This window comes from Bacillus sp. AP8 (assembly GCF_000321185.1).
Lineage (GTDB): Bacteria > Bacillota > Bacilli > Bacillales > DSM-1321 > Bacillus_AD > Bacillus_AD massilioanorexius.
Genome location: NZ_CAPG01000021.1, coordinates 1 through 57,671, shown reverse-complemented (window position 1 = coordinate 57,671; position 57,671 = coordinate 1). Strand labels below are relative to the sequence as shown.

Sequence of the window (57,671 nt, the reverse complement as noted above, 5' to 3'; positions counted from 1 at the left end):
TTCTAATCTAACTGGTGCTAGGCGCTTGCGTTTTTTTAATATTTTCTTCATGTGATGGCGATAATCATCATCATCTGCAAATACTTCATCCTCAGGACTTATGTCTGCGTTTCTTGTTACTGCAATGACTACCTTGTCCATAATTTCATAAGTATCAAACACTTTGTTCACATATTCTAAAATAATTTGTTCAAGTAAAATATAACGAACATTATTACCTGGTAAGAAAATCATTTTTGGAAGTGTACTTGGTAAAGGTATAATCCCAAAAGAAGTTTGTTCTTGGTTCCTCATCATTAAAAAGATGTTTAACGACTTATTTAATAAATGTGGAAAAGGATGATGCATATCCACGATTTGTGGTGAAAGAACTGGTAATACATATGTAGAAAAGTACTGCTCAATGAAATTACGATCTTTGATTTCTAAGTCTTTCATATTCATATGATAAATATCATGCGCTTTCATTTGCTTCGTAATATCTGCAAAAACCTTATCTCTATATTTATATTGTGGTGCAACTTCTTTAAAAATGGCTTTTAACTGCTCGTTAATCGTTAAGCCACTTTTTTTATCAATACGATTTCCTTTTAGGAGAGATAAATCGGTTAAACTACCTACTCGAATCATAAAAAACTCATCTAAATTGCTTTCAAAAATAGAGACGAACTTCAATCTCTCATACAATGGATTTCTGAGATCACTGGCTTCCTCTAGTACTCGATTATTAAACTTTAACCACGATAGTTCTCTATTTTCTGTATAACTGAAGTCGTATTTACTTTTTACTTTTGCCATCTAAAGTCCTTCTTTCAATCGATGTATTTACTATCATTTTTAAAATAAATTATACTTTCTGTAATGTAATAATAATTCTATATTACAACTGTAATATAATAATAACCTTATGTTAGATAACAATTATGGTAATTTTTCGAAAGATTTATGAATTCTAACTTTAATGATATAAAGATTGGATGACTAGTACTATATACCCCGTTTTCTTCTCCATACACTTATTTTAATAAAATAGGATAGGAGAACAAAAACTCTAACAAATGACGTCAAGAATACGTATTCTCTAAAGGTTTAGCCAGACTTCAAAGAAGAGAGCCGCTGGTATTATATAAGAAGGGATGTCCTAAAGCTACAGCTTTGTTGGACACCCCCTTGATAAATTATATAGAAATTAGTAAAGCATGAAACAAGAGCTCTTAATAGAAAGAAACGGAACAAACTCCTATTGATTGTTTTCTACCGAAATGATTTGAAATTCTCCCAAATGATTCACTCGAAATAGAACACTAGATGACTCTTCAGAGCCGTACGAAAGACTCTCTAGAGAATGCTCCATTATTGAAATCGAAATCCTATACACCCCTTCAGTCAATACTCTACTTCTCTCATACTCTTTTAAAATAGCTTCTGCCTTCGGGATATTAGGACTATTTTGATAGATATTATAGTAATAATTAAAATTTATGGTACCTGCATACTCTCCATTCTCACTAACTTTATTAAAAGTTAACTTTGGTATAATCTCCTTTGTATCTAACTTCTGACTACTAACAAATTCATACTTAAGATCATTCTTTTGCTTTTCATCTATCCTAACATTTAGATAGTAGGGAATAACCTTACCTTTTATTTCATCATTAGGAAATTCACGTACTAGATGATAGTTATTTATAATCTCATCTGACAATTTTATAACCTCTTTATTCTGCTCTATATATGCTCCTTTAAAAATTTCAAGAAACACATCATCACCAAAAACAGGATCTTTATTAATCTCATATGTATCCCTTTCAATCCAAAGAAAGATTACTGTGTGATAAGGCTTCTTTATTTCTACATACGTTTGATGAGCAATTCCTTCCAACCAATTATTATCAGTTGAAAGTATTTTTATTTCTTCTTTTATTCCATACTCTTTTAAAAAATAGTCTTTTATCGGTTGTTCAAGATCTTCTTTCTTAAAACAAGAACTTAGTAACAACACCACTAATACCAGTAAACATAATTGGACAATTCTCTTGGTATCACTTATTCCTACTCCTCCTAAAAATACAATTTATTCCATTATTGTACTATATCTGTTTTTAGAAATAGACTTTGATTTATATATGTACACAAAAAAGTTCATACAGAGTTTACAGTTACTTCAATAAGGGAAAATTCTATACGCTACAGACAATTCCTTATATAAAGAAAACTATGAATAATACAATAATTAGCCCATTGACTAAAATAGTCAACGAGATTAAACTGACTTTATTGACTACTTTAGTCAATACATAACCAAAAGGGATGCGTTACGATGAACGAAAAGTTTTTAAACTTACCTCAAGAGAAACGAGACAGGATTATAAACGGAGCTATTACGATTTTCGGTAAGCATAGCTATAAAAAGGCAACAACGGACGAAATTATCACACGTGCTGGTATTTCAAAAGGATTACTTTTTCATTATTTTGGCTCTAAGAAGAAACTCTATCTTGATTTATATGAATATTGCTTGGATTACATTGCTGAAAAACTATATATAGCCATGGATGACGAAGAGACTGATTTTTTCGAAATTATTCGTAAAAGTACGATAAACAAACTAAAGATTATTAAGCAATATCCAGCGATTTTCAATTTTGTTATGCAGGCATATTATGAAACTGCACCCGAAGTGGCAGAAGAAATTAACCAGCAAAATGAAAAGTTGTCTCAAGATGCCCTCACTAAAGTATTTAGTAAGGTGGATTTTTCAAAGTTTAAAGACGCTTCGAACTTTGAAAAGATATTAAACACGATAATCTGGTCTTCTAAAGGATTAGTCGATCAAAAGATGGTGCTAGAAGAATTTAACCCTGAACAGATTTGCATAGAATTTGATGCCTACTTACAAATGTATCGTCAGGCATTTTATAAGGAGGAATATTTATGAACAATGTCATTGAAATTAAAGGCTTAACGAAACGTTATGGAAAAGAACGCGGCATTGAAGATATTACGCTCGATATTAAAGAAGGTGAGATATTTGGTTTTATCGGGCCTAACGGAGCAGGAAAATCCACAACTATTCGTACATTACTATCGCTCATTTATCCGACAAGCGGTTCCGCAAAAATTTTCGGAATGGACTGTATTAAATATTCAAGTGAAATAGCTAAAGAAATAGGGTATCTTCCGAGTGAAGTTTTTTATTATGACAATATGAAAGTGAAAGATTTATTGAAATATTCCTCTTCTTTTTACAAGAAAGATTGTACAGCTCGTATAAAACAATTATGCGAGCTATTAGAGCTTGACCAAAATAAAAAAATTGAAGATTTGTCATTTGGTAATCGAAAGAAAGTAGGAATTATCCAGGGGCTTCTCCATAGTCCGAAATTAATCATTTTAGATGAACCTACCGGCGGACTTGATCCATTGATGCAAAATAAATTTTTTGAACTGATAAAAGAAGAAAATAGAAAAGGTGCGACAATTTTCTTTTCTTCTCACATTTTATCAGAGGTTCAAAAGCTTTGTGATCGTGTCGGCTTTATTAAAAATGGAAAGATCATCAAGCTTGAAACGATTGCCGCCTTACGAGAAAACAGCTATAAAAAGGTAAATCTAGAAACAGCTACTCCAATAGATGACAATTTATTTCAACTCGAAGGTGTTACTCAACTTTCGATTAATGGTACCCACGCCTCCTTTATTTTCAAAGGCAATATTAATCATGTAATTTCAGAGATTAGCACCCTATCGCTAGTGAACCTAGATATTACCGAGCCTGATTTAGAAGAAATTTTCTTACACTATTACGATAAAGAATAAGGAGGCCTTACTCATGAATGTTTTAAAATATGAATTAAAGAGCCATTTTAAATCAACCATAAGTTGGGCCATTACTCTTGGAATACTTGGCTTCATTTTTATTGCCATCTTCCCTTCTTATACGAAAGATGTCGACGCACTTCTTGATATTGTTGCCAATTATCCACCAGAAGTATTAAAAGCCTTCGGTTTAGGTAGTGCTAGTATTGTTACTTTTAATGGTTTTTACAGCTTTTGTGTGGTCTATTTAATTTTTGTCGGAGCCATCCAGGCCCTGATTTTCGGAACAGGTGTTATCTCAAAGGAAACGGCTCGTAAAACAAGTGATTTTCTTTTTACAAAACCTATGAATCGAATGCAAATCTTAAGTGAAAAACTATTTTCCGTCTTTATCTGTATTGTACTTACGAACATTGTCTGTGTAACAGCTACTTATTTTGCAGCGATTTCTTTTGTAGATAACATCGATTGGAGTGCATTTTTCTTATTGGCAGGAGCTCTTTTCTTTACGCAGGTCATGTTTCTTTCCTTTGGTTTTTTCATGGGCTGCTGCTTTAGAAAAATTAAATCTCCAGTTACATTGGGTATTGGTGTTGGAGCACTTTTTTTCGCTCTTGAAATGGTAGCCAATATGTACAATGATACTGCTTTAAAATTTCTATCACCTATGAGCTATTTAAATCCGAATTATATTGTAGAGCACCATTCCTATGAAATATCTACGTTTATAACAGGTATGATCTTAACTATGCTTTTTGTTGCTCTTGGTTTCTATTTGTATAAACGAAAAGACATTCATGCATAAAGGAGGGGAATATCATGAGTTTACTTATTCAGGAATGGAAAGCAAATTTTAAGTCATTATGCCTATGGCTAATAGGGATGATGGTATTAATCGGCATCAGTGTTGCAAAATCTGTTGGCTTAACCAATGATAGCGGGCAATCCTTCAATGAATTAATGGAACAAATGCCGAAATCTTTACAAACCTTGTTTGGAGCTGGAATGGTCGACTTAACAAATGTCGTAGGAATTTTTTCGATTATCTTCTTATACGTTGCTGTTATAGCTGCCTTTCATGCATCAAGTATGGGTGCGATGATTTTTTCAAAGGAAGAACGAGATAAAACCTATGAGTTTTTATATGTAAAAGGAATGAAAAGAACTCATATTCTGAGCTACAAGCTTTGTATTGGTTTGATTGATATGATTTTGTTAAATGCACTAACATTCATTTATAGTGTACTTATTGCCAAAGCTGTCACAGATACCAATATATCCGATGACTTCTTACCAATGATGACAGGATTATTATTCATTCAGCTTACTTTTTTCAGTATCGGACTGCTACTATCCTTCCTTACAGAAAGATCGAAAATAGCTAGCAATTTATCCTTTGCCATTGTTATGATTTGCTTATTTATGTCGATTTTCGCAGACTTAAGTGAAAAAGCGGATTTCTTACGATATCTCACACCCTTCAAATATTTTGACGGAAAAACTATTTTGAGAGATGGATTAGAGCCCACCTATATGTTTATATGCTTAGCCATTTCCATCCTTTGCATTGGGGCCTCTTTTATTTTGCATAATCGACGCGATTTAAAGGCATAGATGGGAACTACGAATACTTTCAAATAAAAGGAGTACTTACTTTTCTGTAAGTACTTCTTTTTACATGTGGTAAAATATAACAATAAATTCACTACTGAGGAGGGATCATAATGTTAAAACGGGTAATTATTTTATATCTCATCACTTTATTAGTATTACTTGCTGGCTGTAACAAAAAACCTACAGATAAAGATACGACAATATACTACTCTACTCAAAGTATAGCATTAGAACATTTCATTGAAGAAAACTCCATTAATGGAGTTGAACTTCTTGAAACCAAAAAAGGCGAACAACTACTATTATGTGAAGAAAGCGAAAACATCTTTTTCATTGGCGAAATTATAAAAAATAGTGATGGGTATACTATCGTAAAAGTAACTAGTTCCTTCAGTATGGCTAATACACTTGGAGTGAGTTGGGATTTTTCCACTTCAAAGAAAAATAATTATACAGTATCATTATCGACGGAGGATTATGAAGAAACACCAAATTTCACACCTTTAGAAATAAATGAAGATTACTTTGTTTTTTTAGAAAAAGGACTGAACAAAGGGAAACCTCCATTATTAAATGAGAATGAAATTACTTATATGAAGAAGCTCAGATGATTCGTATTACTCTTTTACAATTACTCTCTTCGTTTGTATTAAATGCTTTTGCACTTGCCTTCCTACTACAAACAACAATAAACAAAGAATAATAATCAATACGATTTTCCAAGGGCTAGTAGTCATAGTGGTTAAGCTTGAGCCTATAATTGAAAGAATACAAAACAAGAAAAAAATCCCTAAACCTGAAGCAAAAGCAAACGTCCTAAAGCTAATTTTATTAATACCTGCTAGAATCGCAATGACAGAATTTAAAAGGACAGGAACAAAACAAAATATCGCAATAAATATGAAACCTTTATTCTCAACCCATTCTGCGTATTTCTTCACCAATTCTTTTTCTCTTAGCTTTCGAAGGAATGTATAATTGCCAAAATAATAAAATGTCCCATACAAAACCCATGTTCCAGTAATGGAACCTACACTCGATAATATCAATCCTTTGATTAATCCAAAAGCCGCTGCATTTGCAACGACAATACCGCAAAGTGGAAGAAACGGTAAAAACGCCTCAATAAACGGTAGAAAAACTGCATTAAGCATCCCAAGACTTTTATATGCTTGCATTGCCGTTTCAATAGTTCCAGATACCGCTAGTAACACTAAATTATCGATGAAAATCTCTCCTTCTTCTTTCCCTAACAATGGTAAGCATAAAAGAGTATAGTATTACTTTTATCTTAGTTTATGTTTCCATGCATTTTTTATAGAAATAGGTTGTTTTTGCAAACTTTGTGGCCTATTAACTTGGATTGAGTATAGATCATCCGACTTTTCTTCCACTGTTTTTTCATCGAACGTATTAAAAAGCAGCAATCTTTTAGATAAAATTCAAGCAAATAAAAGAGGACTATGTCGTAGTCATTACACAGTCCTCTACTTCACATCTTATTTAATTAACATAAAAAAGATATTTTACATTGGCTATCATTATGTGGACAAACGAAAACATCATTAAGAGCAAAATTAAAAACATTTAGCCCTATTCATGTTTAGTTAAATGTTGTGATGTCTTTTAAAGATAAACGAGTCGAACCATAAGCTGGTGCAGCTGCTTTTCCTATAGCGATTAATACAATCGGCATGTAACGATTGGATAAATCGAAAGCTTCTGCAAATTTTTTCTTATCAAAGCCACCCATACATACTGTATCAAGTCCTTTGGCCTTCGCTAGCAACATAAGTTGCATAGAAATCAACCCCGCATCAAATGAAGCAATATTCGAACGTATTTCATATGGAGCATTCGGATACAGTGCTTTTGCATTATTGATTTGTCTTTCCATGTTCACTTCATCGATATTTCCAGCTTCGTAATTACTTTGATAAATTTTATCTATATTATGATACATTTCTGTGTCACCAATTACAGCAATAATGGCGGATGAAGTATCAATTTGTTGTTGATTGAAAGAGAACTCTTTTATTTTCATTTTTGTATTTTGATCTTTGATAATGATAAATCGCCAAGGCTGTAAATTGCTTGAAGAAGGAGCCTCAGTTGCTTCAATTAATATTTCTTCAATCTCCTCTTTTGAAATTTTATATGATGAATCAAATTTTCTAACTGATTTTCTTTCTCGAATAACAGTAGATAAGTCTTGGCTATGTTGTGACATGATAATCCTCCTGAAAAAAATAATGGATAAACATTTTGAACTTACTAAAAGTAAGTTCGAAATCAAGCTTACTATTAGTAAGTTTGTTTGTCAATAAAGAATATGCTAGAATTGATTTATCATAATAATTGGAGATCGTAATATGGGTAAAAATGATTTAATTCAATCAAATTCAAATGAGAAAAACATCTCAATTTGCGTTAATTTTCATAAGACCATAGAATTTATCGGTAAACGATGGATGGGGATTATCATTTATCATCTATTAAGTGGGCCTAAACGATACCATGAATTGTTAGCTGAAATACATGGAATTTCCGATCGGCTATTAGCAGAAAGATTACGAGATTTGGAAAATGAAGGCCTAGTTATCAAAAAGGTATCCAAATCATCTCCGAGAAAAGTGGAATATGAATTAACGGATAGAGGGAAAGAATTAGAAGAAATTATTCAAGCCATTTTAAAATGGGTAAAATTAAATGGGTGCACTACTGACTCCACAAAAGAATAATACAATTGTAAAGTCAAGCAGAAGAAAATCTCGCTTTTTAATTTCCATATGTTATCTACCTAAATACTTTTTTAAAGCGACTACGGAAGTCAACCATTAAAACTTAAACTTTAACCTGATAATTTATGGACTAGTCGGGAAGTTATATTCTTACCAAAGTTAGAGTAAAAAAGAGGTCTGCATTCAATTTCACATTGAATGCAGACCTCTTTTTTATTTACAGACAATCATTCATCCAAAATGATTATAAAAGTAGCTTCATCTTGTGCTGAATTTGAATTATACACCTTTCCATCTGAATATACCTTTTTCCTTCTGTCCAACTTCATTCTTCTTTCTTAAAGTTAGCGACCCGAATTTGATCTTCCGATTTATTAATAATATAACCTACTGATGATCTTTAAGTATAATGAAGGATTCCAATGATGAAAACAAGCAATATCGCTAAAAAGACACATGTAAGAATTATGTTTATTTTCAAATTTCTATCCCTCCATTGATGATATACATTTTATGGAGTATATATATTTGATGGCAAACTTGCCTCCAATCCAGCAAATAATCATTTTATCATTAAAAAGTCAGATAGGCGAAACTATAACTTTTTTATTACATTTATGTAGGTTTTTAAATGTTCATCACTCGCCAAAATTGAAAAGATCTTTTGGATATAATCTGACGATAAAACCTTTTTTTCTTTAAAATTGATTACATAATGTGCTGCAATATCTCTAATATTAGCATTCGTACTACAAAGTAATTTTTCTAGGAATTCTTCTATTATAGGAATATGATTTTCGATGTTTTCTGAAAGATACATATAATTTAAACCAATTATTATCTGGTCTATATCATGTGATGATAACACAGTTACTAGTTTTTCGTTTGTCCACTTGCAATCATTAAAAGTATCTTGTTCTTCTGTAAATTCATCTTCTAGGCATAATCCATCCAAAAATTCATCAAATGAATCAGCTAACTTAATGATCAACAAATCATCACTTTCAATATAAATCACAGGGGGATTTTCTTTTCGTTTTCGATAATCGAAAGCAACCCAAGAATGTCCATCACCTGAAATTAAAACAACATCTTTTGGGAGGTCCCATTCTTCTATTAAATACGCACTATCTAAAATACTATTTTCTTCACCAATACCTAATATATGCTCTACATGAATATGATTTTCCGACCAAGATGTAGGTATATTTGTAGGAAAAGCATTATATGTAATGTAACCTCCATTTTGTTGCTTAAGAAGTTCTGTATAAGAGCTTGGTAATGTTACCTGAAGTTTTTCCTCTGCAAGTTTCACTGACTGAACTGTTAAAGGCGGTAAACCATATTCACCCGCATCTTGATCCCAAATATTTTTCATTTTACTTTTCCCCTTAAAAAAGATTGAAACAACCATTCTACCAAATATTAACACACTCATATATACCCAACAATATTTAATCAAATTCCTCTTACATAGGCATTTTCCTTCTTCCAAAATGTTTAATCCCATTCATATCAAATATAAACAATAAAAAAGAGCGTTTAATAATCTAAACGCCCTTACACTCATTTTTTAGTTTAATCTTTCTTAATTAAAGATTTCTCCACCAGCACAGTTTACAATCGTACCGTTTAACATATTTGCACCAGTAGTCATAGCAAAAATAACTGTGTCAGCAATTTCTTCTGGTGTTGCTGGTATGTTTGGTCCTGTTGAAGCATGAAGTTTTGCGCCTCTTTCACGAGTTAAAGAAGCGGATGCAGCAACTCCAATTGTTGTTTTCATTGTATTAGGTGCTACACCAACTGCACGGATATTTAAGTCTTGATAATCTTGTCCTATTGATTTTGTTAATGCTGCTACACCATGTTTAGTAGCAGAATATAAGCCATTAAATGCTGTTGGTTTGTAGCTATTAGAAGAAGCAATATTCACGATATTACCTCCGCCGTATTCTAACATAACAGGAATGACATATTTCATTCCCATAAACGCACCTTTTAGGTTAACTCCAACTACTCGATCGAAGTCATTAGCTTCATATTCATGAATTAATTTCATTGGAACCATAATTCCAGCATTATTAACGAAATAGTTAATTTGGCCAAATTCTTCTACTGTTTTATCCACATAATTTTTAACATCTTCTTCATTGGCAACATTTGCTTTAATAAAAATCGCTTTTGCACCTGCTTTTTTCACTAAAGATAATGTTTCTAATCCAGCTTCCTCATTAAAATCTACTAGCGCTAAGTCATATCCTTGTTCTGCTAATTTAATAGATACAGAACGACCTAATCCTGTTGCTATCCCAGTAATTAAAACTACTTTGTTTGCCATAATTTCTCCCTCTTTCTTTGTCTAATCTTTCCCATTTACATAGTTTGTAACTTCAATAGTTAAGTTACTTAATTAAATCCCCATAACTATATTAACAAATAATAAATATAGTTTCTTTTGAAAAAAACTGAGTAAGAAATCAACTATTTTGCTTAAAATATAGGAGTAAGAATAAAATTGACATAAAAAAACCCCGCTAACTAAATATTGGTTAACGGGATTTTTCGTATATAAATGTCTTTATTTAATCAAGCTGTACCATGAATAACACCAAGTTTCGTTAAATATTGTCTATACGAAATACTCATACGGTCACAAATCAACGAAAGCTCTACTTGTAAATCTAGTGGTAAGTCTTCTGGTTTTTGATTTTCTACAATCGGTTTATCTTGAGCAAAAATCATATCCTGAAACTCTACTATTTCTTTATCAGATGTTCCAGTATCATAGTTAAAAGATAGGATCCCATATGCTATCGATTTCTCTTCTTCAACTGGTAGAATTGTTAATAGAATAGACATGTGATGACCTAACTCTCTATCAAACTTTTTAAAACGAACTGTTAATGGTCTTAATATTTCGTATGTATAATAAACATACTTAGATTGCCCTGAACCATCTGGATCTGGTTGAAAAATAGCGATTTCATCTGAAAAAAGTGAATCTTCACCTTGGTGCACTTTGTAATCACTGATAACCGCGTGTGTTTGCTCACCTAAGTATCCTTCATGAACAAATGCTAAATGACCTACATCCAAAAAGTTTTCTACGATTCTAGGTGGTTTTGCTTCAACAACCTGTGGTCCCCATAAAACATGATGAAATGATGAATCATTCGCTTCTTTATATTCAAATAGTGATGTATCATTATTTTCTAGATTCACCCAAACAAAACCGTATTTTTCTATACAACCATACTGCTGTCCCTTCGCTTTCAAAGGAATGGATTTCCCTTCTGGTAGCTGTGGAATTTTTGTACATTTACCTTCACCATCAAATTCCCAGCCGTGATAAGGACATACGAGATTGCCATTTTTCACACATCCTAAAGATAATGCTGCTCCACGGTGAACACATAAATCCTTTAAAGCATAAATTCCTTCTTCATTACGAAAAATAACAACTCTTTCTCCCATAATGATGACCTGTAATGGTTTCTCTCCTATATCTTCTGCCTTACATGCCACTATCCAATCACTTCTTAATACTTGATCTTGTATTATCATGATAGTCCTCTCCCCATGAGTTTGTCTGTATCTATTGTATGTGCCAAAAAAATGTATGTCAATTCTAAATACGAACATTATTCTAATTTTTTATAACAATTATTCGATTTTTTATTTTACATATTGTTATTTTTTTTCTATAATTCTAAATATGTTTGCTTAATACGAACTTATACCGTGAAGTTCTAATCGTTCAAAAGCCTAATATATCCAACGATTAGTAGCTGAACAAACTGTTTTTACTAGCGCTTGGTCTCTAACATTATTTATTTGGAGCCTAAGTTGTTAGCATAAGCGGGACAAAAAAGGGATTTTATCATTTGAGGAGGAATTCGCAACATGAAGGAACAAGACCAAAAGTCTGACATCGTAGTAGGGGTCGATGAGAAGATTAGTTTCAAAACATCCATACTATTAGGGATGCAGCATGTATTAGCGATGGATTTATATTTAGCACCAATTATCATAGCAGGATTATTATCCTTAACAACAGAAAATACCACCTTTTTTATTCAAATGTGCTTCTTGGCTGCTGGATTAGCCACTATTATCCAAACGACAATAGGATTGCGTTTACCGGTTGTACAAGGTCCGTCCTACGTACCAATCGGTGCTTTAGCTGCCATTGGGGGTAATCTTGGTATGGGGGCTGTTGTAGGAAGTCTGATTCCTGGTGCTCTTTTAATTGCCGTGTTAGGAAGACCCTTAAAGCTTTTTGCACATATCGTAAAGAAAATCATTCCACCTTCAGTAGCTGGTACGGTTATCGTAATCGTTGGTATCTCACTCATGCCAATTCCATTCAAAGGAATCTATACCGCGCCTGGTTTTGTGGGACATAATGCATTAGTTGCTTTCGTATCTACTACCGTTCTAATCATTTGTATTTTGCTTGGAAAAAAAGGAAAATCTTTCGGTACATTTTTCCGTTTAGTTTCTGTCATTTTAGCGATTATTGCTGGTACAATTACTGCATCTCTTTTTGGTTCAGTGGATTTCTCCCCTGTAAAAGAAGCTGCTTGGTTTTCCCTTCCATCCTTCTTTCCATTTGGGAAACCAGTCTTTGACTTACACGCTATTTTGACTATGGTATTTATTTATATTGTTATTTTAATAGAAACAACAGGTACTTGGTTCGTTGTCTCTACTGTTACAAACGAAGATTTAACAGAAAAAAGATTAAATCGCGCTTCTTTTGGAGAAGGAATTGGTTGCTTCGTAGGTTCGTTATTCGGTGGAACACCAATGACTGGATATTCATCAAATGCTGGTTTAATTGCAATAACTGGAGTTGCGAGTCGACGAGTTGTTTTAACAGCAGGATTCATACTTGTTGCACTTGGCTTAATTCCTAAGTTATCAACTTTAATTACTTGTATTCCTGGTCCTGTTATTAACGGAATTTTCGGAGTAGTTTGTATTGCCATTGCCATGAATGGTATTAAAGTAATTCAGCATATCACAATTGATGATCGAAATATGATTGTTATGGGGATGCCTATTCTTCTCACAATCGGTACAACGATTTTACCAGCAGAAATATTAAACTCTTTACCAGACTTTTTAAACTATATTTTATCTTCAGGAACGGCTGTTGGCGCTATTGCTGCCGTTGTTCTAAATTTGATTATTCCTAAATCACTTTTTCAAGAAAAATAGCTAGTAAAAGGACAAAATCATCCATCTCGATAGATGATTTTGTCCTTTATTTTGTATTTTGATTCAACTTTATTTAAATTTGGTTCAACTTAAATATAGACTGATTCAACTTTTCACTATTTTGTTTCAACTTCCTAATCTATCAACATTTAAGAAATCCGTTGTTTCCTTATTCGTTTTGGAAATTTGATTGCTTCATTCTCACTGACAAAAGTTGATCCTAATAGCAATGCTCCTCCAAGTAATTGTACAATTGTCATCTGCTCCTGCAATATTAAAATAGAAATCACTAGTGATGTAATCGGGTCTACATAGCTTAATGCAGCTATACTTTGCGCCTTTAATCTCTGCATACTAGAAAAGAACAACAAAAAGCCAATACCTGTGTGAATAATCCCTAATGTCAATATAAAAGGAATAGAAGAAATAGTTACTTCTAAGATGTTAAAACCTTCCGTAATAAATACATAGGGCATGAGTAATATCGCTGCCATACCAAGCTGAATGAAGGTTGTTTCTAGCCCATCCATGCTTTTGATGAATTTATTCAATAACATTAATGAAGCATAAAACGCAGCTGCTATTAACCCATAGCCAATACCGATTAAATCATCTAATCCTGAAGTACTTATTCCGCCATTACCAATTATCATCGACATCCCTAACATAGCAAAGACGATGCAGATCATTTTCTTCGTTGATAGTTTCTCTTTTAAAACAATGGGTGATACAATCAGGACGAATACGGGTGCAAAATAATAACTCAATGCTGCATTAGAAATAGTCGTATGCTTATACGCTTCAAAAAGGAAAATCCAATTTGCTCCCAATGCAATACTGGATAGTACTAGAAACAAAGCATTGGCTTTGACTATTTTCCAAGTGATTCTTTTCTTTAGTATTAGCATTACTGTTAATAAAAATAAGCTACCTATTAAGCTGCGTAATAAAGCTATTTCACTCGAAGATAAATCAATATATCTTACAAAAACACCAATCGTTCCAAAAATGACCATTGATAATATAAATTGAAGTTTAGATTTCATTGTTTACTCCCTCAAATCTGAATAAAATCCTTCAGATTCCTTCTCAGTTATTAGAAAAATGATGAGAAATAAATAGTTGGAGTATACGGTGGTGATGTCGAACGTTGATTCCAATTATTAAATAATGACATAATTGTCCCTCTCCCCCGATGAATTTCTATTAGTTTACAATAATTCGGATAAAAAAACATCTTATTTTATTCTGAAAATTTCCTACAAGTGGATAGGTAGAACTTACCTTTTGTGTTGTTATTGGAACAGATGAACACCTTTGCTATAATAGGGACATTCGCAATATGAAATTATTAAAAAACATTGCTTTAACTCTATACGATATGAAGAAATTAAGATTTTCCCAATAGATTTTCTTCAAGAAAGGTGTATGACATATGAGTGAACAAAAAAATAAGACATTTGGTTATGTACGTGTAGTTGCTGTAAACAAAGGAGAAGTGGTGCATATTTGCCCTAACACATTACACCATCCTGATCCACAAGAACAACTTCGCTTGCAAAATGTTGTAACTGTAGACTTGTTAAATAATTTAATTAATGATGAATCTTATGAAGACTGTCAAGTGCTAGTAGTTTTTCATAATGATGGCGATACATTTACTATTGAACATTCAATGATGATTCAACCAGGTTTTAAAGAATTTTGGCGTAAACGAATCTCTAAAAAAATAGAAGATAATCATAATAGCCTACGTGATGAAATTCATATCCAAGAGCGTATTGATTTATGGGAAAGCACTTATGGTGAGGCATTTACACCAGTAACCCTATAATATAAAAGACCATCAACCTCCTGTTGATGGTCTTTTATCATTCCTTAATGGCAGCTAAAATCGGTGCTAGCTTAGCATAATTCGCTTTAACGCCATCATCCAAATCTAAATGAATTTTCTTACTAGCCATATTTTCTAACATATCTTGAAAATTTTCCAGCTCACGAATTTGCTGTTTATACATAGTTAGCGTCTTCATTATTAACGACAACTCCCTCCCCCTCTTACGACCAATATTTCTATCCAACTCATCCTCCATTAATCGAGCGTCTTTTCTTAGGTTCTTAAGTAACGGTAAAAAATGATTATGGAGAAACGTATTAATTGAATAGGGTGTATACCGATGAAGATAAAGTAAAGTCTGAATTCCTTTTTTAGAGCCGCTTTCAATAAGCCAATAAATCGGACGTCTATTTCTCCCCGCTGTGTCAGAATAATCTCTGCAATGATCCTTAAAAAATTGTTGTTGAAAGTATTGATATATTTTCTCTTCATTTCTTAAGGCTGGAAATCCAGATAATGAATCTGCTATCCATATTATATTTTCAGTTAAGGTTTCTTTCCCAAATATAACGGTTAGGAATTCTTGTAATTTCCCCAATAATTGTTGTTTATCACTAATGGTAAAAAGACCATCTTGAACAGGGATGAATGAGGGATACTTTTTCTCATCAAACAGACCACCTGCATGCACTATACCTTCTATATCTAGAGAATATCGTCCCATTACACATCCGATAAAATAAGATAGAAAATGTTTGATATCCTTTTCTCGCTCTGCTAAACGAAATGGAATCTCTCCTTTAATTTCTTCCATAGGTATTTTTTGTTCGTAATTGTATGATTCAATTAATAAATCATTAATTGCACCTTCTCGCTTCTTTACTTCGTTATACAGAGTTAATCGTTCCTCCCTATATACTTTAAAGGAATCTTCTATACGATTGTTTGCACAATATCTTATAAAAGAATGCTTTTTGAAATTCCAAGATGATTCATAAGAATCCCATTCTTCTTTATAGATTTCTACTAATTCAGAAACGAGGGTGCCAATTTCCTTCTTCTTTTCTATTCCTTTTATCGGTAATAACTCAATGTCTCTTATTTGATAATTCATAGTTGGATTAATGATTTTTAGGAACCGCTGTGTTATTTTTGAATTTAAAATACCTAATAAAGCAAAATAGTTCTCGTCGTCCTGAACAAATAAGCTTGGTCCTGCATCACCAAACAAATTACCTTGAAAACTTGCTCGAAAGCCAATGTGCGATGAACTAATCCTTGACCAAGTAATCGACTTTTGAAAATAGTATGATGAGTCACGTAAACGTGCATTTTGACTTGATTCCAAAATATGTTTACCTTGATTTTTCCATTGTAAAACATAGCTATGATTACCGTAATACTTTCTAAAGCCACCACCTTTATCAATGGGGAACCAGATTGCTTCCTTCATATCGTTCACATTTTTACAATCTGTTTTCATAGTATGAATGTTCACTTCATGCCATAAACGTAAAAATTTATCATCATTTCCTGTTCGTATTCCTGATTTGCATACTCCATAATTCGCAAGAGTCTCAGCTTCTTTCAACATAACTAAATCACGTGAATTGGCCCAATAAGCAATTGTTGATCCATCAAGCTCAAGAAAATGTCGACCATTCACATGATAACGAAAAGAAACGAGAGGAGTATTAATGGCTTCTTTCACATAATTAGCTTGATCACCTTTCTTTTCAGCTAAACGAATGAATACCCCATCCGCTTCTATCTGACATTTTTGAAGTACAAATGTACATACAGGGACAATAGCTTTTTCAAAAGCTGAGTATTGTAATTGTATGAAGCTAGAAATTGTCGCATGCTTCAAGATATGTTCCCTCAACTTTTGATGCGAAACAATGAACATCCAAGTGATTGGAGTCAACATGGAGACAAAACCATTTGCTTTTATTAGCTGCAAGCATTTATACATAAAAGCTGAGTATAAATCTTGTTTATAGTCGGGATAATTTCTATCCATAAACCTACGTAATTCTGGATTATATTTGTTATGATAAGGTGGGTTTGTGACAATGATATGATACTGTTGACTTAACATGTAAGCTTGTTTAATTACAGGAATGATTTTTTGAGTGGTTACATCATTTTGTTGAGTCACGAATTGAAGTAATGGCTGATAAGGGATATTCGGCGATTCTATTAATGAACCAAATTGCTTACCATTTTGAAATGCATTCCATATTAATCTTACTGAATCCATCTCGTCTGAAAATACCTTCCATTCATCTTCGGTTAAAGAGGGTGAATCGATAATTTCGATTACATTCATATCATCTAGCAACTGAAAAGTTGGATCTTTTTCTAATGCTTTCATGAACAATGCAAAAGATGCAATTTGTATCGCTAATCCATCTATATCGCATCCGAATAAATTATTCTTTAAAATACTCTTTGGGATTTCCTTCTTAGCGTATCCTTGCTCAGCGTACATATCATATAGCATATCAAAAGCTACAAGTAAAACATGCCCTGTCCCACAGGCTGGATCGAAAAAGGTAATCTCTTCTACACTAACGGAATCAATAATAGAACGAGGTTGGTTGAAATAATATGACCAATGTAGATGTATTTGATTGTCTGGATGTCCATCATCATATAGCTTTCCTAAACTATTTTGATTCATATAATCCACAATCCAACGAGGTGTATAAAGCTGTGTCACTAGAGGTAAATCTTCTTTCTTTACAGACATATTTTTCAATCCGCTTTTCTCTTTCACCTTATCCTTCATAAAGAACTGATATAGCCAGCCAATTGTTTCGATGCCATTCTTTAGACTATTCGTTACATATTCATTTGTACGAATTCGTTCATACATCTTATCTAGCGATTCTTCTGGCAATAATGTTAACATCCATTCCTTTAACTCAGGAAAAAAATAAGGTATCTTCTTATGAATGGATTGTAATTGCTCCATCATAATTAACTTCCCATTATCCATTTGTATAGAGTGAATTTCCATATATCGAATAGCACAAGCTACAATAAAGCAAGTCACAGAAGTTTTTTCAACAATACTATCAGTCGTACATTCGTGACCTATCATTCTTTGCAAATCATCATTATTATAGAGCTGAATTTCTTTTGTAACAGTTGATTGTATAATAAGACGTTCTCTCCGAGCAAATTTTTCTATATGCTTGTTCAATATTTCATCTCCTATACGTCTATATTAAATTACTAATTCTCCCTAAATTGTCGAAATCCTTTTTACCGTCACTGTCACTAGTAAAATATCAGTAAAAGTCAAACAACAACGAAGGAATAAAAAAGATTCAAGTGAGATACTTGAATCTTTTTTGTATTACTTCGAAACATTCCCAACAACATTCATAACATCCCACGTTCTTGAAAATGGTGGTGCATAACAAAAATCCATCATTCCTAGTTGATCTGTTGTTAGAGCACTATATATAGCCACAGCTAGTGCATCAATTCGAAGAGCAGCTCCTTTTTTGCCAACAAGTTGTGCACCTAAGATTCTTTTTGTTTCGCTTTCATAAATAAGCTTAGCATGAATATCTTCTTGACCAGGATAATAATCCGTTTGGTTTTTATCCGATATAACGGTGGTTTTATATGAAATATTCATTTCTTTAGCTTCTGCTTCACTAATGCCTGTTCGACCAGCCTCATAGTCCATAACCTTTAAACATGCCGAACCAAGAGTACCTTCGAACCTCATTTGGTGACCTACTAAATTCTCTCCTATAATCCTACCAATTTTATTGGCAGTAGTCGCTAATGCAATATAGACATTTTCTTTACGAACTAAATGGTATACACTTGCACAATCACCTGCAGCGTATATGTCTTTAATGGATGTTTCACCATATTCATTAATAACAATAGCACCATTTTTTAGCATCTCGATTCCTGTATCCTTTAAAAATTGGGTGTTCGGGCGAATACCCGTTGCGACAACGACTATATCCGCTTTGTACTCACCCTTTTTAGTTACAACTTTTTTTACATCCTCCTCACCTTCTAAGGCAATTACTTCTTCATTTAGACTTAAATGAATTTGATGAGAAGTTAAACCCTTTTCTATTATTTCAGCCATTTCTTCATCAAAGCTACCGGTTAAAATATGATCGGTTAATTGGATAACCGTTACTTCCTTTCCTAGCTTCTTCATTGCCTCTACAACCTCAAGACCAATATAACCCGCACCCATTATGACGACATGTTGATTCATTTCTTTTAATGCTGCTTCCTTTAAAACTCGACCATCCTCCATCGTTTTTAAAGTAAAAACGTTTCTAAGATCCATTCCATCAATTGGAGGTTTTATAGCTGAAGCTCCAGTTGCAATTAATAAACGATCATATTGATCCTTAAATTCTTCTTTTGTGCGTCTGTTTTTAACTGTAATCTGTTTATTTTTAAGATCAATCTTTGTTACTTCGTGAAATAACTCTATTTCAATACCTGACTCACGAAATTTATCTGTTGTCCGCGCAATCATTCTCTCTTCTTCTTGAAAAAAATCACCAACATAATATGGTAAACCGCATGCACCAAAAGAGACTATATCACTCATTTCATAAACTACAACACTCGCTTCTCTATTCCTTCTTTTTGCTTTAGCTGCAGCACTCATCCCTGCAGCTTCTCCACCAATAATAATAATTCTCATTTTTACAATCCTTTCCGTACGTACTTTTTATATTTCATTGGCATCCTCGTCATTTAAACCTTGATTACTATTATAGAAATCTGTATTCATTTCACCTAACAGCTTTGCTGATACTACACCTGCAGTCATGGAACCAGACACATTTACTACAGTACGTCCCATATCAATTAGCGGCTCAATTGAAATTAATAGTCCTGCTAATCCGACAGGTAAATCTAATGCTGATAACACGATTAATGCAGCAAATGTTGCACCACCCCCAACACCTGCAACTCCAAAGGAAGAAATCGTAACTATTAGCATTACACTCAAAATAAATTGAGGCTCCATTGGATTGATTCCGACTGTTGGGGCAATCATGATTGCTAACATAGACGGATAAATTCCAGCACACCCATTTTGACCAATGGAGGCTCCAAAAGTTGCTGAGAAATTGGCTATACTATCCGCTACACCCATTCCTTTTGTCTGAACTTTAATATTAAGCGGAATTGTTCCCGCACTAGTCCTAGATGTAAAAGCAAAAGTTAATGCAGGTAATGCTTTTTTCACAAATTGAATGGGATTCAATCCCACAAGTGTAATGAACAGCATATCAACGAGTAGCATTGTGCATAAAGCTACATAGGACGCAATAACAAAGGCTGATAAATGAATAATCCCTGCTATGCTTGTTGTAGCTATCGTACTTGTCATTAATGCTAGAATTCCATATGGAGTTAATCGTAGGATTAACGTAACAATACGCATTGTTATCGCATAGATAGCAGCAATTACTTTTTGAAAAATATCAAAATGCTCTGGTTGTTTCCTTTTTATACCCAAAGATGCTATCCCTACAAACACTGAAAAAATAACTACACCTAATGTGGATGTTGGACGTGCTCCAGTCATATCTTCAAATGGATTCGTTGGAATAAAGGCTAAGATTTTTTGCGGGATTGTTGTAGTAGCCGTATCTAGATTACTCTCGAGATCCTGAGCCCTTACTTTTTCCTCTTCTCCTACTTGAATAGACTCTGCATTTAACTGAAATAAATTAGCATAGGTAATTCCAATCCCAGATGCAATGAGCGTGGTAAAAATGAGTATAGCGATAATCAAACCAGTCATCTTTCCTAAACCTTTAGATGATTTCAAATGAATAATAGCTGAAATAATTGAAACCATTACTAGTGGTATAACAATCATTTTTAATAAACGAACATAACCATTTCCTATTATCCCGAACCAATCAGTCGACACCATAATCACATCAGAATTGTTTTTAAAAACAAATTGAATAAGTGCTCCAAAAGCAATACCCATCACTAATCCAGTAAAAACTCGCTTTGGAAAGGAAACATATGATTTTTGCATGCGGTATAAGATGTACACCAGCGCAAGTAAAATCACTATTAACACACATGCACATAAGGTATTCACCAGCGACTCACCTTCACACTAGATAATTTTTCCATTGAAATCAAACACCTTTCACTCCTATTTTTACTTAATAGTTTGACCAAAACTCTCTTTATTAGTTAGAGGTTATCCTTTCAAAGGACACTTCTTTTTATAGTCTGTTTCCTATAAGACCTTTGTTGTTAACATAAATTTGGTGTTAAACCAATAGATAAAAAGTTGTTTGATTGAAGGATAAAGTGAGGGACTCCTAAATCAGAATTCACTATATACTCCTTTCTCGCTCGAAATAGGCAGTCTATTTAAAATATTTTGAATCATTTTATATTTTTGTATTCACAATAGTGTACGTCACACAGTATAATAAAAACAGGAGGAGAATTACGATGAGTGAAAATAAAGAACAAGAGCTGTTAGATAATTTGTTCCAAGAATTACGAAGAGGAACCATTATATTAATTGTTTTAAGCCAATTAGAACAACCTCAGTATGGTTATTCCCTCGTTGTCTTACTAGAAGAAAAAGGTATGGCCGTTGATGCTGGGACACTTTATCCGTTATTACGAAGACTTGAAAAGCAAGAATTGTTAATAAGTAGTTGGGATACGGAAGGCTCTAAACCGCGTAAATACTATCAACTTAGTGAGCTTGGCATAAAAATTTATAACCAATTATGCCTACAGTGGAATGACCTAGCAAATACAATGAATAAATTTATAGGAGGAGTTGATTAGAATGAGTATAGAGATTGTGGATCGATATGTATACGCGGTCGTTAGCAAGTTACCAGTAAAGCAACGTTCTGAAATGGATAAAGAAATCCGTTCTCTAATTGATGATGTGATGGAAAACTATTCAAGCGAAGAATCGGAAGAAAAGCGAGCTGAGAAAGCTCTTTTAGAACTAGGAGATCCAAATACACTTGCAGATCAGTATATTGAAAAAAAACGGTATTTAATTGGCCCTGAAAATTTTCACAATTATTTGTATGTAATGAAAATTGTTTTATACGCTGTATTTATTGGGATAAGTATTGCTTTTGCTATCGATATAGTTTTTGTAAAAGATATCAATTTTTCTAATATGATTGGAGATTATTTCGCTACAATCATTTCTGCTTTATTTCAAGCTGTTGCTTGGGTAACTATTATTTTTGCAATAGCTGATTACAAAGGTGTAAATCTAGGGAATACAATAAAAGCTGGACAACAATGGTCAGTAAAGGACTTAAAGCCTGTTCCACATAAAAAATCAATGATTTCACCTACAGAGGGTATTTTCACTATCGTCTTTTCATCGATTGTGCTTATGGTTTTATACTTTTCACCTGAGATTATTGGAGCTTATATTCTAAATGAAAATGATTCATATACCGTAATTCCGTTTTTAAACAGTAATGTCGTCCAAGATTACAAAATAATTATTATCGCCATTTTCATTCTTTCCATAGCAAAAGAAGCAGCAAAACTAATATACGGCAGATGGGACAAAAATCTTGCCATCATATATACTATTCTTTCAGTTCTATCTACGATTTTATTTTGTTTCTTAATTAGTGTCAAAAACCTATTCAATCAAAGCTTTATGTCCGATTTTTCAAAGCATACAGACCTTCATCTGACGATTGGGACCAATCAATTTATCTCTGTTTTCATAATGATCGTGATTCTCATAACGATTATTGATGTGGTATCCGCTTTATATAAAGGCTTTATTAGAAATCGCTAAAAATTTCGTGAGGCTGTCTCAAAAGTGATATTCCCCACTTTTGGACGCCTCCACGCTTCATATTTTATTCATTTTTTAAATCGCCTTGCTTATACCTATCTAAAAAGTTGATGTAGCGATGATCTTTTCTTATGGACCCATTACCAGCAAAATATTCATAATAAGAGAAGCACAATGGATTTTCATTTAGCTGTTGTTGGATCAAGGAGTTGAATCAATCTACCCTAAAGTTGAACCAAAATCAACAAAATTTAAATCTTATCATCTCTTAAGCGAAAGTGCTCATTCTTTATTAACTTTTCGCAATTTCTGCAATGCATCTCTTCTCCATGACTTGACAGCTGAAATACTCACTCCGTATAGCTCAGCAATTTCAGATAGAGATTTTTGCTCAAGAAAAGTATGAACTACCCAGCGCTTTTGATTATCCGTTAATAATAAACAATACTCATCTATCACTTCTTTTTCCAAGTAGATTTCGGAATATCTCTGACATTCCATGAATTCAAATTGTTCGGGTGACATTCTTTGATTTCTACTTTCCCATTTTGACTCCTTGGTTAGTTCAATAAGCAATCTTCCTCGAATGGTCACAAATGCAAACGTTAAAAAACTAGCTTTTCCTTCTTCATATTTCATATAGGCTTCCCAAAGTGCCTGTAAGCCTACGCTATAATAATGATCGCACTCTTTATAAATTTTCAAAGAATGAATGATTTTATAAATAAGTGGCGAATACTCCTTTGCTACCTTCTCAAAGCTATCCATCTTTCTTCCTATCTGAAAAACGCGCTTCTCATTTATTCCTAGGTAGTTTTACTATAGAAAAAAGAATATGAAATATCGAGAAACACAAAGTAAGTTTACGAGATAGAAATACTTCATTTATACAATTTTCCTAGGAGAAAATAAAAGTTTGCGAACTATTGTCTCGTGAAAAACGGATTATATATATAAATGAGTCACCGCTTGACTTTTTAGATTTTCGTTTAAATGTAAATAATGATGACCAGATTAAGGAAATAATTTTAAGCAATTACTAGCTTCTCAGATAGACATTACGATTAAACAAAAAAGCAAGCCAAACCCATAAAGAATTTAGCTTGCTTCTTATTTTGAATCATCCAAGTGATGAATTAGAGAATATCTAGCATTTTTTATCCCAACAATGCCATCTAATTTATTTTGCTCGATCCATATTTAAATCTACTTCTTCTACTTTAATACTATTTGATGACTCACTAATATCATGAATTCCAGGAATTCTCTTAGGTATTACGGCAAATACGAGGAAGCTAATGATTCCCAAAGCTACGAAGATTAGAGATGTTTTGGAGATGGCCGCTACTCCGTTACCACTTGCTGCAAAGATAGCAAAAGCGGCAAGTGCAAAGGAAGCCCCTACGCGTTGAGCAATGCTTTCGATTACTTGAGCTGTGAATGTAACGACATTCATGCGAGAAGGTGCTGATTTGGATACGATAATCGCTTTTAAGACTGGACCATACACACCAGATCCGATCCCAATTAAGGCCATCGCGATAAACAAATAGACGGAAGCTGTGCTTTTATTCACCAAAGTTAACATGATGATTCCTACCATGAAAAGGCCTACACCACTCGTTAACATTTGACGAGCTGTATATTTTTTCATCCATTTTCCCGCATATATAGCAGCAAGTGCCGCCCCTAGAAAGGTTGTTGATTGAATCAAACCAACAAGTGTACCAGGCTTTCCTTGGATATTCTGAATAAAGAAGGTTAATAAATACATACAGCCTGAGTAACCTATTCCAAGTAAAATGGCAATTAATGAAGGTGCCCAGAAATTTCGATGAGTGGCATATTCGATGTCAATCAATGGCTGCTTCTGTTTCTTTTCAACCATAATAAGAATGATTAAACTAACAACAAAAATCACTAATGATGGAATCCATTTCCCTGAAGAAATACCTTGCGTACTAATAAAAGTTGGAATGGTTAATAAGCCAATGAGAGCAATAAAAACAAAAACAACACCTAAAAAGTCAAAGCTACGTCGTTCTTCCGACTGAATAGCCGTTACCCCTACACTAAAAAGGACAAGGGAGATCAACCCGAATAACGCTGTAAGCCAAAATGTAGAAGCCCATCCAAGCGTATCAACGAATACACCACTTATTAAAGGACCGAAAAGTGCACCACCAGTTGAAAAAAAGATAAATATACCAATGTACTTACCACGGTTTTCACCAACGAATAGCCTTCCTGCATACGCAACTCCAGTAGGAGAAACAGCTGCACCAGACAAACCTTTGAAAAATAGACCTATTACTAATATCCAAAAAGTAGGTGCTAATACAACTAAAAGCGATCCGATAATCATAAAAACAGCTCCGACAATGAGCACCATTTTTTGACTGTATGAATCACCTAACCAACCTAATAATGGCTGAAATACCGTTAGTCCCAAAGCAAGACCCAACTGCATCCAAACAGCATAGCCTGCATCTAAATGGAAGTTAGCTAACATATGGGGATACGCTGGTAGATGTGTAGCTAAACTGATCATTGTAAAAAATACACCAAAACATAAAAAGTAGAAGGCACGTTGACTCGCTTTCTCTTTCAATTCCATTTTCTCGACCAAAGTTACACCCCCTCATTTTCTAAAAACTCACTTAATCTTCATAACTCTCATTTCTTGCAGTGCTTTTTGGATAGTAACATGCAGCATCTTGCCATGTAATCTTACAACATTAGCATTAACCAATTTCAATATAGCAAGTCTTTTCTCGTGTATAATCGAGAATCGAATCTGTACCAAAGCCACTGTCCTTATGACCGCCAAAAGGTAACTCTGTTCCTACAACCCGATACGTATTAACCCAAACATTTCCGGATTCAATTGACCGAATCATCCGATGCGCTCGTTCTAGGTTCGAAGTCCAAACTCCTGCACCTAAACCATAGGCTGTATCATTGGCAATAGTTAGTGCTTCTTCTTCTGTATCAAATGGAATGACCACCGCTACTGGTCCAAAAATTTCTTCTTGGCATACACGTAAGTTATTACTATCTATTTGTAATAAGGTCGGTTCAACCCAATATCCATCAGCTAGCTCTTTTTGATTAGGCAACAATTCCGCTCCGCCATACCGACCACCGATAATTACTTCGCCACCTTCTTTTTTCCCAAGCTCAATATACGAGCAGACCTTTTTGTATTGCATTTCATTGGCAACAGGTCCCATCGCTGTTTGTATATCCATTGTGTCTCCTAATTGAATATGCTTTACGATTTCTTCTTTCATCAGAGCAATCATTTCATCAAATATGGAGCGTTGCACTAAAATGCGTGAGCCACCAACACAAATTTGTCCTGCATTTCCACTAAAAATCCCATTCAATGTTACTCCGTTGGCTGCTTTTACTAAATCTGCATCCGCAAAAACAATATTTGGCGATTTGCCACCAAGCTCAAGAATCATTGATTTAGGCTTTTGAGAGGTAGATTGAGCAATCGATTTCGCCGTATTTCCTGAACCTGTTAAACTCACTTTATTCACTTTTGGATGACGAACTAGTGCATCTCCTACTTCAGCACCTGTACCTGAAATAACATTCAATACACCCGGTGGTAAAATACTCTGGATGATTTCGCCATAACGTAAAGGACCAGCTGAAGCTAGCTCAGACGGCTTAATTATGACTGTATTTCCTCCTGCAAGTGCATAAGCTGCCTTTACCGTAAACGTCCATAAAGCCGAATTCCACGGTATGATTCCTACTACGACCCCATAAGGTTCCCGAATGGTATAGCCTACTGTTTTCGAGCCAAGTTGAACGGTTTCTCCTTTACATCCCTTAGTGGCAGCTGCTGCTGCATCATACCAAAGACCGGCTAAAACAGGAATAAGTCCATATTTTGTTTCACGAATAACCCAACCATTATCCTTTGTTTCTAGTTCAGCTAATTCTTCTCCATATTGTGTAATTAAGTCACCAATTCGTCTTAAATAATCGCCTCTCACCACTGCTGAAAGGGAAGACCATCCTAGAAGAGCGTTTCTCGCTGCTGTTACTGTTACTTCAGCATCTTCAGCTGTACTACAAGGAATTGTCGCCCAAACCTTACCAGTTGCCGGATTATAGCTATCCATTTTCTCACCTGAGGATGATGGTACTAACTTTCCATTGATTACATTTTGGTAGTCTCTTACAAGATTGACCGTTTTCATTTTTCCTCAACCTTTCTAATTTCAGATTGTTAGTTATTACCTAAAAAGAAGTTCAACCTCGATGTGCAAGCGTATACATTTCAGGATTTTAACTAATAGAAGATGTTTGATATGATGAGGAAATCCCTCATCATATCATTCTTTCACGGACTTTTACCAGCCTAGTGCAACGGCTGCTTGTTCATAGTATTGTTGCGTGCTTCCAAGATAGTTTTCATAGAAACGAGCTCGTTTCACATATAGATGGCAATCAATTTCTTCAGTAAAACCAATCCCTCCATGGACCTGAATATTATGTGAAGCAACTTTAATATACGCTTCTGTAGCAAAAAGTCTCGCGCTTGCAATAGCCTCTACTTTATCGGGTGCATTACTTTCAATCGCCCAGTTAGCATAATATGCTAACGAACGAGCTGTTTCTAAATCCATTTTCATATCTACAATACGATGCTTGATTGCTTGAAATCTCCCGATTGGCTGACCAAATTGTTCACGAATCTTGGCATATTCAACCGCGGTATCAACGATTTTTTCCATACCTCCGACAATTGTTGAACAGAGAGCGGCATTAAAGGATAATAATCCTTCTTGAAGGATATCCCATCCATGATCAATAGCACCTAATACTTGATTACTTGATACTTGAACATTATCGAATGTTACTTCGGCTAATAATCGAGTTTCATCAATATTTTTTTGTTCTTTCATCTGGAGATTATCTTCTGCACGATCAATTATCACTAATGAAATACCCTCTTGATCTTTACCTTCACTTGTACGGACTAAAACAAGTAGGCTGTCAGCTATTTCTGCTTCAGGTACTAACGTTTTCACACCAGAAAGTGTCATAACATCTCCTTGAAGCGTCCCTGATAACCTAACATTTGATGGCTTATAGTTACCATCTGGCTCCAACCAAGCCAATGTAAATGTGTGATTACCAGTAGCAATTGCCGTTAAATATTTGTCTTTTTGCTCTTCACTACCGAATTTTTCTAACAATGGTACAGCTAAGGCATTTGTTTCTAAAAATAATCCCGGCACTAATGCACGTCCTAACTCTTCCGTAATAGGAACTAAATCTAATTGACCTAATCCCATACCACCATGTTCTTCCGATACATTTACACTTGAACATCCAAGTTCAGCTAATCCAGAATATAGTGGCTTAAAGGAACGAGTATTACCTTCAGTAAATTCACGTGCTACTTTTGTTTGCCCCATATCATCTAAATATTTGCGTACATAGTTTCGAAACATTTCTTGTTCTTGATTTAAAGAAAAATCCACGCTATCCACCCCCTACATGATTTAAAAAAGCTGTATCATTTGGAAACCAGGTTCCCGTCCAAGGACGTTCTTTCTCAACGTCCCATGTCCTTTGGTAACCCTAAAATTCTTTCCGCAATTGTATTTTTTTGTATTTCACTAGTACCCCCACCAATTGTTTGTCCAAAAGAATACAAATAATTATCCTGCCAATAAGAGCGATCAGCTATGGCATCTTCTTTCCACAATACGCCCCTATGTCCTTGGATTGAAACAGAATGAGAGAACAGCTCCTTCGTTAGTTCACTCACCATTAGTTTATCCATCGAGCTTTCTGCCCCAGGGTGACCATTTTTTAATTGCTTTGTTAAATTTCGATAATAGTTTAGTAGCGAACCTCTTGAACGCGCATAGAGGTCTACCATTGTTTTACGAACAAATGGGTTCTGAATTAATGGTTCATCATCATCGCTTAATTCCTTAGCTAAAGCAACTAAATCATTGAATTGTTGCTCTAGCGTAAACACTTGACCACCAATTCCTGTTCTTTCATGCATTAGTAAGGCAATAATTACTTTCCAACCTTCATCAACTTCTCCAATAATCTCCGCATCATATGCTACTGCATCATTTAAATAAACTTCATTAAAGTCATGTTGACCATCCATTTGAATGATAGGGCGAGTTTCAATACCTGGCTGGTGCATATCAAGAAGGAAAACAGTAATTCCTTTATGTTTCTTTTCTAATCGACTAGTTCTCGTAATCAAAAAGCAACGATCGGCTACATGTCCAAAGCTCGTCCAAACCTTTTGCCCATTAATAATCCAACGATCTCCATCTTTAACAGCGGTTGTTTGGATAGCTGCTACATCTGATCCTGCATTTGGTTCTGAATAACCTTGACACCATACCTCTTCACCAGTAATGATTTTATGAATATATTTTTCTCGTTGTTCTGGCGTCCCAATTTGCATCAATGTTGGTGCAACCATATGAATACCAACATAATTGATAAGTGCTGGAGCTTTTACTCGTACCATTTCTTGTTGATATACGATTTCTTCCATTAGTGTGGCATTACGACCACCATATTCTTTAGGCCAAGCAATCGCTGCCCAGCCACCTTCATATAATTTCCTTTGCCAATCACGTAAGAACCGTTCATATTCTTTCGTCTCTTTATCTAATTGAAATTCCCCCTCTAGCCAACCATCTGGTAGATTTTCCTCTAGCCATGATCTTAGCTCTTGGCGAAATTTTTCTTCTTTCTTTGAAAATGAAAAATCCATCGTACTCATTCCTCCTTGTTAAGAAAAGCTTAAGCCTCTTGAAATACAGAATATCGAATAATTTTATTCAACCAATTGCAAACGACAAGGCGATTAAGCTTAACAATTTTCTAGATTTAGATTTTCATACTATATTGATAAATAATTTGATAGAAAATTTCTGATGCAATAATTTTCCAGCATACTGTTTTATGCTTGAATCCATTGTGGTAGAGCACGATCTTCAGTGATATCCTGCCAAATCATTTTTACAGGCATTCCAACCTGTAATTCCTGTGGGGAACACTCTAATACATTTCCAATAATCTTAACTTCAGGAAGATTATCTAACTGAACTACTGCAATAATTGTTGGTAAATCGTCTTGAAATCCCGGCAAGAAAGGACGGTAAGATACAACATACGAGTATAGAGTTCCTTTAATATCACTACCTTGACTTTCCCAGCTTAGTTCGGTAGAACCACATTTCGCACAAGCTGGACCTGGTGGATGATTGTACGATTGACATGTTTCACATTTTTGTAGGACTAGCTCATGACGATCAGCTGCATCCCAATATGGTTGATTATCTGGTGTTTTTACCGGAATTGGTTTTTGATAACTCATGAATTTCCCTCCTAGTTTCTTAAAATCATTGCACCAGCGATGTCAGGGCCTGCCCAACCAGTACAAATGCCGATTTCACAATTTTCCACTTGACGATTAGTTCCTTTATATTCGTGGCGTACTTGACGGACGATTTCAAGAACATTGTTCATACCATGTGTATAACCTTCTGATAGCATTCCACCTGCGGTATTTGTAGGCAGCTTTCCTCCCATTTTCAAATTACCAGCCGCTACAAAATCACCAACCTCACCACGTTTTGCGAATCCGTATGCTTCTAATTGACGAAGCACTACCCAACTAAAACAGTCATATATGGATGCTACTTGAATATCTTCCGGTTGTACTCCTGCTTTTTTATAAAGTGAAGGGGCTACCAAATCGGATGCTACTTCATCTAAATTCGTCCAATAATGGGCATGTGATACACATCTTCTAGCTTCAATTCCCATAATATAAACAGGCTTCGATTTACAATCCTTTGCTTTTTCAGCAGAAGTTACAATGATTGCATTCGCTTCGTCAGATTCTAAACAAAAATCATGACGGTTGAATGGATAACTTAATGAAGGTGTACTTAAGTACTCTTCCATCGTTAATGGTTTACCCTGAAAGAATGCCTTTGGATTACGCTGTGCATGCTCATAAAAGCTAACACATACATGACCTAAATGCTCCTGTGTAATACCTGTTTGTTGCATATGACGAGTAGCAAATAATCCGAACCATTGACCAGGTCCACCAGCTCCATAAGGAATGAAAAAGCTTCCTCCATCCATTGCTGTTTGAAGCATATTTACATCCCAGCCGCCTCCACCCATGCGAACACCTGAGCGACCATTCATCGAACGATAGATAAGAACGGTATTTACTTGACCAGTTTCAATTAAACCTATAGCATCTGCAATCAACATTTCTGTACTACTTCCGCCACCTAAAATATCTTTGACATATTTAGGTTGAACTCCCAAATATGTTGCTAATTGATGTGACGTACAAGAATCATTTTCACAATAGCTCATAAAGCCATCAATTTCTTTCGCTTCTATACCTGCATCCTTTATGGCAGCTCTTGCAGCGTCTAGTGCTAAATGTAAAGGTGTTGTACCTGAATTTTTTGAACGTTCACTTTCTCCTACACCGACAATGGCATAGCGGTCTTTAATAGTAGCCATGTTGTCATCCTCCTTCATTCTTTTTGTTAGGTTGTCATACCATTCATTGTAGATAATGGATTTAATCCATTCGCTTCGTGCTTAGTGAATGCCAACACGCCCCACTTCGGAGTGTCGGCTTTCTCTCTTTTTCCTCATGAGTGTCACGGATTTCCTCCTATTTATTTCTTGTTAAAAAACTTGTAAGGTTGCTTCTCCAACTCCTACAACTTTTCCAGGTGCTTTTTCTGCTATAAGCTCTAAATCAACCAATTGCTTGTTTTTATCTTCATATATTTTTTTCACAACTGCTGAACAAGTAATTTCATCACCTGGTCGCGTTATAGCGCCAAATCTCATTTTAAAATTAGTAAGAGTCGCTGAATCAGCTGCTAACTCCATCACGTATTGTCCTAAAAAGCCCATGACGAGCATTCCATGAGCAATCACTCCTGGCATTCCAATACTTTGTGCAAATGCATCATCTGTATGTAAAGGGTTGAAATCTCCTGAAGCACCTGCATATTTCACAAGTTGAACCTTCGTAACTGCTTGCTTTACAAGTGGATCAAGCGTTTGTCCAACTTGTAAGTTTTCATACTGTAGCATGTTACTTCCTCCTCTTTCTTGTAATAATCAGAGTTGAATGAAGAAAGTCGCCTTCATTCAACTCTCTGATTATGATTTGCTGCTTGTCAATGTACGGTAAATAATATTAGTACGACTAATGACCACTAGTTCTCCCGCTTCATCTTTCATTTCTGTATCAATTACTAAAAATTGCATAGGACCATTTTTTCCTTCTTTCTCATACACATCAGTCACTTTCATTTGGCAATACAATTTATCCCCCGGACGAATTGGTCGGTTATAAATGAACTCCTGCTCTCCGTGAAGCATACGACTATAATCGAGTGGAAGATTTATTCCTTGATCCCTATCCGCACCTATAGCAACTGGATAACTTGGTGGTGCAATGATACCTCCATACATCGTCGACTTTGCGTACTCTTCATCTACATACAAAGGATTATGATCACCAATCGCTTCTGCAAATTGACGAATATGTCTTTTTTCTACCTCAAAAACAAATTGTGGACCACTTAAGCCAATTAAACTTTTATCTAACTCCATGTCCTTACCCCCTCACTGCTGACTTTTCTGTGTTATCACTACTCACAACTAGCATCGCATCTGCTGCTTTTACACCTTCCTCATAAACGAGTAAAGGGTTTATATCTAATTCCTCAATTACAGCTTCATTTTCTATAACAAGTGATGAAACCTTTAAGAGCACGTCAATTACTGCTTCTATATCAGCATGTTCTTTCCCACGTGCCCCTTTTAGGAGAGATTTCCCTTTGATTTCCTCAATCATATCAACTGCATCAGTTCGTGATAATGGTGCCACCCTAAATGAAATATCCTTAAAGACTTCAACAAATATACCTCCTAAACCAAACATAACGACCGGACCAAAAACTGGATCCTTCGTTGCACCAATAATAACTTCTATTCCTTCTGGTAACATTTCCTGAACAGAAATACCATTTATCTTCGCATTTGGCTTATAATTTGTTGCATTACGATGAATTTCAGTAAACGCTTCCATTACCTCGCGTTCGTTTTGAACGTTTAATCGAATGGCATTTGCCTCCGTTTTATGAGTTATATCAGCTGAATCTACTTTCAAAACAACAGGATAGCCTATCGAATTAGCAAAATGAATAGCTTCTTCTGCTGTTGTTGCAATAGTACGTCTCGTTGTCGGAATACCGTAACGTTCTAGTATGTCGCTAGCTTGCGCTTCACTTAATGTCGTTCCTGGTTGAAGAGAAAGATGTATACGTTTCTGAGATGAGGATTCTAGATGATTTTGGAGATTTCTTTGTTGGTGTTTTTTATAACTTTCGCTATATTCCACAAGCTTCGCTAAACCTTTGATTGGATTTAAATCACCTGGAATAACAGGAATGCCATTTTCCTCAAGTGCTTGTTTCCCTTTTGGAACAGACATTCCTTCTAATGGGAATGTAGTAATAAACACGAATTTATCGGAGTTCTTACAGATGTCGATAAACTCTTGTAAATACGGATTATCTGCATCCCAGTCTAGTGGAAATTCTGTTAGAATAATGTTATGAACATCAGGATCTGATACGAGTGCACGAAGAGGTGCAATATACAATTCAGGGTTCGTAACAGACGCGGCTGCAGTTAAATCAATCGGATTCGTGGCACTCGCAAAGGACGGTATATGCTTTTTAATTTCTACTTTTGTCGCTTCACATAAAGGAATAATGTTTAAACCTAACCCTTCACAGCGATCAGCTTCATTTATTCCTCGTCCTCCGGAGCTTGTAATCAATACCGTATTTTTTCCTTCTGGTAATTTATTGGACAGGAATAACTTTGAAAAAGTAATAATATCATCATAATCATCGACTCTTACAATCCCTGTTTGTTTAAAAAATGCATCGTAAACCATATCCGAACCCGCAAGTGATCCAGTATGAGAAGCAGCCGCTCTACTACCAGCAGAGCTGCGACCTGTTTTCATTAAAACAATTGGCTTTTTACGATTTAGCGCCTCACCTGCTAGACGACGAAGTTTTTTTACATTTTTAGCCCCTTCTAAATAACCTGTAATGACTTTTGTTTTTGGATCATGAATCATATATTCCACAACATCCGAAAATTCTGTTTCCATTTCATTCCCTACACTAGCAAAATAATTAAAACTTAATCCTTTTTGGGCAGCCGCCATATAGGTTAAAACACCAAAAGCACCACTTTGTGAAACATAGCCTACTGCTTTTTCTTCATGTAATGGTACGGCTAAAATAGCTGGTGAAAAAGTTCCTATCATGCCATTTGTCGTATTAACTAGACCTACACAGTTTGGTCCTATTATACGTATACCACTTACTTCCGCTAACTCAGCTAATTGCTTTTGCAGCTTCACACCTTCCTCACCAATTTCTGAAAAGCCAGATGCAAATATAATCGCCGCTTTTACATTTTTCTTTGCACACTCTTTAAGACTATCCTGAATTTGTTCAGCACTTACGCAAAAAATTGCCAAATCTACTTCTTCAGGTACAGCTGTTATGACAGGATAGCAAGTAAGTCCTTCTATTTCACTCGCTTTGGGGTTAATCGGATAAATAGCTCCAGCAAACCCTCCATCTAAAAGCGCTTTCAATTGTATGTACCCAATTTTGTATGGATTCGTAGAGGCTCCAAGTACTGCAACAGATTTTGGATTAAACAATGGTTCAAGAGTTTCATAAGTTTTCATTTCATTATTCATCATTTCACCTCGGTTTCGAATTAAAGAAAAACAATAGATTATGTTCAGTATTGTATCGGAGGGTATTTTAAATTGGAGAAAAAAAGTACATATAAAATCATTTAATTATTAGAGAGTAAAAAATAAAAAAAACAAAGAAAAACCCAATCATAGCAAGGATTGAAAAGTTCTTATTTTATTTTTTGTTTATCATAACCACGACATACCTACACAATAGCCACGACTTATGGGAAAGATGGCAGCACGAATGTTTTGTTAGATGCATCAAAACGAAGATTGAAAACAATTTGAGTATCAGACGCAATATCTTCAAGATCGATAGAACAAGTGGGCAAACACCTTTTCAGCTAAAGTCGCTACATCCTGTACGCCTCCGACCAGTATAAGCCAATCCGACTCTTTGACTTCAAATTGGCTTGTAAACTTGTGGGCTAGACGCTGAAAGAAAAGTATAGATTTTTTTCTAAACAAACAAAAAGCTGTTAGCACTTAGTACCGACAGCTCCGCTTCATTCATATAATTCTTTATCCTTTTTTAAGACATAATATTTTCTCCAATATGACACGAGCAAAGTAAACAATAGAATAAATACCGCTAAATTTAGCAAAGAAAAATAAATCAATGTGGATAACATCCCACTATTCAGACCATTTACGATGTTTATTAAAGCCAACAGCAAATTCAAACCAGCTAATATTCCAACAAACGACATCACTTTCTTATAATATCCCATAAGTATACTTACTTTAGAAAACAGCTCGAATACGCCTTTACAAGCTCTCTTTCGAAAAAAAACCCATCTGCCATACGTCGCTATACACTCTACACCTGATTCCTTCATAAATTGAATATATGCTTGAGATTGAGGGTGCATTGCAAGCTGTTCCAACAATTCAATACGGTAAATGTACTCTCCTGGAACACCTTCTTCAAATACATATCGACCAAATGAAAAATCAACAAGATGAAGACCGTTAGTAGCCATTTCATTTAACCATTTTTCTTCTTTTTTGAAATTCATGTAGATTTTTCTAACAACTTTCCTCATGTCGGTTCATCCTCCATTATTTTTTCCCGTTTAATAGCAATTCTTCTAACCGTTTGATTTCTGCATTCATCAATGAAATCAACATTTTTATTAAGCTACTATTATACAAAAATGAACTCACTAATTTAAAACGCAAAAAAGCTTACATATGAAATCCTATTGTTTGGATTCCATATGTAAGCTTCCGTTCATTCCAGTTATACGATAGTGTAACCACCATCAATTGGCACCAATGCACCATTCATAAATCTCGCTTCATCCGATGCTAAAAAGATTGCAAGATCCGCTACATCAGATACTTGTCCAAAACGATCCAATGGAATTTTGTTAGTTGGTCTCGTTTTTAACATTTCCTCTGTCATTGGTGTCGCAATTGTACCTGGACATATAGCATTTATTTTCACACCATCTTTACCATAAACAGCAGCTAGGTGTTTTGTATAACCTGCAACCGCATGCTTTGAAGCCGTATAAGCTGCTCCCCCCATTTGTGCCACTAAACCTGCAATAGAAGCGATATTTACAATCGAACCCGTTTTACGCTCTATCATGTGAGGCAAAACCAAATTAGATAATTTAAATACAGCTTTCGTATTAATATCAAATAATAAATCCCATTGTTCATCAGTTGTCTCAAGGCTATTTGTATATTTATCAAAAATACCAGCATTATTTACTAACACATCTATTTTTCCAAATTCTTGTATTGTTGTATTGACTAGATTTTCAAGATCTTCCTTCTTTGTTACATTCACTTGCACGGCTAACGCTTTTTTTCCAGTTGCTAGGATTTCATTTACAACTTCCTGTGCCCCTTTAATATTTAAATCCGCTACTACAACAGTAGCTCCCTCTTTAGAAAATGCTAGAGCTTCGGCTTTTCCCATACCAGAAGCTGCCCCAGTTATGATAGCTACTTTCTTATTTAATCTCATGTAAAACTCCCCCAAATAAGTATTACTATTATGTTTACATGATTAGTTTAAACCTACCCATTCATAATATCCAATACATATTCATGCATAAATTCATTACATTAGAGTTATAAAAAAAACACTATAAGTGAAAATATTTTTCTGCTTTATTCTCAAAAAAATTAATCGTAAAACGTCGAAATGTATCTGCCGCTGTCGATAAAAAATGCATTTTATTCCATGCTATACCCACAGTTCTCATACATTTCGGTTGACTGATTCTTAACTGTTTGGTAGAAGGGGCATTCTGCCTTAATAAAGATAATTGTGGAGTAAACGATACCCCGATGCCCATTTCAACTAGCTTTAAAATTGCCCATGCTTCTCCAAGTTCAACCGTTGTATTTGGTTGGAACCCTGCCTGGCGGCAAAAATCATCTGTTAATTCACGAAATTGATATCCTGTAATACGATTTATGAAGGATTCATTTTTTACTTCACATAGCTTAATACTATCTCGATTTGCCAAAAAATGATTAGGTGGAACGGAAAGAAATATTTCTTCCTCCATCAATGTGACCCATTCAATATTGTCCCCTTTTATCGGAATGGTCGATACACAAAAATCAATATCCCCATTTTCAAGCTGTTGCTTCATCTCAATCGATGTTGCTTCAAGCTGCTTTATTTTCACATTTGGATAATCTTCCATAAATTCCATCAGAAGGAAAGGTAATATGTGAGGAAGAGATATCGAAACAGATATGATTCCATTATCCAAGCCAGCCATATCTTGCACCTGCCTCTTCCCTTCTTCAAGTTCTTGAAAAATTCGATTTACTCTTTCTAAAAAAATCTTTCCAAATGAATTTAAACGAATATTTCTTCCTTCCCGATCAAATAATGGTGTACCTAAACTCTTTTCTAAACGGCTAATCGTTTTACTAAGTGCAGGTTGTGAAACTAATAATTCATTTGCAGCCTTTGTCATATGCTCATGACGAGCAGCCACCTGAAAATATTTCAGTTGTAACAATTCCATAATATCCCTCTTTCAGAAGAATCATTTTCATAACCTTAAAGAAATGATTGTTTTCTTTTACATATATTATACACTATGAATAAAATACTAAGACATTCAAGGAGAGCAGAAATGCTTTAAGGTCAAAAAGTAAAGCCCTAAAAAGGGTGTATGCCTCAAGATTACTTGAGGCATACACCCTTACATAAAGTAAAAGTTCACCTGACTTTCTTAACAGTAACTCAGAAGAACTTTTGCACCCATTTCATCATTCTATTTTGAATTTTTATAGAAGGCGTTTTTAGTCCTCTTTCAATATGACTAATATAAGAAGGGGAAATCTCAAGCTCTTCAGAGACTTGTAATAGAGATAAATGAAACTGCTTACGAATTTTTCTCAGTTGATCTCCTATAGAAGCTCCCCTTGTTTTATGATCTGTAATATCCTGAAAGTCTACCGAATAATGCGCACTTTTTTTCGTTTTTTCAATAGACCGATATTGTTCCTTTATGACTTCTGGTGGTTCAACAAGGATTGTAGAATCTAACCACATACGAACCCATCCTTTATTGTTAACAATACTCTCATCCCATTTATGATAATGCCAAGCGGACACTACCCCGTCTTCTAGTAATTGATCAAGCGCCTTTTCTAATCGATCTCGAGTACGTGAAGGTGTACGCTCATTAATACTCTCACCAATCGCTTCTAGTAACGTACGAATTTTATTAGGTTGCAAGAAATTTCCCTTTCTCGCTTGTGTTCTCCATCGCCAACTAAAATATCTAGCTATTCGTTTTTCCCACGTTTGTCTATATGGATTATATTGGAGAGTTTGAATTGGCAATAATGCAATTTGTCTTCCAGAGCCATAAAGATATTTCGTAAATACTTTATCTACTGTAAAAGTAAAAGTCTTTTGATTATTTAATTGAGAAATATCATATTCTTTTCTATTAAAATCAACAAAAAGAAAGGTTCGTCCTTGAAGCTGTGTTTGAATAGGTTTTCCTTTTTCATAAACAATTGCTTTATTTAATTCCAACCATAAACTTTGAATTTTTGTAAGCGATTGCAAAACTTTTTCTTTTTGTTTTTGCTCATATCCGCCTCTTCTGCCTTCTCCTCCAAGCTTCGGCTTTAATCCTCGAATAAGTAATAAATCGTTAAATTGAATTTCTATAACATCCTCTGTATATCGAGCTTTCGAAAGAAAGATACTACATAAAGCATCAAACATATCTACATCTAAGTCCGTTAAGCTTTGAGCTTGATTCTGAGCTTCCACAATCATAGATTGTATATCTTTAAGCTGACGAATGGGACGAAATTGAACAACTCCCTCCAAGTTACCTTTGTAAAGCGGCGTTGTCGGCCAAGGAGTTTCTTGAGTAACTTGAAAATGATTTTTGTAAAGTGATTCTCTAACATATTGATACGGCGCATTGTTCATTACATGTAAGTGGTGCTCTACACCTAATGAAAAAATAAGGTTTTTACTATAAGGAAGGGCATCCTGGTTAGAAGGTTTAGATATTAGAAGCAATGATTCTATATCATCCGATGAAAAAGATGCTAGATTCATAGTAGTCATAATGTTATTCATCCATTCGGTGGTATAGCTATTCACAATATTCGTATATTTTGCGATAAACACGTCATTAGAAGAAAGATTCTTTGTCATTAACTGATAGAAGACGTCATTTAGTTCCTGATTACTCATTTTTTCCATGTACTCTATTCCAATCACTCTCTCCATTTCTTCTAATATCCACTGTGTTAAGTACATTTGAAACCAAGCACAAAATTCTTCCCACGCTGCATCTTCACCTAAAAACGTTTTAGCCTTTATAATTTGTTCCATTCGATCCACATATTTTTCAAAATGAAGAGGATCATAACGATTGCCTTTAAACCTTGATGATGCTTTCTGCTGATTGTTATACTTTTCTAGCAAATAGCTAACAATTGTATTTGCAATCCAAGTAATCACACGATTTCGAGAAGAGATTCGTAAATTTACAAACAACTCTTCACTCTCTTTATAAGTACGGTCCCAAATAACGAAAGAATTTGAATGCACTGACTTATCCAGTGGTATAGTTTGAGAAATTGGTCCATTCATCTCTTCAGTAAATTTTACTTGCTCATAAATGCAAAGTACTAGATAATTATCAATCTTATTAAACCAATCTCTACTAAATTGAATGTTCTTGTGTTCGTTTTGAATAATTTCCAATTGATCAAAGGCAACATATTCGTAATGGTTTTTCTTTATCATGAATACCTCCTAGCAATAAATTCGAACAGCATATTTAAATAGTTGTACCAGAATATGATAGTAATTCTATCATCATTTTCTAAAAATTTCTATATTTACATTTTTTTGATAGTGTAAATATAGAATTTCCTTATGCTACTATTTAATGTAATTCTACTTTAATGCCTTCTGAATCCATCTCCATATATGAATAGTTTAGAGTATCATATGAACTACTTTACCTCCAGAAATCTTAACTTTGAAAAAACAAAAAGCCAGAATCAATCTGGCTTTTTTTAAAATCTATAAGCATTACGCATCTGAAGCAACAGATAGTTGACCATCCGTTGCTTTTTCATTTCCTGCAGATTTTTTCTCCTTCATAAATTTTGAAAGAGCAATGCCAACAGTAGCAATGACGAAAACAACTAAGCAGCTTATTAAGACAATCAATGCTCTTTCTAGACCTGCTTCCATGTTACCGTCATAATAAAATAATGCCTTCATTCCCTCCACCATATATCGAGTTGGTAGGAAGGCACTGCAAATACGATGAAATTCTGGAACACTTACTAACGGAATCGCTCCTCCACTAGAGAATATTCCCATAATGTTAATTGGGAACATTGCTAGCAACGCCCATTTCCCTAATAGCATGCCAATCAATTTAAACATAAAATACATCGCCATTGTACAAAGAAGCATGAACAAATAGATTTGCCAAATTGGTGCTGTATGGACGCTTCCAAAAACCCCCATAACTGCAACCATTAAACCAGATGAAACGAGAACCGACAAAATTAACCCCATAATTATTTCTGTAAAAATCAATTTACTTTCACTTAATCCAACTTTTCGATCTTGTAGGAAACTATTAATATTATTTAGATAGCCGTGGATCATTTGTGCACCCATTAATCCCGTAATTGATGCTATTAATGCAAGCATAAATGGTGTCATACCTTTATTAATGTCCGCAGGCAAGCCAAGCACATTTATTGAAGTAGCTTGAATCGGATTATCTAATAAAGAAGAAGCTGAAGGAGAAATCTTGATTTTTCTATCTTCCATCACTTTTTTTAATTGCTCACTCATCCCTTTTGAAGTCGTTTCAACAATTGTATGAAGTGTTTGAACGGCAACAGATGTTGCCATTTGCCCGCCGCCCTCATTAATCAATATCTCCATTTTAGCAGGCTTCACATCACTTTTCCCGTTCATAAGCCCCTTTTGTACTTCTGCAAGTGATGCTGAAAAATTAGCAGGAATAATTAGCGCTCCGTAGGCTTTATCATTTTTCAACATTTTTTCCGCTGTTGCACGATCATGTTCATAAATCCAATTAAAAGAATGCTTTTGATCAGGTAAATGTGTTAATTGTTTTCCACCTTCCGTAGTAGCAAACTGTTGATCTTCATTAACAATAATTATTGGGAAATTTTTTAATATTTGATTAGATCCACTGAATACAGGAAGATATATCGCTATCATACTCAACATTAGCAATGCCGTTGCCCAAACAGGGAACCAAGCAAACTTTATTCTAAACATCCGTTTCATTTTATTTATCTCCTTACCTTTTCTTTCTACTTACAAAACAAACAAATTCGCTAGAGAAAAAATCACGAGCTAGAATAAGTACTAATTTATTTATAAATCAGACGGTAACTTTCGTTTCAAAATTCGAAGTAACATATAAACCATTTCAATATCATCTTGTTCTAGCTTGCTAAAAAATTCATAAGCAAGATGGTAATTTTCTTCCATCGATATAACCGAAGCCCCTTCTGCTGTTACTTCAATAAGGTGACTTCTCCGATCTTCTGGATTCTCTTTCCGAACCAATAATCCTCTTTTTTCAAGAGAATCTACTAAATACGTAATTGATGCTGCCTTTAAATTCAACTTTTCTGCTAAATGACTCGCAGAAGTACCTTTGTTTCCTTGGACAATAGTTAAAATATTATACTGATTCATTGTTAATTCGTGCTTTTTCAAATGCTCAACGAAAACCTTAAAGCGCTGATCTGCCATTTTCTTCGACAGATCATTATAAATATCCATTACCATTTCAACCGTTATATCTTGAAGCAAAAACGATCACCTCTTTTAAGTCATAAAAAACATTATAATTAGAACATTCTAAGTTGTAAACTAAAAAATCTTCAAAAACAACAGAATTTCTCGTGAAAACGCTTCATTTTATTTAAAATTATCTAAGTAAATAGATGTATTGTTCACAAACTCATATAAAAAAGAACTTCTTAATAAAAAGAAGTTCTTTTTTACTAAAATTAAAGCTGCTTACGAAGCATTGTAGTCTTTATTAGTAGTGTCTTCGAACCTACGAGATTTCATCTGTCTCGCTACACTTATAATAACCTCACAGCTTACATCCAATTAATCAACCTTTTTTACCATCTGGTTTGTCGCAAGGTTTAACAAAAGCCTTTCTATCAATCTAACACTTCAGGTACTATATACATATGTCCTTTTATACCTGGGGTGTTAAACACCTTTCTCATTTTACCAATACTATCGGCCATGAATTCTTTTGTTCCTTCCTCTGTTACAACAAGTGAGGTTGGTTTTCCGTTTGACTCTATAAAAAAATCAATATATCCATCTTCAACATCTAGACGTATTTTTTTCATTTGTTTTACTGCATTCATTGCCTGTGTCGGTGTAAGATTCTTCATTCTGTTACTCCTAGTTGTCTATTTATTGTCGTATATTAGGTGGTATTTATATCTACCTAATAATTAATTGATAGGTATTATAATCTTTATAAACATTCTATATCTTTTTCTCTCCATTTAATTAATTCATTTGTAACTGATAGGACCGATGCAATCCATTGTTCACGAAACGTATTTTCATAGTACCAACGCGCTTCCTTAGCCCATTTAGGTGGTGTCCCTTGTAAATCAATAGTTATGCGTTTCATGATGATCATCCTCTTCCACAAGATTATTTCTTTCATTTTTTCCTACGGTTTCTAAACTGAATATAAAAGAATAAAAATCATTAATTTTTATATCTTTCCTAATTATCATACCTATTTAAGTGGAACTATTTATGTTACATTAAAAAATATCCATAGCAGAACAGACTTTTTTCTACTTAAATATTTCACTACTACTTTATCTAAAAATACATGGATATAGAATAAACTATTATTATTGGAGGAGAAAAAATGATTATTACTTCCACTGAAAGTTTCGTTAATAAAACCATCATTGATACTAAAGGAATTGTCACTAGCAGTATTGTTCAATCACGTAATATAGGGAAGGATTTTCTTTCTGGATTAAAATCAATTGTTGGTGGAGAATTAAGTAGTTATACGGAAATGCTTGAGGATTCGAAAGAAATAGCTCTTGAGAGAATAACCGAGCAAGCGAAAAAAAAGGGAGCGAATGCCATTGTTGGATTTCGATTCACGTTAACTTCCGGTCAAGGTACCTCAGAATTGATTGCTTACGGAACTGCGGTAGTTGTTGAGTAACAAAAAGGATAGGTATACCTACAGCAAGATCATTTCCATGCACTGCTTGCTGTAGGCTTTATTTATAATGTCTATAAAAGTTTTATCTACTTGTATCACTGATTTTTTCGTAAAAATGCTAGAATGTCTTTCTTTGGAATGCCCATTTCTTTAGCAATTTGAATTAGTTTTATCCACTCTGAATCTAATTGTTTATTATTTTCAATTAATTGGCTCAACTTCATTTTCCCTCCTAAAAGAAAGTGGTCATCTAAAAAAAAGACGTTATAGCTTTTATCTTAGCAATTAGCACTAAAAAAACACTTAAACAAACAATAACTTTCAGAGATTCTTTAAAAACTATCATCTTTTCTATAATATATGCAGATTCTTATAGTATATGTCGTTTCCAAAATCATCGTCTTATTTACAATATAAAAGCGCATATACCATAATCCCACCTAAACAATATGTTATCGATAGAAATTCGAAACAATTTCTATCGATAACATTAATCTTTGGTGAAAATAAGGCATATGCGCTTAATAAAAACAAGGTCAATTAATGTTATGGTCGAATATTCATTACTTTCATTTTTTTACTTCTCTATTAATCAATCTTAATAGACCATTTACCGTCTGCACGAACAACAATCGCATAGTATCCATCAGTTGAAAGCTTTTGTCTAGTTGAACCACTGTAATTTCCAATTTCATTTACGAGCAATCCAGTACCATTTAACATGACTATAAAATTCGATTGTCCTTGATGTGAAGAAGTAAATTTATAATTTCCACTCTTTGCATTCACAAATACTACATCGTCCCCCTGGCCGCTTAGTACAGTTGGAATATCTTTCATTGTAGGTGGTACTTCCTGAGTGATTGAATAATTCCAACTACTTGAAGCTTTTACATTCAAATAATAATTGCCTGGCGAGTTAATAATCGCAAATGTTTTCCCCTTATATGAGCCAATTTCATTTACAAGCAACTCTGCTTGATTTCCATTTTCGTCCATCAATTCTACGATAAAATTACCTGAACCAGAATAAGAACCTTCAAAAATAGCAAAACCCGATTTTAAAGATATCATCTCCGAAGAATTATCACCAGTTCCACTAACTGACATTTTTGATTGCTGATACTTTTTCTCTTTTTCAGCTTCCTTCTTTGCTTTTGCTTCATTATATAAGCGTGAAGCATAAGTTTTTGCTTCTTCCATAGTAGCTACCGTTTTAACGGATAAAATAGTTACTCCATCTGTTCCAACTACCACAAATCCGTCAGTTGCTTTCAATACTCTACCAACATTTCCATTTCCGATGGAAAGCGTTTCAGGAAACTCTACATTTATTTTGTTTTCCTTTACATCGTCATACTGTTTAACAGTCATACCTACTTTAATAACCGAAGTTACTTCTGCAACAGTTGATGGTGCAATTTCTACCTTTTTCTCCTTTGATTGTTCCTTCTTCACTTCTGTAGATGCCTCTTTTTTGTCTGAGGCTTGTTCTTGTGTGTCTGGTGAAGCCACGAGACCTATTATAAATACAACAAATAATATGGCTGCAATCTTCATTTGCTTCTTTGATTTTCCTGTTTTTCTTAAGGCTGAAATAATGGCCATAACGAGATAAATAATAAAACCAATTAAGCCTAAAATACCAATAAACATAAACATGTGACATTCTCCTATTCCCTGATGCATTGTATTTACAATATAAATAGTAACAATGAACCAGGAACTATATATGTCACATTAAAAATTTTAATAATATTTTAACGTGTCTTGTATTTCTTCACGTACACGTGAGCGAATTTCTTCGGGGCCGATGACAATGACACCGCGTCCCATACCTAAAATCCACTTGATAATCGATTCTTTCCCGAACATTTTCGCCTTAAAGGTGACACTACCATCTGGATTTTCTATTATTTCCTGATTTTCTCCCCAAATAGATTCAGAAATGGTGTGAGTAAAAGCATCAAATACCTTCAATTCTACATGATGCTCATCATCACAAATACCCATTCGATCTTCACGTATATTAAAATTTTCATCTGGAATAAATTCTTCATTCGTTTCTAGTAAATCTTTCATACGTAATAACTTGAATGTGCGTTGACCATCTCTCTTTTCGCAAAATGCTCTGCAGTACCAATAGCTATTATAATGAATCAAACCATAAGGATGGATTTTTCGTGATTCTAACTCCCCTCTCCAGCCTTGGTAAGAAATAATTACCTTTTTATTTTCTAATATTGCACTACGCAACTTTAAAAATAGCTCATTGTCCTTTGTTAATGTATTACGCGGCTTAGATTTATGAATAAAATATAAATATTTATCCACTTCCTCTTTATAGATAGACATAGAAGAAATATGATGAAATAGCATCTTAAAAGCATCTTTTTCAGGAAAATACTTGCTGTTTTGAATATAATCAAAAGCCATATTTAATGCTGTTATTTCTTTCTCTTGAAATTCAATATTAGGTAAAACACTTTTTTTCTCAAGAAAATAGCCCCCGTATCTTCCAGGCTTCGTGCCTATTTGAATGCCCGCCATTTCTAAATCCGTCCTATATTTACGAACCATCCTCGTTGATACCTCTAACATTTCAGACAATTCCTGCGCTTGTACTAACCCTTTTGAGTTTAAAATCATGAGCATTCGTAAACAATTACTAGCATGACTCATCTTTACACCTACCTATTATCATGTTGATTATGTCATTTGAATTTCACTATTAGAAAAATTATATACTTCATTATGAATATAGTTGCTCTCTTTTTTCAATATAAAACAAGTAAATGCTCTTTGTGAGTATTATCCAACAATAACTCTTCCAGTATTAGGTTATTTCTAGACATTTAATAAGAGTTGGTTAAATAGATTAGTTTCTCCACAATTATTAAAATTCCTAAATTTCGTCATTTATAAATATGTTGTAATTACTATTGCGTATTAATTCTTAACAATCTTTTTTTACAAATCGTTCCTAACTGTAGAGAATTGTCTTCCAGTATTTTTGTTAGACAAAAAATTGAACCCAATGGCGTTAATTCGTTACAGAGGTTTTCTATGCTAAAAGAATTCTCTCAAACGAATGCATCCACTGGGCTTCACTTTATGCCAATTATTCCTTATATAACGGATGGATATAAAAATGTAGATTCTTTATATGCACATGCAAAAGATAGTAAGGTTTCCTATGTGTTAACAGGAACACTTTATTTAAGCGGAAAAACACGGAATGTCTTTTTCGATTTTATCAAACAAGATTTTCCTCATTTATACGAACTCCTACAAGCTCTCTATAAAACAGGAAGTGCTGGGAAAGAATATAAAGATACTCTTTATAAAATGGTCAATAAAATCAAAAAAATTACAAATTATCAAGTAGCTATTCACAACCAATGAAAGAGAAGTTAAATCAGTCTAATAGTATTCAACTGTCTTTTTTCGATTAAGAGCAAGATAGGAGCTATCTGTAATCTATTTCTCCACCATATTCTTAATTAGCTACATATCGTAAGGCATTAAAAATTCCATTTTCTTCATTATACGCTGAAATAAGCAATGTCACAGGTTCTAATGGAAATTCATCTTTAAACATCTTGTCTATCTAAAATTAAACTAATAATCAAAAAAGCAGACATATATCCTGGAATATATGCTATTCCTGTAATGACAAAAATGGCAAAAGGTAATGAAAACACAGAAGCTAAATCATGCAACCATGGTAGAGAAATATAAATAGAGATTGCTAGCCAACATGCTGAGAAAGCGTGACTAATCCAAAACTTCTTCTTCGTTGATAAATAAAATCTACGCCCCTTCCAATGATACATCGATTTAATAGGTGTTAAATTAGCTTTCACACTTGTCACTTCCTCTTTCAAGATGCTCATGTCATAACAACGTAATTAACATAATAACACTTCGTTTTTATAACAATTTATACAAAATATACCTTATATTTATTTTCGCTCACATAATATATACCCTTCTCTATTACTATTTAAGCTATATCTAACTACCACAAGAATTTTATCCTAAATGAAAGAGGTATACCTTTGCCCCCTAGCTATATAACCTTATCATTTCCTATGAATCTATTACCCACTCCTATTTATATGTATTAAATATAAATAGAGAGAAATCTGCGATGATCTAGTTGAGAACCGAGAATGAAAGAAGTGAAAAACCATGAATTTTATTCTAAAAAAATCAAAACAAAAAATTGCATTTAAAATTTTTTAGCATACAATATAATTAACAATAAACAAATTGTTAATTATTATAAAAACATACCATATTATTTATTAATAGGAGGTTTATACATGACTAATACCAAAGCCATAGAACAATACGATGTCAAGAAATATCGAACTCCAGATGGCTACACAAGTGATATTGCGGTCTTTACAATTGTTTCTGAAAAAATCGAGGAATATAAACCATCTAAAATGGAATTAAAATTGTTATTAATTCAACGAAGTGCCTTCAATGCAGAAGGTCATCATAATATTGAAGCTTCTAAATGGGCTTTGCCAGGAGGTTTTGTTGGAGAAACAGAATCTGCTCTTGAAGCTGCTAAAAGAGAATTAGCAGAAGAAACTGGTGTTAACGGGATTCACCTCAAACATTTTGGAGTATACGATCAGCCTGGAAGAGATCCAAGAGGATGGATCATCTCAAATGCCCATTACGCCATTGTACCTGAAGCAGCATTAATACACCGTTCGGCTAATGATGATGCAGAAAACGTTGAGTTATTTACACTGGATGAAGTTTTTTCCCTTGATTTAGCCTTTGATCATCGCCAAATTATAGAAGACGCGATTACAGAAATTAGGAAAGATTTATTACAAACAACTGTTGCTAAAAATTTTCTCCCAACCCTATTTACCTATTCTGAATTACAAGCTGTTCTACTGACAGCAACAGACGATCCAGTTATCGCTCTTAGCCAATCGTTTGCACGAAAAATCAAAACACTTCCATTTATCGAGGAAGTAAAAGGTCAAACGACGACTAGAACTTCAAAAAAACCAACTCAACTATATCGTTTTAATGATACAGAGGTTATAAAATCTATTTTTTCAGCTAGATACTAAATTTTTCAGGACTAACAATTAAATAATTTAATTGTTAGTCTTCAAGCTACTGCTAGTTAGGACTTAACCTTTGCTAATAATACTTTCGTATACTCTCTTCCATCAATACATAAAATATCACGATCACAAAAATATACTGTCAATCTCCCTTATAAAAGTGAATGGGATTAAATAATCAAAGCATAAGGAAATAACAATTATTCAATATCTGAACTGGAGGTATATGTAATGGCAAGAATCGGAATTTACGGTTCATCCTTTGATCCAATCACATTCGTACACTTATGGACGGCAAGTACAATTGCCCATCGATGCATATTAAATAAGGTCATTTTTCTACCTTGCTCTAGTAAGAGGAAAGATAAGAACATGCATACTGATGATCATCATCGATGGAATATGGTACAAATGGCGATTAAAGATAATCCAAAATTTATAGCGGATGATTATGAAATGAAGCAGGAAGCATGGAAAATAACAACATATCAAACGATGAAATACTTCAAGGAACAATTTCTAGAAGATGACATTTTCTTCATTATGGGCGCTGACTTACTTGTTGATATAGGTGAAGGAAAATGGAGTAATGCCGATTTATTAATTCAGGAAAACAAGTTTATTGTTATGGCACGTAATGGCATTGATATGTTAAGAGCCATTAGTAAATCCCCAATTCTTAGAAATAATGATGATGGTTCAACTTTTCACTTATTAGATAAGGGCATCGCTATGGAAATCAGCTCCACGTACATTCGTGAGGAATTTAAACTTGGAGGTGAGCCTGAGTACCTCTTACCATACAGCTGTTATAACTATATTAAAAAGCACTCTTTATATACAAAGTAAAACCGTTTAAAAAATACATTTTTCTTTTTCATAAAAAAGGTTAGATCAAGCCAATCACATAACAAAGTATTATGAAGCGTGGAGGCTGTCTCAAAAGTGATGTTCCATTATTTTTGAGACAGCCTCCTTTTTAAATTTTTTCTTAGTGATTATTTTTCCGTGATTTCTTCCTCAGTTACCCATTTGTGGTTTTTCACTTCTTCTCCACCATTTGTTGGTTTGTAATCAACCATGTATACAGTAGTATCATTTGCTGAATCAATAGTGGCCGTTGCACCATTCATTCCTTCCATATGATCTGCTGTAATGGTTACTTCTGTTCCTGGAGTTAGTTTTGTATCATTAGCATTTTCCATTTCTTCTTGTACAAGCCATTTATGATTTTTCACTTCTTCCCCACCATTGGTTGGCATATAGGTAACAGCATAAACGGTTGTATCATATGCACCAACAATCTTTGCTGTCGCACCATTCATCCCTTCCATATGATCCGTTTTTAAAACTACCTCACTTCCAACCTCATACTTTGGTTTTTCTGCTTTTTTCATTCCTAATGGAACTTCTTCAGAATTGTTAGCTGATGTCATATCCATATTTTCATGATTATTGTCTGCATTCTCCTGCTGCTCAGCCGGAGTTTGCTTCGGATTAGCTTCTTGATCCTTGTCATTGTCACCACAAGCAGCTAATAATACTATAGAAAGTATAGATACAAAACCTAATTTATACATGATTTTCTTCATTTATTTTTCCTCCATCTCTTTCAATCGTTGTCACTTTTTTGTAAGGAAATTATCGTTAAGTTACCTGTATCTAGGATGACCGATTTTACTTAAACGAAAATGGATGTAACGATCATCTATACAATGACCTGAACCTCCCTCCAGATATTTCCTTACACAAATAATATGTACCCGCCCGCTATGTTTTTAAACATAAACACTATGTATAAAGATTTTAGTTCTTTTCACCAATAACATTACGCTACAATTGTAACTACCTATTTTTCCATTTATACTAAATAATACCAATAGTTGTACCTAACTAGGAACTTCTATTCTATTAAACTATGACAATATATCATCAGCGAAGATGGAGGATTATCAATGACAAAAAGAAAACTCATAACTATTACATGCCTTTTTTTCATTATCCTTATTTGTTTACGAATGTCTTGGATTGATCATTTTGCTAGTATAGAAGGACCAAACGCTAATCAAGGAACGATTAATTTAAGGGACATCAATCTACCAAATAATAAAACGATTCTGTTAAATGGAGAGTGGGAATTCTATTCAAATCAGTATCTCCAACCAGATGAATTAAGGGGTAAGAAGAAATTTGTGAGTGTGCCCAACGATTTATCACATATTCTATCTGAGGGATATGGAACTTATCGGCTAAAAATACTGCTTAAAAAGGGAGATCAAAATCAGTATAGTCTGTATGTTAAAAGCCTTTTACATACAGATACTATTTTTATTAATGGTCACAATATCACTGAAACTGAACAGCCTTTAACCTATAAAAAAGAATACTTCAAAAGATTCTCACCTTATACGGTGAAGCTTGGTAAAAATCGAGATGAAATTGACATTGTCATCCATATACCTAAAAATACAAAATCTAAATTAGCTGGGATTTTAGAAACAATCGAATTTGGAACAACACCAACCATTGAAAAAAAGTATGATTTATCAGTGATCATGCAATTTATTGTGTTTATTATATTATTTTTACACTCCATATATTGCTTAATCTTTTATGTGTTTAGTTCTTGGAATAGTCGATTTTTATACCTTGGCCTTTCTTTTTTCTGCTTGATGATAGGAACTATCGCCGATGATGATAGACTACTCTTACTCCTTTTCCCAACAATGCCATATGAATGGTGGATAAAAATCATTGCAATTGTCTATTCAGGCAGTCTATATTTTTTAATTCATTTTTTACGAAAAATATTACCACATGTACTGAAGAATTTTTTATATAACTCTCTAACTGTCCTATTTAACCTTTACTTATTCTTGATTCTATTACTACCAGTTGATTATCTTTATTTCGTCACAATGTATTATTTTCAAGGTGTGCTTATAGTTGGAATGGTTATACTCATCAGTTTTCACTCTTGGAAAACCGTTTATTTATTCCGAAAGAATATACTCTATTTCTCACTAGCTGTCCTAAGCATTGTAATGAGTACAACATTTGGGATGATCATAAATCTTGGAATAATTGAAATGCCCTATTATCCTATTGATATCATACTTTCGGTTATTTTTTTCGCTATCCTAGCTTTTAAAACATTTTTTCAGCAACATAATGAAATGATTATCTTAACAGAGAAGCTACAAAAAATTGATAAACGAAAAGATGAATTTTTAGCAAATACTTCTCATGAATTAAAAAATCCATTGCACGGTATCATGAATATGGCACAGCTTGTTTTGGATAAAAACACAAACACTTTAGACAAAGAAAGCCAAAAAGATTTACAGCTACTTATCACTATTTCCCAACGAATGTCACTTATATTAAATGATCTACTAGATATAAAACGATTAAAGGATAATGAAATACAACTTCATATCAAAAATATTTCTGTTCAATCCGTCATTTCAGGGGTTTTTGATATGCTAGCTTTCATGTTAGAAGAGAAAAAAATTCAATTCTTTTCAACCATACCCGATTCATTTCCAAAGGTGGAGGCAGATGAGAATCGGCTCATTCAAATCTTCTTTAATCTCATACATAATGCAATTAAATACACAAATGAAGGCGAAATTATTGTATATGCAGAAATAAAGGATAAGATGGCCCACATTCATATAAAAGATACAGGAATTGGGATAGATCAAGAAACCCAGCAAAGAATTTTCTTACCTTATGAACAAGCCGATTCTAGTATGACAGCAATTAGTGGAGGAATTGGACTTGGATTAAGTATATGCAACCAATTGGTTAAGTTACATGGCGGTGAGCTTACCGTTCAATCATTCTTAGGAAAAGGTTCAACCTTTACCATTACATTGCCATGTGCTGAAATAAAGAATGAAACAACTAAAGATCAACATTTACATATCCAGGAAAACTCTCTATTAAAATATGATTCAGGTCAGAACGTAACTGAACTGAATATAGAATTAGAGCATCGGCAGAGAATTCTTGTCGTTGATGACGATCCTGTAAACTTGAAAATCTTACGGCAAATTCTTCAAGCTGAGCAATACGTAATTCATACAGCAGTGAACGCTAACCAAGCTTTACAATTATTAGAAGAAGAAAATTGGGATTTAATCATTTCAGATGTTATGATGCCAAATATGTCTGGATACGAATTAACTAAAACCATTCGTAATAGTTATTCTTCTTCTGAGCTTCCTATTATCTTATTAACTGCCAGAAGCCAAGCTGAAGATATGTTAACCGGTTTTGTTGCTGGAGCCAATGATTACGTAACAAAACCGGTTAATAAAATGGAACTAACTGCTCGTGTTCGTGCTCTAACAGACTTAACACAATCGATTCAGGAACAAATCAAAACAGAAGCAGCCTGGCTCCAAGCTCAAATTAAGCCTCATTTTTTATATAATACTTTAACAACGATTAAAGCCTTGAGCGAGTTAGATCCTAAGAAAATGATAAAGCTTCTTAACGAATTCACACATTATTTATTAGCTAGTTTTGACACATCCAACTTAGAGCCAACAATATCCATACACAAAGAACTTGAGCTCGTTCAATCCTTCTTATTTATAGAACAAACTCGTTTTCGAGATCGTTTACAGATTATATGGGACGTTGACGATACACTAAATTTCACACTTCCACCTCTCTCCATTCAAACGATTGTCGAAAATGCTGTTAGACATGGCGTGTTAAAACAGGTTGCTGGTGGAAGCATTACCATTTCAATACAAGAATCGGAACTGTATATTGAAATTAAAATACAAGATAATGGAGTAGGAATGAATGAAGAAACGCAGAACAACATCCTTCAACCAAAGAATCAACAGAAACACGGAATTGGTCTTATAAACACCGATAAGCGTCTTAAACGATTATACGAAAATGGATTACAAATCCAGAGCACTCTTGATGTTGGTACGACTGTAAGCTTTACAGTTCCTAAGTCACAACATATAAATAGAAAAAAGGAAAAAAGTTCATGAGTATGCTATCACAATTACTCGACTTGCTTATTTTATATTTGTCATAACGCCCACTAAATCAGTCATAAGTGGCTCAAATGTGAAAAAGAATCACATTTAAGCCACTTGTTTATTTGCTTTAATATCTTTGAATGTTATGTATACGATGCTTTATCACAAAATAGGACCAATCTCACATTCTTTTGTTTTTCCATTACAGCCCTCCCCTTTTATACTAAAATGAGAAATCATATACTATTTCATATTCATCATTCTCTGTTATACTAAAAAAAGGAAAAAGGCATATGGGGGAAGTAACATGAACAAATACATAAGTTCCGACGAAATGTGGGAAATTTTCTATAAGGATAATCCCGAAGAGTATAAGGAACATCTTCGAAAAGAAAAAGAAAAGGAAATCTGTTTTCAAAATGAACTACTAGAAAAAAGACAAAAGCTTGCTAGAGTTCTCTTAAAGCCTTATACAGAAGAGATTAATCATTTTATTCAATCATTAAGCTTTGAAGAATTGACTTTTTACTATGAACAAGCAAAAGGATTTACACAAATCTTTGAAAAACGATATCTTCATACTTTTCAGAAAGAAGTACAGGAGCCAAGTAAAACACGATTTGTGGATGCCATTCATCAACTTTCATGGGAAGAAGTTGAAGTAGCACTTCAAAAAGTTGTAGAAAAACCCGAAACCGTTTATTTATATAAATCTGTTTGGGAAGAATTAATTCGATTAACTCCTACAATAGATGATGACCCACTCATCATTGCTGTCCAACCGAAAAGAGAAAAGAACGAAGATGGAAAAGAAGAAATCTATTATAATGTATGCGGGTTAAATTCCAAAAACGGAACACCTTATGGCATAGAGTACACTTTATGGGATAAATGGTTAGGATGGTTTTGCCATCAAGGTCAACTAGATAAATTGGGGGCCCCACTATTTATCGCACACTGTATGTGGGAAATGACATTCCTTGGGATGAATCAAGCCGCTGTCCAACAAAAAATTGATGAGTTAGAAGAAGTTGAAAACATGTATAAAAGGGAGTAATTTTTTAAAAACAAGAACATTGAAGCAAGTATAACAAAGTTCTTGTTTTTTTATGCTTTTCAGTTAATGCTAATCATTTCAATTCTATAAATGAGAAATTCAAATTCCTCTACAGCTTGGATAACACTAAACAACAACTTTTTTATAATGAACAAGTGTTGCATTCATTTCCCTTTCTTCCATAAGACGGAAACCCATTTTCTCATATAAGTCGCAGTTTCGTTGCTGCTCTTGAATCGTTCTCAATTCTCAAGAAGTTGCTTGGGGGTAGACTTGAGGGCCCTTGCCTTGATACTTAGGTAGAATAAACATAGGACTTATCCACTATTGAGATCGATTGTTAACACAAAACTAGACAACTTTTTCTTACCTCCAGTCAAGTGATTTTCACTAAAATTATTTGTAATAATTTTATTCTTATGAGTGGGGAATCTCACTCATGTGAAATTTACATACACCAAAAAAAGACCTGACGAATTTTCGTTTTTTCGCAAGGTCAATTATGAACAGGTGATAGCTGTTTTTAAGGACAAGTAAATGGTATTAGGCATCATCGTTTTTTTTACGAAAAACACTAATACGGATTCACCAATTATCCCCACCTCCACATTTACCTTAAAGTTTTGAGTTTTTCGGAAATACTATTTGGAGAAAAATAGACAAATGAGAATACTCCGTTTCACTTACTCGTTAAATGTAACGTAAAGAAAAAACAGCTGCCCTCCCCTTCCTTGCTTTCCACATAAATTTGTCCATTGTGATATTCAATGATTTCTTTGGATATAGCCAATCCCAAACCGGAACCTTGATGTTGTGTCGTTTGATTTAAAAAACTTTTGAAAAAGCGATTAAACACAAACTCCAGTTCTGCTCCATTAATGCCCATTCCATTATCTTCAACACAAATCACAACCTGACCTTCATCCTGCTGAGATAATTTTAATAAAATATGACCCTCTTTCTTCACAAATTTCGCAGCATTGGATAGTAGGTTTACGATTACTTGTTCAATACGCACTCTGTCAATCATTACATATACTTCCTTATTTGCCGGAACTGTATCGCTATATTCGAATACAATACCTTGTGACTCCATATCATCTTTATATTTGGAATAAAGTACATACATATACTTTCGTAAATTCACCTTTTCGATATGAAAGAATATTTTCCTATTTTCAATATTTGTTAAGGAACGTAGATCATCCAGCATTTGTGCAATATAACTACTTTTATCATAAATAATTTGTACATACTTCTCATCCATTTGAATCACTTTATCCAGCATTCCCTTGGAGTAAAATATGACACTTGTTAAGGGTGTGCTAATTTCGTGTGAAATATTTTCAATTAATCTGCTTCTCTCTATCTGCAATTCATGAAGCTTTTCGTTTGTTAATTGTAACTCCTTATTCATTGTTTGCAATTCCGTAGTACGATTGTGCACATTCTGTTCAAGTGATTCATTTAATAACATTAAATCACGTGATAGCTTTTCTGTTTTTGCATAGGATTTTGAATACCTTTTAGATAGGCTAATCGATTGTGTAAACAGAAAAAAGAGAAGACCAGCAGATGTTAATTCTGTCGTTTGGATTAGCTTATTAAAATATAAAAAATCATTAACTGCTAACAAAAATAACATTGATATTGCAAATACATTTAAAACTGACCCCTCTCGTTTTCGAATAAAGGCTTTTATGTAAACTATTAGCAAATAGAAAATTGTAAACATACAGAGTACTGTTAAAAAAGGCATCGTATTTGTAAAGACGATCACTGGTGTCACAATTACAAACACACTATATATGGACATCACCACGATAATGATATTTCTGATGACAATACTCATATCTTTCGAAAATTGAGTATACGTAAACAAAGAGAAAAAAAGAGTCCCTAATGCCACACCGATAATTTGCAATTTTACAACGAATTCCCAATCCAAATAAGAAATGAAATAGTCTGAAATACCTATATCAAGAAACGTTGTTCTTATCGCAACCAATAGACAAGTCATTCCGAAAAAAATCAACGAACGTTCCTTTCGTCTAAATAAAAATAACACGAGATGATAAAGCCCCATCGTCAAAAGACTAATGGCGATCACAGTACGATATATCACTTTATTGTCCCTGTGATGCAAAATATTCTCTTGTTCCCCTAATAATAAAGTATTGTATATCCCTGCGTTTCTTTGATTAAAATTCGAAACTTGAATAATCAACTCTACAGTTTGAGATTTAATTTGGAATGGAACAAATTGATCTTTTGTTCTATGCTCCATCAACTCTTTGCTTCTTCCAACTATTCCGACAGAACTCTTATTTTCACCATCAATCCATAAAGTATAAGCTGACGCCACTTTTGGAATATAGAAAGCTTTTATTGTATTCACATCATCTTCATGAAATTTGATTTTCAAACGATATGTTGCAAATCCAGTTTGCGGCAAATTTTCTCCCTTTACAGAATAATGGTCCCACGTATTAGGGACTTCAACCATTATAGGCTCTTGTTTGACATTATGATTCTGAAAGTCTGTTGGACTATATAATTGCTCCCAATAAAATTCCCATTCCCCATCTAATTTAATGATTTCGTTTCCTACAACTTCACTAATAGTAAAAATACCCTTTTTACCCAATGCTTCTGCCTTTACATTTAACACACTGAGGAACATTACGCATGAAACAATTGTAAAAAGCAATATACTATATCTCCATTTCACCTTTAACACCCTCTACTGACCCATCTGATTTTACCATTATCATAACACTATGAATTAGAACATAAAGGGATAATGTGGAAAAATATAAATA

At 34.0% G+C, this 57,671-nt stretch carries 51 protein-coding genes and 1 pseudogene (1 of these 52 running past the window's edge); 16 read left to right on the top strand and 36 right to left on the bottom strand.

The features are described from left to right. Positions 1–798 carry the 5' end (the start) of a polyphosphate kinase 1 gene (gene ppk1 / locus BN349_RS04015; RefSeq protein WP_019240991.1) on the bottom strand. It extends 1,422 nt beyond the left edge of the window, so only the first 798 of its 2,220 coding nucleotides appear in the window; it begins with the start codon at positions 796–798; its stop codon lies beyond the left edge, outside the window. 442 nt (positions 799–1,240) lie between these two features. Further along, positions 1,241–1,999 (bottom strand): hypothetical protein, encoded by a 759-nt coding sequence (locus BN349_RS04010; RefSeq protein ID WP_157381014.1) that lies wholly within the window; start codon positions 1,997–1,999, stop codon positions 1,241–1,243. 321 nt (positions 2,000–2,320) lie between these two features. Here BN349_RS04010 and BN349_RS04005 point away from each other — a divergent pair, with 321 nt between their 5' ends. From BN349_RS04005 to BN349_RS03985, 5 genes are all read left to right on the top strand, one after another. Continuing rightward, positions 2,321–2,938, top strand: a complete 618-nt coding sequence (locus tag BN349_RS04005; protein WP_019240989.1) for a TetR/AcrR family transcriptional regulator — start codon at positions 2,321–2,323, stop codon at positions 2,936–2,938. Continuing rightward, the gene (locus tag BN349_RS04000) at positions 2,935–3,819 is read left to right on the top strand and encodes an ABC transporter ATP-binding protein (RefSeq protein WP_019240988.1); all 885 of its coding nucleotides are present in this window, start codon (positions 2,935–2,937) and stop codon (positions 3,817–3,819) included. The genes BN349_RS04005 and BN349_RS04000 overlap by 4 nt, the downstream gene beginning before the upstream one ends. Before the next feature lie 13 nt (positions 3,820–3,832). Beyond that, the gene (locus BN349_RS03995) at positions 3,833–4,624 is read left to right on the top strand and encodes an ABC transporter permease subunit (protein ID WP_019240987.1); all 792 of its coding nucleotides are present in this window, start codon (positions 3,833–3,835) and stop codon (positions 4,622–4,624) included. A gap of 14 nt (positions 4,625–4,638) precedes the next feature. Next, entirely contained in the window at positions 4,639–5,433 is a 795-nt protein-coding gene (locus tag BN349_RS03990; protein ID WP_019240986.1) for an ABC transporter permease subunit, read from the top strand. Between the two features lie 110 nt (positions 5,434–5,543). Beyond that, entirely contained in the window at positions 5,544–6,044 is a 501-nt protein-coding gene (locus BN349_RS03985) for a hypothetical protein (protein WP_019240985.1), read from the top strand. 6 nt (positions 6,045–6,050) lie between these two features. Here the strand turns inward: BN349_RS03985 and BN349_RS03980 are convergent, their stop codons facing one another. Both BN349_RS03980 and BN349_RS03975 read right to left on the bottom strand, forming a co-directional pair. Further along, entirely contained in the window at positions 6,051–6,689 is a 639-nt protein-coding gene (locus BN349_RS03980; RefSeq protein ID WP_148335344.1) for a TVP38/TMEM64 family protein, read from the bottom strand. A gap of 347 nt (positions 6,690–7,036) precedes the next feature. Next, positions 7,037–7,663, bottom strand: a complete 627-nt coding sequence (locus BN349_RS03975; protein WP_019240983.1) for a nitroreductase family protein — start codon at positions 7,661–7,663, stop codon at positions 7,037–7,039. A 142-nt stretch (positions 7,664–7,805) separates the two neighbouring features. On the opposite strand from BN349_RS03975, the gene BN349_RS03970 reads away from it, so the two are divergent. Continuing rightward, the gene (locus BN349_RS03970) at positions 7,806–8,174 is read left to right on the top strand and encodes a winged helix-turn-helix transcriptional regulator (protein WP_019240982.1); all 369 of its coding nucleotides are present in this window, start codon (positions 7,806–7,808) and stop codon (positions 8,172–8,174) included. Positions 8,175–8,769: 595 nt separating this feature from the next. Here the strand turns inward: BN349_RS03970 and BN349_RS25235 are convergent. The 3 genes from BN349_RS25235 to BN349_RS03955 all read right to left on the bottom strand — a co-directional run bounded on the left by BN349_RS25235 (position 8,770) and on the right by BN349_RS03955 (position 11,741). Beyond that, positions 8,770–9,552 (bottom strand): SMI1/KNR4 family protein, encoded by a 783-nt coding sequence (locus BN349_RS25235; protein ID WP_019240981.1) that lies wholly within the window; start codon positions 9,550–9,552, stop codon positions 8,770–8,772. Between the two features lie 210 nt (positions 9,553–9,762). Beyond that, entirely contained in the window at positions 9,763–10,515 is a 753-nt protein-coding gene (locus tag BN349_RS03960) for an SDR family NAD(P)-dependent oxidoreductase (RefSeq protein WP_019240980.1), read from the bottom strand. Between the two features lie 248 nt (positions 10,516–10,763). After that, complete coding sequence (locus BN349_RS03955) at positions 10,764–11,741, bottom strand: aromatic ring-hydroxylating oxygenase subunit alpha (protein ID WP_019240979.1); 978 nt, start codon at positions 11,739–11,741, stop codon at positions 10,764–10,766. 339 nt (positions 11,742–12,080) lie between these two features. On the opposite strand from BN349_RS03955, the gene BN349_RS03950 reads away from it, so the two are divergent. After that, a complete protein-coding gene (locus tag BN349_RS03950; protein ID WP_019240978.1) occupies positions 12,081–13,400 on the top strand; it encodes a uracil-xanthine permease family protein in 1,320 nt (439 codons plus the stop codon). 149 nt (positions 13,401–13,549) lie between these two features. Here the strand turns inward: BN349_RS03950 and BN349_RS03945 are convergent, their stop codons facing one another. Continuing rightward, complete coding sequence (locus tag BN349_RS03945) at positions 13,550–14,446, bottom strand: DMT family transporter (RefSeq protein ID WP_019240977.1); 897 nt, start codon at positions 14,444–14,446, stop codon at positions 13,550–13,552. Positions 14,447–14,835: 389 nt separating this feature from the next. Between BN349_RS03945 and BN349_RS03940 the strand changes: the two genes are divergently transcribed. Continuing rightward, on the top strand, positions 14,836–15,234 hold the full coding sequence (locus tag BN349_RS03940; RefSeq protein WP_019240976.1) for a hypothetical protein: 399 nt from the start codon (positions 14,836–14,838) through the stop codon (positions 15,232–15,234). Positions 15,235–15,271: 37 nt separating this feature from the next. Here BN349_RS03940 and pglX read toward each other — a convergent pair whose 3' ends face one another. The 3 genes from pglX to BN349_RS03925 all read right to left on the bottom strand — a co-directional run bounded on the left by pglX (position 15,272) and on the right by BN349_RS03925 (position 21,364). After that, positions 15,272–18,448 carry a BREX-1 system adenine-specific DNA-methyltransferase PglX gene (pglX, locus tag BN349_RS03935; RefSeq protein ID WP_019240975.1) on the bottom strand — a complete coding sequence of 1,059 codons (3,177 nt, stop codon included), beginning with the start codon at positions 18,446–18,448 and terminating at the stop codon, positions 15,272–15,274. Between the two features lie 156 nt (positions 18,449–18,604). Beyond that, positions 18,605–19,939, bottom strand: coding sequence for a CoA-disulfide reductase (locus BN349_RS03930; RefSeq protein ID WP_019240974.1), 1,335 nt, complete (start codon positions 19,937–19,939; stop codon positions 18,605–18,607). Between the two features lie 27 nt (positions 19,940–19,966). Beyond that, positions 19,967–21,364: an L-cystine transporter gene (locus tag BN349_RS03925; RefSeq protein ID WP_019240973.1), complete on the bottom strand. Its 1,398-nt coding sequence runs from the start codon at positions 21,362–21,364 to the stop codon at positions 19,967–19,969. A 365-nt stretch (positions 21,365–21,729) separates the two neighbouring features. Between BN349_RS03925 and BN349_RS03920 the strand changes: the two genes are divergently transcribed. Both BN349_RS03920 and BN349_RS03915 read left to right on the top strand, forming a co-directional pair. Beyond that, positions 21,730–22,077: a PadR family transcriptional regulator gene (locus BN349_RS03920; RefSeq protein WP_019240972.1), complete on the top strand. Its 348-nt coding sequence runs from the start codon at positions 21,730–21,732 to the stop codon at positions 22,075–22,077. 1 nt (position 22,078) lies between these two features. After that, positions 22,079–23,071: a hypothetical protein gene (locus tag BN349_RS03915; protein ID WP_019240971.1), complete on the top strand. Its 993-nt coding sequence runs from the start codon at positions 22,079–22,081 to the stop codon at positions 23,069–23,071. A 282-nt stretch (positions 23,072–23,353) separates the two neighbouring features. Here the strand turns inward: BN349_RS03915 and BN349_RS03910 are convergent, their stop codons facing one another. From BN349_RS03910 to BN349_RS25765, 18 genes are all read right to left on the bottom strand, one after another. Then, positions 23,354–23,839, bottom strand: coding sequence for a sigma-70 family RNA polymerase sigma factor (locus tag BN349_RS03910; RefSeq protein WP_019240970.1), 486 nt, complete (start codon positions 23,837–23,839; stop codon positions 23,354–23,356). A gap of 412 nt (positions 23,840–24,251) precedes the next feature. Beyond that, positions 24,252–25,700, bottom strand: a complete 1,449-nt coding sequence (locus BN349_RS03905; protein ID WP_019240969.1) for an MFS transporter — start codon at positions 25,698–25,700, stop codon at positions 24,252–24,254. A 115-nt stretch (positions 25,701–25,815) separates the two neighbouring features. Next, positions 25,816–27,291 (bottom strand): aldehyde dehydrogenase family protein, encoded by a 1,476-nt coding sequence (locus BN349_RS03900; protein WP_019240968.1) that lies wholly within the window; start codon positions 27,289–27,291, stop codon positions 25,816–25,818. Positions 27,292–27,444: 153 nt separating this feature from the next. Further along, positions 27,445–28,581 (bottom strand): acyl-CoA dehydrogenase family protein, encoded by a 1,137-nt coding sequence (locus BN349_RS03895; protein WP_019240967.1) that lies wholly within the window; start codon positions 28,579–28,581, stop codon positions 27,445–27,447. Positions 28,582–28,655: 74 nt separating this feature from the next. Continuing rightward, the gene (locus BN349_RS03890) at positions 28,656–29,852 is read right to left on the bottom strand and encodes an acyl-CoA dehydrogenase family protein (RefSeq protein ID WP_019240966.1); all 1,197 of its coding nucleotides are present in this window, start codon (positions 29,850–29,852) and stop codon (positions 28,656–28,658) included. Positions 29,853–30,041: 189 nt separating this feature from the next. Then, positions 30,042–30,458 (bottom strand): Zn-ribbon domain-containing OB-fold protein, encoded by a 417-nt coding sequence (locus BN349_RS03885; RefSeq protein WP_019240965.1) that lies wholly within the window; start codon positions 30,456–30,458, stop codon positions 30,042–30,044. An 11-nt stretch (positions 30,459–30,469) separates the two neighbouring features. Then, positions 30,470–31,633 (bottom strand): thiolase C-terminal domain-containing protein, encoded by a 1,164-nt coding sequence (locus tag BN349_RS03880; protein ID WP_019240964.1) that lies wholly within the window; start codon positions 31,631–31,633, stop codon positions 30,470–30,472. A 171-nt stretch (positions 31,634–31,804) separates the two neighbouring features. Then, on the bottom strand, positions 31,805–32,221 hold the full coding sequence (locus tag BN349_RS03875; protein WP_019240963.1) for a MaoC/PaaZ C-terminal domain-containing protein: 417 nt from the start codon (positions 32,219–32,221) through the stop codon (positions 31,805–31,807). Positions 32,222–32,290: 69 nt separating this feature from the next. After that, complete coding sequence (locus BN349_RS03870) at positions 32,291–32,746, bottom strand: MaoC family dehydratase N-terminal domain-containing protein (RefSeq protein WP_019240962.1); 456 nt, start codon at positions 32,744–32,746, stop codon at positions 32,291–32,293. 4 nt (positions 32,747–32,750) lie between these two features. Then, the gene (locus tag BN349_RS03865; protein ID WP_232423513.1) at positions 32,751–34,913 is read right to left on the bottom strand and encodes an acetate--CoA ligase family protein; all 2,163 of its coding nucleotides are present in this window, start codon (positions 34,911–34,913) and stop codon (positions 32,751–32,753) included. Positions 34,914–35,434: 521 nt separating this feature from the next. After that, the gene (locus BN349_RS03860) at positions 35,435–35,974 is read right to left on the bottom strand and encodes a DUF2812 domain-containing protein (protein WP_019240960.1); all 540 of its coding nucleotides are present in this window, start codon (positions 35,972–35,974) and stop codon (positions 35,435–35,437) included. A gap of 197 nt (positions 35,975–36,171) precedes the next feature. Then, on the bottom strand, positions 36,172–36,909 hold the full coding sequence (locus BN349_RS03855; RefSeq protein WP_019240959.1) for an SDR family NAD(P)-dependent oxidoreductase: 738 nt from the start codon (positions 36,907–36,909) through the stop codon (positions 36,172–36,174). A gap of 121 nt (positions 36,910–37,030) precedes the next feature. Beyond that, complete coding sequence (locus BN349_RS03850; RefSeq protein ID WP_019240958.1) at positions 37,031–37,930, bottom strand: LysR family transcriptional regulator; 900 nt, start codon at positions 37,928–37,930, stop codon at positions 37,031–37,033. 221 nt (positions 37,931–38,151) lie between these two features. Further along, positions 38,152–40,191 (bottom strand): helix-turn-helix domain-containing protein, encoded by a 2,040-nt coding sequence (locus tag BN349_RS24735; RefSeq protein ID WP_019240957.1) that lies wholly within the window; start codon positions 40,189–40,191, stop codon positions 38,152–38,154. Between the two features lie 291 nt (positions 40,192–40,482). Beyond that, the gene (locus BN349_RS03840; RefSeq protein WP_019240956.1) at positions 40,483–41,730 is read right to left on the bottom strand and encodes an ABC transporter permease; all 1,248 of its coding nucleotides are present in this window, start codon (positions 41,728–41,730) and stop codon (positions 40,483–40,485) included. A 90-nt stretch (positions 41,731–41,820) separates the two neighbouring features. Then, positions 41,821–42,264: a MarR family winged helix-turn-helix transcriptional regulator gene (locus tag BN349_RS03835; protein WP_019240955.1), complete on the bottom strand. Its 444-nt coding sequence runs from the start codon at positions 42,262–42,264 to the stop codon at positions 41,821–41,823. A gap of 362 nt (positions 42,265–42,626) precedes the next feature. Then, complete coding sequence (locus BN349_RS03830) at positions 42,627–42,869, bottom strand: hypothetical protein (RefSeq protein WP_019240954.1); 243 nt, start codon at positions 42,867–42,869, stop codon at positions 42,627–42,629. Between the two features lie 86 nt (positions 42,870–42,955). Next, complete coding sequence (locus BN349_RS25765) at positions 42,956–43,117, bottom strand: hypothetical protein (RefSeq protein ID WP_019240953.1); 162 nt, start codon at positions 43,115–43,117, stop codon at positions 42,956–42,958. 249 nt (positions 43,118–43,366) lie between these two features. Here BN349_RS25765 and BN349_RS03820 point away from each other — a divergent pair, with 249 nt between their 5' ends. After that, positions 43,367–43,678, top strand: a complete 312-nt coding sequence (locus BN349_RS03820) for a YbjQ family protein (RefSeq protein WP_019240952.1) — start codon at positions 43,367–43,369, stop codon at positions 43,676–43,678. 95 nt (positions 43,679–43,773) lie between these two features. Here the strand turns inward: BN349_RS03820 and BN349_RS25230 are convergent, their stop codons facing one another. The 3 genes from BN349_RS25230 to BN349_RS03805 all read right to left on the bottom strand — a co-directional run bounded on the left by BN349_RS25230 (position 43,774) and on the right by BN349_RS03805 (position 46,360). After that, positions 43,774–43,902: an anti-repressor SinI family protein gene (locus BN349_RS25230; RefSeq protein WP_019240951.1), complete on the bottom strand. Its 129-nt coding sequence runs from the start codon at positions 43,900–43,902 to the stop codon at positions 43,774–43,776. Positions 43,903–44,266: 364 nt separating this feature from the next. After that, positions 44,267–45,340, bottom strand: a complete 1,074-nt coding sequence (locus BN349_RS24730; protein ID WP_019240950.1) for a hypothetical protein — start codon at positions 45,338–45,340, stop codon at positions 44,267–44,269. A gap of 87 nt (positions 45,341–45,427) precedes the next feature. Further along, positions 45,428–46,360, bottom strand: a complete 933-nt coding sequence (locus BN349_RS03805; protein ID WP_019240949.1) for a helix-turn-helix transcriptional regulator — start codon at positions 46,358–46,360, stop codon at positions 45,428–45,430. A gap of 384 nt (positions 46,361–46,744) precedes the next feature. Here BN349_RS03805 and BN349_RS23260 point away from each other — a divergent pair, with 384 nt between their 5' ends. Continuing rightward, entirely contained in the window at positions 46,745–47,083 is a 339-nt protein-coding gene (locus BN349_RS23260; protein WP_051024191.1) for a hypothetical protein, read from the top strand. Positions 47,084–47,271: 188 nt separating this feature from the next. Here BN349_RS23260 and BN349_RS03790 read toward each other — a convergent pair whose 3' ends face one another. Beyond that, the gene (locus BN349_RS03790; protein WP_019240947.1) at positions 47,272–47,544 is read right to left on the bottom strand and encodes a hypothetical protein; all 273 of its coding nucleotides are present in this window, start codon (positions 47,542–47,544) and stop codon (positions 47,272–47,274) included. 462 nt (positions 47,545–48,006) lie between these two features. On the opposite strand from BN349_RS03790, the gene BN349_RS03785 reads away from it, so the two are divergent. Further along, complete coding sequence (locus tag BN349_RS03785) at positions 48,007–48,783, top strand: NUDIX hydrolase (RefSeq protein ID WP_019240946.1); 777 nt, start codon at positions 48,007–48,009, stop codon at positions 48,781–48,783. A 228-nt stretch (positions 48,784–49,011) separates the two neighbouring features. Beyond that, positions 49,012–49,629, top strand: coding sequence for a nicotinate (nicotinamide) nucleotide adenylyltransferase (gene nadD, locus BN349_RS03780; protein ID WP_019240945.1), 618 nt, complete (start codon positions 49,012–49,014; stop codon positions 49,627–49,629). 149 nt (positions 49,630–49,778) lie between these two features. On the opposite strand, the gene BN349_RS03775 is transcribed toward nadD, so the two are convergent. Further along, on the bottom strand, positions 49,779–50,372 hold the full coding sequence (locus tag BN349_RS03775; protein WP_019240944.1) for a YdhK family protein: 594 nt from the start codon (positions 50,370–50,372) through the stop codon (positions 49,779–49,781). 363 nt (positions 50,373–50,735) lie between these two features. On the opposite strand from BN349_RS03775, the gene BN349_RS03770 reads away from it, so the two are divergent. Next, on the top strand, positions 50,736–53,801 hold the full coding sequence (locus tag BN349_RS03770; RefSeq protein WP_019240943.1) for a hybrid sensor histidine kinase/response regulator: 3,066 nt from the start codon (positions 50,736–50,738) through the stop codon (positions 53,799–53,801). Between the two features lie 298 nt (positions 53,802–54,099). Beyond that, complete coding sequence (locus BN349_RS03765; protein ID WP_019240942.1) at positions 54,100–54,849, top strand: DUF6557 family protein; 750 nt, start codon at positions 54,100–54,102, stop codon at positions 54,847–54,849. A gap of 126 nt (positions 54,850–54,975) precedes the next feature. Here BN349_RS03765 and BN349_RS26825 read toward each other — a convergent pair. Together BN349_RS26825 and BN349_RS03760 are read right to left on the bottom strand one after the other, a co-directional pair. Next, positions 54,976–55,173: pseudogene (locus BN349_RS26825) on the bottom strand (GNAT family N-acetyltransferase); the annotation flags it as partial. A gap of 355 nt (positions 55,174–55,528) precedes the next feature. Further along, positions 55,529–57,580 carry a sensor histidine kinase gene (locus tag BN349_RS03760; RefSeq protein WP_148335340.1) on the bottom strand — a complete coding sequence of 684 codons (2,052 nt, stop codon included), beginning with the start codon at positions 57,578–57,580 and terminating at the stop codon, positions 55,529–55,531. Positions 57,581–57,671: the final 91 nt, after the last annotated feature.

Bases quoted from the DNA above. Each gene is read 5' to 3' on its own strand.
- BN349_RS04005 (WP_019240989.1), top strand. From the start codon at position 2,321: ATGAACGAAAAGTTTTTAAACTTACCTCAAGAGAAACGAGACAGGATT.
- BN349_RS04000 (WP_019240988.1), top strand. From the start codon at position 2,935: ATGAACAATGTCATTGAAATTAAAGGCTTAACGAAACGTTATGGAAAA.
- BN349_RS03995 (WP_019240987.1), top strand. From the start codon at position 3,833: ATGAATGTTTTAAAATATGAATTAAAGAGCCATTTTAAATCAACCATA.
- BN349_RS03990 (WP_019240986.1), top strand. From the start codon at position 4,639: ATGAGTTTACTTATTCAGGAATGGAAAGCAAATTTTAAGTCATTATGC.
- BN349_RS03985 (WP_019240985.1), top strand. From the start codon at position 5,544: ATGTTAAAACGGGTAATTATTTTATATCTCATCACTTTATTAGTATTA.
- BN349_RS03975 (WP_019240983.1), bottom strand. From the start codon at position 7,663: ATGTCACAACATAGCCAAGACTTATCTACTGTTATTCGAGAAAGAAAA.
- BN349_RS03970 (WP_019240982.1), top strand. From the start codon at position 7,806: ATGGGTAAAAATGATTTAATTCAATCAAATTCAAATGAGAAAAACATC.
- BN349_RS25235 (WP_019240981.1), bottom strand. From the start codon at position 9,552: ATGAAAAATATTTGGGATCAAGATGCGGGTGAATATGGTTTACCGCCT.
- BN349_RS03960 (WP_019240980.1), bottom strand. From the start codon at position 10,515: ATGGCAAACAAAGTAGTTTTAATTACTGGGATAGCAACAGGATTAGGT.
- BN349_RS03955 (WP_019240979.1), bottom strand. From the start codon at position 11,741: ATGATAATACAAGATCAAGTATTAAGAAGTGATTGGATAGTGGCATGT.
- BN349_RS03950 (WP_019240978.1), top strand. From the start codon at position 12,081: ATGAAGGAACAAGACCAAAAGTCTGACATCGTAGTAGGGGTCGATGAG.
- BN349_RS03945 (WP_019240977.1), bottom strand. From the start codon at position 14,446: ATGAAATCTAAACTTCAATTTATATTATCAATGGTCATTTTTGGAACG.
- BN349_RS03940 (WP_019240976.1), top strand. From the start codon at position 14,836: ATGAGTGAACAAAAAAATAAGACATTTGGTTATGTACGTGTAGTTGCT.
- BN349_RS03930 (WP_019240974.1), bottom strand. From the start codon at position 19,939: ATGAGAATTATTATTATTGGTGGAGAAGCTGCAGGGATGAGTGCTGCA.
- BN349_RS03920 (WP_019240972.1), top strand. From the start codon at position 21,730: ATGAGTGAAAATAAAGAACAAGAGCTGTTAGATAATTTGTTCCAAGAA.
- BN349_RS03915 (WP_019240971.1), top strand. From the start codon at position 22,079: ATGAGTATAGAGATTGTGGATCGATATGTATACGCGGTCGTTAGCAAG.
- BN349_RS03910 (WP_019240970.1), bottom strand. From the start codon at position 23,839: ATGGATAGCTTTGAGAAGGTAGCAAAGGAGTATTCGCCACTTATTTAT.
- BN349_RS03900 (WP_019240968.1), bottom strand. From the start codon at position 27,291: ATGAAAACGGTCAATCTTGTAAGAGACTACCAAAATGTAATCAATGGA.
- BN349_RS03890 (WP_019240966.1), bottom strand. From the start codon at position 29,852: ATGGATTTTTCATTTTCAAAGAAAGAAGAAAAATTTCGCCAAGAGCTA.
- BN349_RS03885 (WP_019240965.1), bottom strand. From the start codon at position 30,458: ATGAGTTATCAAAAACCAATTCCGGTAAAAACACCAGATAATCAACCA.
- BN349_RS03880 (WP_019240964.1), bottom strand. From the start codon at position 31,633: ATGGCTACTATTAAAGACCGCTATGCCATTGTCGGTGTAGGAGAAAGT.
- BN349_RS03875 (WP_019240963.1), bottom strand. From the start codon at position 32,221: ATGCTACAGTATGAAAACTTACAAGTTGGACAAACGCTTGATCCACTT.
- BN349_RS03870 (WP_019240962.1), bottom strand. From the start codon at position 32,746: ATGGAGTTAGATAAAAGTTTAATTGGCTTAAGTGGTCCACAATTTGTT.
- BN349_RS03865 (WP_232423513.1), bottom strand. From the start codon at position 34,913: ATGAAAACTTATGAAACTCTTGAACCATTGTTTAATCCAAAATCTGTT.
- BN349_RS03860 (WP_019240960.1), bottom strand. From the start codon at position 35,974: ATGAGGAAAGTTGTTAGAAAAATCTACATGAATTTCAAAAAAGAAGAA.
- BN349_RS03855 (WP_019240959.1), bottom strand. From the start codon at position 36,909: ATGAGATTAAATAAGAAAGTAGCTATCATAACTGGGGCAGCTTCTGGT.
- BN349_RS03850 (WP_019240958.1), bottom strand. From the start codon at position 37,930: ATGGAATTGTTACAACTGAAATATTTTCAGGTGGCTGCTCGTCATGAG.
- BN349_RS24735 (WP_019240957.1), bottom strand. From the start codon at position 40,191: ATGATAAAGAAAAACCATTACGAATATGTTGCCTTTGATCAATTGGAA.
- BN349_RS03840 (WP_019240956.1), bottom strand. From the start codon at position 41,730: ATGAAACGGATGTTTAGAATAAAGTTTGCTTGGTTCCCTGTTTGGGCA.
- BN349_RS03830 (WP_019240954.1), bottom strand. From the start codon at position 42,869: ATGAAGAATCTTACACCGACACAGGCAATGAATGCAGTAAAACAAATG.
- BN349_RS25765 (WP_019240953.1), bottom strand. From the start codon at position 43,117: ATGAAACGCATAACTATTGATTTACAAGGGACACCACCTAAATGGGCT.
- BN349_RS03820 (WP_019240952.1), top strand. From the start codon at position 43,367: ATGATTATTACTTCCACTGAAAGTTTCGTTAATAAAACCATCATTGAT.
- BN349_RS25230 (WP_019240951.1), bottom strand. From the start codon at position 43,902: ATGAAGTTGAGCCAATTAATTGAAAATAATAAACAATTAGATTCAGAG.
- BN349_RS24730 (WP_019240950.1), bottom strand. From the start codon at position 45,340: ATGTTTATGTTTATTGGTATTTTAGGCTTAATTGGTTTTATTATTTAT.
- BN349_RS03805 (WP_019240949.1), bottom strand. From the start codon at position 46,360: ATGAGTCATGCTAGTAATTGTTTACGAATGCTCATGATTTTAAACTCA.
- BN349_RS23260 (WP_051024191.1), top strand. From the start codon at position 46,745: ATGCTAAAAGAATTCTCTCAAACGAATGCATCCACTGGGCTTCACTTT.
- BN349_RS03785 (WP_019240946.1), top strand. From the start codon at position 48,007: ATGACTAATACCAAAGCCATAGAACAATACGATGTCAAGAAATATCGA.
- nadD (WP_019240945.1), top strand. From the start codon at position 49,012: ATGGCAAGAATCGGAATTTACGGTTCATCCTTTGATCCAATCACATTC.
- BN349_RS03775 (WP_019240944.1), bottom strand. From the start codon at position 50,372: ATGAAGAAAATCATGTATAAATTAGGTTTTGTATCTATACTTTCTATA.
- BN349_RS03770 (WP_019240943.1), top strand. From the start codon at position 50,736: ATGACAAAAAGAAAACTCATAACTATTACATGCCTTTTTTTCATTATC.
- BN349_RS03765 (WP_019240942.1), top strand. From the start codon at position 54,100: ATGAACAAATACATAAGTTCCGACGAAATGTGGGAAATTTTCTATAAG.